Origin of the sequence: Kitasatospora sp. NPDC089509, assembly GCF_044749365.1 — a bacterium.
GTDB lineage: Bacteria > Actinomycetota > Actinomycetes > Streptomycetales > Streptomycetaceae > Kitasatospora.
The window spans coordinates 230,687-288,357 of sequence record NZ_JBIVHS010000009.1 but is presented as its reverse complement, the minus strand read 5'-3'; the positions used below and the strand labels follow the sequence as shown (position 1 = coordinate 288,357).

The 57,671-nt window shown below is 75.2% G+C and carries 11 protein-coding genes (2 of these 11 running past the window's edge); 1 reads left to right on the top strand and 10 read right to left on the bottom strand.

What is annotated here, in order from left to right; genetic code table 11:
• A protein-coding gene (locus ACIP4P_RS21290) for a DUF6421 family protein (RefSeq protein WP_400920597.1) crosses the window boundary here: on the top strand, positions 1–209 show its end. The gene continues 913 nt to the left of window position 1, outside the view; 209 of the gene's 1,122 nt are visible here — the last part of the coding sequence; its start codon lies off the left edge, out of view; its stop codon occupies positions 207–209.
• Positions 210–348: 139 nt separating this feature from the next.
• On the opposite strand, the gene ACIP4P_RS21285 is transcribed toward ACIP4P_RS21290, so the two are convergent.
• From ACIP4P_RS21285 to ACIP4P_RS21240, 10 genes are all read right to left on the bottom strand, one after another.
• Positions 349–1,839: a tryptophan 7-halogenase gene (locus ACIP4P_RS21285; protein WP_400920595.1), complete on the bottom strand. Its 1,491-nt coding sequence runs from the start codon at positions 1,837–1,839 to the stop codon at positions 349–351.
• Positions 1,836–3,158, bottom strand: a complete 1,323-nt coding sequence (locus tag ACIP4P_RS21280) for a cation:proton antiporter (protein ID WP_400920593.1) — start codon at positions 3,156–3,158, stop codon at positions 1,836–1,838. Before ACIP4P_RS21280 ends, ACIP4P_RS21285 begins: the two co-directional genes overlap by 4 nt.
• Positions 3,155–12,604, bottom strand: a complete 9,450-nt coding sequence (locus ACIP4P_RS21275) for an amino acid adenylation domain-containing protein (protein WP_400920590.1) — start codon at positions 12,602–12,604, stop codon at positions 3,155–3,157. The genes ACIP4P_RS21280 and ACIP4P_RS21275 overlap by 4 nt, the downstream gene beginning before the upstream one ends.
• Before the next feature lie 14 nt (positions 12,605–12,618).
• The gene (locus tag ACIP4P_RS21270) at positions 12,619–24,441 is read right to left on the bottom strand and encodes an amino acid adenylation domain-containing protein (RefSeq protein ID WP_400920588.1); all 11,823 of its coding nucleotides are present in this window, start codon (positions 24,439–24,441) and stop codon (positions 12,619–12,621) included.
• Positions 24,442–25,063: 622 nt separating this feature from the next.
• Complete coding sequence (gene fabD, locus ACIP4P_RS21265; protein WP_400920586.1) at positions 25,064–28,345, bottom strand: ACP S-malonyltransferase; 3,282 nt, start codon at positions 28,343–28,345, stop codon at positions 25,064–25,066.
• On the bottom strand, positions 28,342–45,063 hold the full coding sequence (locus ACIP4P_RS21260; protein WP_400920584.1) for an amino acid adenylation domain-containing protein: 16,722 nt from the start codon (positions 45,061–45,063) through the stop codon (positions 28,342–28,344). The genes fabD and ACIP4P_RS21260 overlap by 4 nt, the downstream gene beginning before the upstream one ends.
• Before the next feature lie 87 nt (positions 45,064–45,150).
• Positions 45,151–47,787, bottom strand: coding sequence for a type I polyketide synthase (locus ACIP4P_RS21255; RefSeq protein WP_400920582.1), 2,637 nt, complete (start codon positions 47,785–47,787; stop codon positions 45,151–45,153).
• Between the two features lie 95 nt (positions 47,788–47,882).
• Positions 47,883–49,016 carry an OzmP gene (locus ACIP4P_RS21250; protein ID WP_400920580.1) on the bottom strand — a complete coding sequence of 378 codons (1,134 nt, stop codon included), beginning with the start codon at positions 49,014–49,016 and terminating at the stop codon, positions 47,883–47,885.
• A 74-nt stretch (positions 49,017–49,090) separates the two neighbouring features.
• Entirely contained in the window at positions 49,091–52,636 is a 3,546-nt protein-coding gene (locus ACIP4P_RS21245) for an amino acid adenylation domain-containing protein (RefSeq protein WP_400920578.1), read from the bottom strand.
• Positions 52,633–57,671, bottom strand: the end of a protein-coding gene (locus ACIP4P_RS21240) for an SDR family NAD(P)-dependent oxidoreductase (protein ID WP_400920576.1). 9,751 nt of this gene lie beyond the right edge of the window; 5,039 of the gene's 14,790 nt are visible here — the last part of the coding sequence; the start codon falls outside the window, past its right edge — the gene reads right to left on this strand; it ends in the stop codon at positions 52,633–52,635. The genes ACIP4P_RS21245 and ACIP4P_RS21240 overlap by 4 nt, the downstream gene beginning before the upstream one ends.

Here is a 57,671-nt window from a genome sequence, read left to right as displayed (position 1 = left end):
TCCGGCTCCACGACGAGCTCCCCGGTGTTCTCGCCGAATTCCTCGGGGAGATCGAGAAGATCGAGCAGCAGATCCACACCACGCCGGTCGAGCAGGTCCAGAAGAATCTGCTGGAATTCACCAACCGGTACACCGACTACGACCCGGTGGCGAAGGACTACCGCCACATTCCGTTCTTCGCGGAGATCAAGGAGCGGCTGGGCGTCTGAGCCCGGAGCGGCTGAGCTCGAAAGGTGCCCCGCGTCCGCGACGGTTCGTCGCGGACGCGGGGCACTTCCGTGCTGTCCCGGCGACGACCCGAAGGGGCCGGCCCGGTGCGGACACCGGGCCGGCCCCTTCCGGCGGGGGTCAGCTCGCCGGGGCCTGCACCCAGGACAGGCCGTCCGGCGAGGGGATCAGCCCGCCCTCGAACAGCGGGGTCTCCTCCTCGGCGTCCTCGCCCAGCGCCGCGTGCATCTGCACCTTGGAGCTCTCGGTCATCGCCTCGCGCACCACGGACGAGCCGAGCAGCGGGGCCCAGTTGTCGGTGGCACCGTCGGAGATGGTCTCGACCGCGGCCGCAAACTCCTCGTTCTGCCCGTGCAGGCGCTTCGCGAGCGCCTCGGGGTCGGTGAACGCGGCCTCGCCGGAGGAGACGCCACCCACCAGGTCGACGAAGGACTGGGCGTCGGAGACGCTGTTGTTGGTGACCTTCTTGGCCTGCCAGAAGTACGAGTTCTCGTCCTGGTGCATGTCGTAGAAGGACATCAGGAACTCGTAGAACACGCCGTACTCGCGGCGGTAGCGCGCCTCGAACTCCTTCATCGCCACCTCCTCGTCGACCGTCCCGGCCAGCGTGCTGTTGATCGACCGGGCGGCCAGCAGCGCGCTGTAGGTGGCCAGGTGGACACCCGAGGAGAACACCGGGTCGACGAAGCAGGCGGCGTCGCCGACCAGCATCATCCCGGGGCGCCAGAAGGTGGTGTGGTGGTACGAGTAGTCCTTGCGGACCCGGATCTGACCGTACTGGCCCTCGGTGACCCGGGTGGCCGGCGCCAGGAAGTCCGAGATCATCGGGCACTCGTCGATCAGCGCCTGGAGCGCCTTCTCCGGGTCGCCCTGGACCTTCTCGGCGTCCTCGCGGCGGACCACCGCGCCGACGCTGGTGAGCGTGTCGCTCAGCGGGATGTACCAGAACCAGCCGCTCTCGAAGGCCACGCAGAGGATGTTGTAGCGGGTCGGCTCGGGGAGCCGCTTGCCGCCCTCGAAGTAGCCGAACAGCGCCAGGTTGCGGAAGAACTCCGAGTACTCCCGGCGGCCGCCGATCTTCTGGTTGAGCCGGCTCTGGTTGCCGGAGGCGTCCACCACGAAGCGGGCCGACACCTCCCGGGTGACGCCCTGGTCGTCGGTGTAGCGCACACCGGTGACCCGCTCGTCGTCCTCCAGGATCTCCGAGACCGCGGAGTTCTCGCGGACGACCGCACCGACCTTGCGGGCGTTGTCCAGCAGGATCTTGTCGAACTTGGACCGCTCCACCTGGTAGGCGGTGGACGTCGGGCCCGCCATCTTCGGGGAGATCGAGAACGAGAAGGTCCACGGCTCCGGGTTGGCGCCCCAACGGAAGGTGCCACCGCGCTTGAGCGGGAAGCCCGCCTTGGCCAGTTCCTCCGACGCGCCGGTCAGCTTGCAGATGCCGTGGATGGTGGACGGCAGCAGCGACTCGCCGATCTGGTAGCGCGGGAAGACCTCCTTCTCCAGAAGCAGCACCGAGTGCCCCTGCTTGGCCACCAGCGCGGCCAGCGTCGAACCACCCGGGCCACCGCCGACGACCACGACATCAAATGCTTCGGTGTTGCTCACGATTTGTCTCCCGCTTCCTCGCCGGCGACGCCGACGGCCGGTACTGAATGTGCAGTGGTGCTGTGCGAGTCGCGCTGCCCCGGGCGAGCCTGCGGTCGCCCGCTGTCCTTGCCCTCGCCGATCAGTTGGAGCAGCGGTCCGGTCATGAAGGTCGTGATGAGTGCCATCAGCACGAGGACGGCGTACAGCTCCTGGCCGATCAGTCCGGCCGTTCTGCCGACGTCCAGGGCGATGAGTTCGGTGAGCCCGCGGGTGTTCACCATCGCGGCGACCAGGGCCGCCTGCCGCGGCTCCATGCCGCGCAGCCGGGTCACCGCGTAGGCGGGCACGGACTTGCCGAGGATCGCGATCAGCACCAGCACGCCCAGCAGGACGAAGTCGCTGGTGCCGAGCGAGGCGATGTTGACCGAGAGCCCGGTGGTGACGAAGAACAGCGGCAGCAGGGCGCCGGAGGTCTGCTCCATCGGCTCCAGGACGTCGGCGTTCGGGGCGCCGCCCCGCCGCGGCATGGCCAGGCCGGCCAGGAACCCGCCGAAGACGGCGTGCAGCCCGAGCGACTGAGTGACCCAGGCGCTGCCCAGGGCGAGCACCAGGGCCGGCGGCACCGGGTTGCTCATCAGCCCGGCCGGCCGGTCCGTCCACCAGCGCAGCACCGGGCGGGCCACGCCGAAGAGGAAGCCGGTGAAGACCACCAGCAGGACCAGCGCGACCATCCAGGAGAACGGGGCCGGCTGCCCGGAGTCGCTGAGCACGGCGGCCAGCACCAGCCAGGCGCCGACGTCCATGAAGCCGGCCGCCGCGAGGGCCACCGTCCCGGCCGCGGTGCCGGCCAGCCCGCGTTCCCGCACGATGGCCGCCAGCACCGGCAGCGCGGTGATCGAGACGGCCACCGCCATGTACAGCGCGAACGAGTGGTGGCCCACGTGGGCCGGGTCCACGGCGGAGAACAGTCCGCCGCCCAGCTGGACCGCGGCCAGCCCGAGCCCCATCGGGACCAGCAGGGCCGTCACCGCGACGTTCACCGCGGTGCGCCCCGCCCGGAAGGTGCGGAAGTCGATCTCGTAGCCCGCCACGAACATGAAGAGCACGATCGCGACCTGGGAGAGCATCGACAGGAAGGGCCGCGCCCCCGCCGGGAAGAGGTAGTTCGACAGGTCGCCCGGGAGCTGGCCGAGCACGGTCGGCCCCAGGGCGATGCCCGCCACGATCTGGCCGATCACGGTGGGCTGGCCGAAGCGCCGGGCGAGCCCGCCGAACAGCCAGGACACCAGCACGACCAGGGCCACGTCACCGAGGACGACGGCCGTCAGATTGCTCATTCGGACCCCTCCAGGCGTCGTCCCGCGGCCTGCCGGACCAGCCCGGCGAGGTCCGCGAGGTCGGCGTCGGGCCGACGGACGATCAGTTCCAGCAGCTCCGCGTAGTCGCGGACCAGCGCCTCGGCGGTGCCCCGGGCGAACAGGTCGGTGCTGTACTCCAGATAGCCCTCCAGACCGGACTCGGTCTCCCGCACCGCCAGGCTCAGGTCGAACCTGGCCGTCCCGGCCTCGGCGGGCAGCTGGGCCACCTCCAGGCCGCCGGCCCCGCGCGGCGCCGCGGCGCCGTCCGGTCCGTCCGGTCCGTCCGTCCCGGCCGGAGCGGGGGCGGGAGCCGGCACCAGGTTGAACATCGCCTGGAACAGCGGCGAGTGGGACGGCTCGGGCTCCGGCACCAGGGTGCGGACCAGGTCGGCGAACGGCAGGTCCTTGTGCGCCTGCGCCTCCGCCACCACCTCCCGGGCCTGGGCCAGCAGTTCGGTGAACGACCGCTCCGGGGCCACGTCCAGGCGCAGCACCAGGGCGTTGACGAAGTACCCGACGAGCTCGTCGAGTTCGGCCGCGGGCCGGTTGGTGACCGGGGAGCCGATCGCCAGCTCGCGGTCGTCGGTGCGGCCGGCCAGCAGGGCCGCGTAGGCCGCCAGCATCACCATGTACAGCGACGCCCCGTGGTTCGCGGCGAGCTTGCGCAGCCGCTCGGCCAGTTCGGCCGGGACGGCGAACTCCGCCGCCGCGCCCTGGTAGGACTTCACCGGGCACCGGGGGAAGTCGGTGCGCAGCGCCAGGCAGGACGGCAGCCCCGCCAGCCGCTCGCGCCAGTGGTCGCGCTGCCGGTCGAGCTCCGCCGCGTCGACCGTCCGGCGCTGCCAGCGCGCGAAGTCGGCGTACTGCAGCGGCAGCGGGGGCCGGACGGCGTCCCCACCATTGCTCAACTCGCCGTACACCGAGATGAGTTCGCGCAGCACGAGGCCGGTGGACCAGCCGTCGAAGACCCCCCAGGGGCGGGTCAGCACGAGCACGTGCTCGTCCTCGGCGAGGGCCAGCAGATGGGCCCGCAGCACGTAGCGGTCCGCCGGGTCGAACGGGCGCAGCCGCTCCGCGCGCAACCACTCGGCGAGGGCGGCGTCGCCGCCGGCCGCGGACGGCGGCAGCGTCAGGACGGTGACCTCGAAGCCGTCGGCGCCGTTCACCCGCTGGACGTACGTGCCGTCCCGGCGCGGGTAGCCGGTCCGCAGGATCGCGTGCCGTTCCACCAGGGCGCGCACCGAGGCGGTGCAGGCCGCCCGGTCCAGCGGGCCGCTCATCCGCAGGGCCAGCTGGACGTTGTCGTGCGCGGCCCCCAGGTGCGGGGCCCCGCGCAGGAACCAGAGGTCCTCCTGCATGGTGGACAGCGGCGCCTCGTCGCCCTCCGCCGCGGGGGCGGCCGGCAGCAGCTCGGCGAGCGCTCCCGAGGGCACGCCGTCGTGGTCGGCGGCGGTCCCGGGCGCGGGCTCGACGGCCGCGGGCTCGACACTCTCCGGCTCGGCGGCGGCCGCCGGCGCCGGGGCGGTCGCCGCCTCCAGGGCCGTGGCCATCTCGGCCACCGTGGCGGCGGTCAGGATGAGCTGGAGCGGCAGGTCGACGCCGGTCTCCTTCTTGACCCGCAGGTTGAGCCGGGTGGCCAGCAACGAGTGCCCGCCCAGGTTGAAGAAGTTGTCCTGGAGGCCGACCCGGTCCAGCCCGAGGACGCCGCCGACCAGCCGGCACAGGGTGCGCTCGGCCTCGGTCCGGGGCGCGACGTAGACCTCCTTGGCCACGTCCTCCTCGTCCGGCGCGGGCAGCGCCCGCTTGTCGACCTTGCCCTGCGAGGTGACCGGCAGCTCCTCCAGCACCACGAAGGCGCCGGGGATCATGTAGTCCGGCAGCCGCTCGGCCAGGTGGTCCCGGAGCTCCCGGACCAGGCCCTGGCCCACCCGGTCGACCTGCGGCGCGTTCGCCAGCCGCTGCGCCCGGTACGGCGAACGGGCCAGCACCGGCAGCGCCCCGCCCCGGCTCAGCAGCAGGTCCAGGCCGTCCGGCCGGTCCTGCGACCAGGTCGGCGTCACCCGGTACCCCAGCGCCTCGGCGTACTCCAGCGTCTCCTCCAGCTGGCGCAGCTCCGCCCGGGCCCGCTCGGAGAGCCGGGCGCCGCGCGCCAGCGGCTCCACCTGGCGGGACGGCGCCCAGCGGGCCAGCTCGGTGACCAGCCGCACGTCGTCCGCGACCCGCGGGTTGCTCAGGCCGGTGACACCGAACCGCTCGGGGGTGCCGGCCGCCAGCAGGGCCCGCAGCCCGGCCGGGTCGGCGGCCTCCAGCCACGGGTGGTCGGCCGCCGGCGCCGCGGCGCCCTTGGTCAGCACCACGTCGTAGCGGTAGGAGAGCATCTCGTTGCCGCCCTGGCCCCGCTTGACCATGATGTCGACGGTGCCCAGCTCCGGGAAGCGCTCCGGGAGGCGGCTGAAGTAGCTCGGGCTGACCAGGAGTTCGGTCTCCTGCCGGCGGCGGCGCTGCACCTGCGAGGCCAGCGCGCCGGCCGTGCTCGGGACGCCGGAGCGGCTGCGCTCGATGGCGCCCACGTGCGCGGAGAACAGGTCCAGGTTCCGGATGTCGCCCAGCAGGATCCGTCCGCCCTCCTCCAGCAGCGGCAGGATCCGGGTGATCACCTCCTGGAGGTAGTGCCGGCTCGGGAAGTACTGCGCCACGGAGTTGAGCACGACCAGGTCGAAGGTCGGCCCGTCCGGGCCGGCCAGGTCGGCCACCGACAGGGCGTCGCCCTGCCGCAGCGTCACGTGCGACCAGCCGCGGCGCTCCGCACCCCGGCGCACGTCCTCCAGCGCCGAGGGCGAGATGTCGATGCCGTGCACCCGCTCGCAGCCCTCCGCGTACCGGAAGAGCAGCAGTCCGGTGCCGCAGCCGATCTCCAGCAGCCGCTTCGGCCGCAGCCCGTGGATGCGCTCGACGGTGCCGTCGATCCACTCCACCATCTCGTCCTCGGGGATCGGGTCCCCGGTGTAACTGCTCTCCCAGCCGGCCAGGTTGAGGTCGTCGGCGACGGGCTCCTCGGTGCCGCGCGAGTACTGGTCCTCGAAGAGCCGCTCCCACTGGTCGAGGTGCTCGGCGGTCTGCGCCTCGGCGGCCGCCTCCAACCACTCCTCGGTGGGGCGCAGGTAGGCGCTGAGGGTCTCCACCTCGCCGGTGGTGCGCGGCACCACCACGGCGCTGTGCACCGAGGGGTGCGCCTGCAGCAGCGTCTCGATCTCGCCCGGCTCGACCCGGTAGCCGCGCACCTTGACCTGCTCGTCGACCCGGCCGCGGAACTCCAGGGTGCCGTCCGGGAGTCGGCGCACCAGGTCGCCGGTGCGGTACAGCCGGCCCTCGGGGTCGTCGCCGAAGGGGTCGGCCAGGAACCGTTCGGCCGTCAGCTCCGGGGCGTCGAGGTAGCCGCGGGCCACGCCCGCGCCGCCCAGGCAGAGTTCCCCGATCACGCCGCCCGGCACCAGCCGGAGCTGCTCGTCGGTGACGTAGGCGGTGGTGTGCGGGACGGGACGGCCGATCGGCACCCGGACGTCCTCGGGGAGGTCGCGCGGGATCTCGTGGTACGTGGAGGCGATGCTGTTCTCGGTCGGGCCGTAGCCGTTGACCACGGTCAGGCCGGGGTGCGCCGCGTACAGCCGGCGGACGTCGGCGGCCGCGAAGGTGTCGCCGACCACGGCCAGCTGACGTAGCGCCAGCTCGCGGCCGTCCGCGGCCTCGACGAAGGCGGGCAGGAAGGCCGCCGACAGCAGCATGGAGCTGACACCGGTGCGGTGGACGCTGTCCAGCAGCTGCGCCGGGTCCTTGGAGTCGCCGTCGTGCAGCACCAGCACGCCGCCGTTGACCAGCGGGGTGAGCACCTCCTGCGAGCCCGCGTCGAAGGAGATCGAGGAGTGGTGCAGGACCACGGCGGACTCGTCCGCGGCGAAGTAGTCCGGGTTGGTCACCAGCCGGACCACGCCGCGCTGTTCCACCAGGACGCCCTTGGGACGGCCGGTGGAGCCGGAGGTGAAGATGGCGTAGGCCAGGTTGGCGGGGGTCAGGCCCCAGTCGGAGCGGTCCGGGTCCTGCTCGGGCCGGTCGGCCAGCACCTGGGTGCGGTCCGCGGCGCGCTCGCCGGAGTCCAGCTGGACCACCTCGGCCACCTGGGCGAACAGGGCGTCCGGCAGCCGGGACTGGCCCAGCACGATGCCCACCCGGGAGCCGTCCAGCAGGGTGGCGATCCGCTGCTCGGGGTAGTCCGGGTCGATCGGGACGTAGGCGCCGCCGGCCTTGAGGATGCCGAGCAGGCCGACCACCAGCTCCGGCGAGCGGTCGGCGCAGAGGCCGACCAGCACGTCCGGGCCGACGCCGGCGTCGCGCAGGTGGTGGGCCACCTGGTTGGCGCGGGCGTTCAGCTGCGCGTAGGTCAGCCGCAGCTCGCCGTGGCGCACCGCGACGGCGTCGGGCCGCCGGGCCGCCTGCGCCTCGAACAGCTCGGCGAGGCAGGCGTCCTGTCGGTAGGCCGGGCGCTCCCCCCGGGCCACGGTGAGCAGCCGCTGCCGCTCGGCCGGGGGCAGCACGTCGATGTCGAGGGCGCGGGTCCCCCGGCCGTCGTCGGCGGCGAGCGCGTCGACGATGCCGGCGAGGGCGGTCTCCACGTACAGCAGGAGCGTCTCGGGCTCGACCGCGTCCTCGATCTGGACGGTCAGGGACAGCTCGTCCCCCATGTCGTCCAGCGACAGGCCCATCGGGTAGTTGGTGCGGTCCATGAAGGCCAGCCAGTTGACGCCCTGGGCCTCCAGGGTCGGCGCCTGGGTGTCCTCGGGCCCGGGCTCGAAGTGCCGGAAGTTGATCGCGGCGCTGAACAGCGGGGTGTCCATGTCCAGTCCGCTGCAGCGCTGGGCCAGGCTCAGCGAGGACTGCTCGCGCAGGATCAGCTCGCGCAGCCCGGCGGCCACCTCGTCGACCAGCTCGCGCACGCTCCGGTCGGCCAGCCGCACCCGCAGCGGGAGGGTGTTGATGAAGTTGCCGAGCATCCGCTCCACGCCGGGCACGCCCTGGAGGCGGCCCGACATCACGGTGCCGAACACCACGTCGTCGCGCCCGCTGCCGGCCGCCACCACCCGGGCGCACGCGGCGTGGAAGAGCCAGGCCGGGCTCAGGCCGAGCCGGCCGGCCTCGGCCCGCAGCCGCCGGGTGAGTCCGGCGTCCAGCGAGCGGCGCGGCTTGCGGGTACGGCGGCCGTCGCCGCGCACGTCGGTCAGGCCGAACGGCACGGTCGGCTCGGTGACGTCGCCGAGCAGGCCGCGGAAGTAGTGCTCCGCGTCGCCGGTGCGCAGCTGGTGCAGGGTGTGGGCGACGAAGTCGCGGAACGGCGCGGGCTCGGTCAGCAGGTCGGTGCGCCCGGCCATGTGGGCGATCAGCTCGTCGATGATCAGCCGCAGCGAGGTGGCGTCCTCGATCAGGTGGTGGAAGTTCAGCACCACGAAGCGGCGCTCGGACCCCGGGTCCGCGGCGACCCGCGCCTTGAACATCGGCGCCTCGTCCGGCGGCAGCGGCAGCGGGTGGTCCAGCAGCGCGCGGACCTGCTCCTCGGCGTCCGTGTCGGCGTCGAGGACGACCGGCGTCACCGGGAGGGCGACACCGCGCAGGACGACCTGGACCGGCTCCGGCAGACCCTCGGTGAGCACTGCGGTGCGCATCACGTCGTGCCGGTCGATCAGGGTCTGGATCGCCCCGGTGAACGCGACGCAGGCCGCCTCGTCGTCCGCGACGAACGCCACGGACATCACGTACGGGTCGTTCTCCGGATCCATCAGGTGGTGGAAGAGGATGCCCTCCTGCGAGGGGACCAGCGGGTAGACGTCCTGGATGTTGGCCGCGCCGCCGGGGACCCGGGCCGCGATCGCGTCGAGGTGGTCCTGACCCAGCTGGACCAGGGGCAGCAGCTCTGGCGTGAGCCGCTCGCAGCCCGCCGGGACGAGGTTCGGCGGCACGGTGTAGCCGGGGGCTCCGCCGGGCGTCCCGGTGCCGTCGGCGGACCCGTCGGCGCCGGCGCCCCCGTCGATCCGGGCGGCGAGGCCGGCCAGGGTGGGGGCGCTGAACAGGTCGCGGACGGCGAGGGTCAGCCCGGCCTCCCGCAGCTGGGCCACCAGGACCGTGATCAGCAGCGAGTGGCCGCCCAGGGTGAAGAAGTTGTCGGTCGCGCTGATCTCGTCGGCCTCGAAGCCGAGCAGCTCGGCCCAGACCTCGGCGAGCTTGCGCTCGGTGCCGGCGGCGGGGGCGACGTACTCCCGCTCATGGCTGCGGGCGTAGGCCTCGATGTCGGGGGCCGGCAGCGCGGCGCGGTCCAGCTTGCCGTTGACGGTCAGCGGCAGGGCGGCCAGCAGCACGTAGGCGCCGGGGACCATGTACTCGGGCAGGGTGCGCCGGGCGAGCGCGTCCAGCTCGGTGCGCAGCTCCGCCTCCGCCGCCTCGGCCGCGGCGGCCGGGTCGGTTGCCTCGGCCGGGTCGGCTGCGTCGGCCGCCGGCACCAGGTAGGCGACCAGCTGCTTGTTGCCGGGCTGGTCCTCGCGGACCACGACGGCGCAGGAGCGCACCCCGGCGTGCTCGCCGAGGCGGGCGGAGATCTCGCCCAGTTCGATCCGGTAGCCGCGGATCTTCACCTGGTCGTCGTTGCGGCCGAGGTACTCCAGCGAGCCGTCGGCGAGCCGGCGGGCCAGGTCGCCCGAGCGGTACATCCGGGCGCCGTCGACGCCGCGGAACGGGTCCTCCAGGAAGCGTTCGGCGGTCAGCTCCGGCCGGTTCAGGTAGCCCCGGGTCACGCCGCCGCCACCGACGTACATCTCGCCGACCGCGCCGGTCGGCACCGGGTTGCCGTGCCGGTCCAGCACGTACACGCTGAGGTCGGACAGCGGGCCGCCGATCGGACTGATCGCCCGCTCGGTGTCCGCCCCGGTCACCACCCGGTGGGTGACGTGCACCGTGGTCTCGGTGATCCCGTACATGTTGACCAGCTCGGTCCCGGCGTTCAGCGGCCGCGCGAACCAGGGCCGCAGCGCCGCGGTGTCGAGCGCCTCGCCACCGAACACCACCGTCCGCAGCCGGTGCGGCGCGCCGTCCTCGCCCTGCGCCGCGATCAGCTGCCCGAAGGCGCTCGGCGTCTGGTTCAGGACGGTGACGCCCTCCGCGCAGAGCAGCGCGTAGAAGTCCCGGGCGCTGCGCGCCACTTCCTGCGGGACGACGACCACCCGGCCGCCGTGCAGCAGCGCGCCCCACATCTCCCAGACCGAGAAGTCGAAGGCGAAGGAGTGGAAGAGCGTCCACACGTCGTCCGGGCCGAACCCGAACTGCTCCCGGGTCGCGGTGAACAGCCGTGCCACGTTGCGGTGTTCGACCATCACGCCCTTGGGCAGACCGGTCGAACCGGAGGTGTAGATGAGGTACGCGAGGTCGGCCGGCGAGGCGCCGACCAGCGGGACGAGGTCCCCCTCCGGCAGCCGCTCCCAGCGGGCGGCGTCGGCGGAGACGTCCACCACGACGGCGCCGCCCGCGTCCAGCCCCTCGGGCAGCCCGCCGTCCACCAGCAGCACCCGCGGGGCGCTGTCCCGCACGATGTGGCCGAGCCGCTCGGCCGGCGCGGACGGGTCCACCGGCACGTACGCGCCGCCCGCCTTCAGCGCCGCCAGCGCGCACACCACCAACTGCTCGCTGCGCGGCAGGCAGAGCGCCACCAGCGACTCCCGCTTGACCCCGAGCACCCGCAGGTAGCGGGCCAGCCGGTTCGCCCGGGCGTTCAGCTCGGCGTAGGTCAGCTCGCGGCCCTCGCAGCGCACCGCCACCGCGTCCGGCGTCCCGCGCACCTGCTCCTCGAACCAGCCGTGCAGCGACCGGCCCGGCCCGGCCTCCTCGCCGGGCAGCGCGATCCACTCGTCGACCATGGCGCCGAGCTCGGCGGTGTCCAGCAGCCCCAGCCGGGATATCCGCTCCTCCGGCGCCTCGACGACGGAGCCGAGCAGGGTGAGGAAGTGGCGCACGAAGCGCTGGACGGTCTCCCGGTCGAACAGGGCGGTGCTGTACTCCAGCGCCCCGGACAGGCCGTCCGGGGTCTCCCGCAGGTCCAGGGTGAGGTCGAACTTGGTGGTGTCGAAGTCGAACTCGACCGGGGCGACCTCCAGCGCGCCGAGCGTCAGCCGCGGCTCGGTCTGCTCCTCCTGCAGCACCAGCACCGTCTGGAACACCGGCGAGTGGCTGAGGCTGCGCTCCACCTGGAGGGCGTCCACCACGGCCTCGAAGGGCACGTCCTGGTGGTCGAAGGCCTCCAGCGCGGTTCGCTTCACCCGGGCCAGCAGCTCGACGAAGGTCGGGTCGTCGGCCAGGTCGTTGCGCATCACCAGGGTGTTGGCGAACAGGCCGATCAGCCCCTCCACCTCGGCCCGGCTGCGGTTGGCCACCACGGTGCCGACCGCGATGTCGGTCTGCTGGGTGTAGCGGTGCAGCGCGACCGAGTAGGCGGCCAGCAGCGTCATGTACAGGGTGGCGTCGTGCCGCTCGCCGAGCGCGCGGAGCCGGTCCAGCAGCTCCGGGGTGGAGCGGAAGAACTCCCGGGTGCCCGCGTAGTCGCGCGCGGCCGGGCGCGGCCGGTCGCCGGGCAGCGTCAGGGTGGCGTCGACGCCGGCCAGCTGCCGCTTCCAGTAGTCGACCTGACGGGTCTGCACCTCGCCCGCCAGCCACTCGCGCTGCCAGTGCGCGAAGTCGGCGTACTGCACCGGCAGCGGCTCCAGTTCGAGCTCCCGCCCGTCGCAGGCCGCCTCGTACAGCGCGGCCAGCTCGCGGAAGAACACCCCGACCGACCAGCCGTCCGAGACGGTGTGGTGCATCGTCACCATCAGGACGTGCTCGGTGTCGCCGCGCCGCAGCAGCAGCACCCGGAGCAGCGGGTCCCGGGCCAGGTCGAACGGCGTGACCGCCTCCTGGTGGCAGCGGGCGGGCAGGTCCGCCGGGTCGCCGAGGTCCTGCTCGCGCACGGCGAAGCCGGACCCGTCGTCGATGACCTGGTACGGGACGCCGGCCCGTGCCTCGAAGCGGGTGCGCAGCGCCTCGTGCCGCCGCACCAGGCCGGCCAGCGCCCGCCGCAGCGCGGCCCGGTCCAGCGGACCGCGCAGCCACATCGCCATCGGGACGTTGTAGGTGGTGCTGGTGCCCTCCAGCTCGGTGAGGAACCACAGCCGCTGCTGGGCGAAGGACAGCGGGAGCCGCTGCTCCGGGGAACGCGGCAGGGTGGGGATGATGTCCAGTGCGGAGAGGTCCACGCCCTGCTTGCGCAGCAGGGCGATCACGGCGCGCTGCCGCTTGGCGGGCATCGCCTGGATCTTCCGGATCAGCTCGTGGCCGCTCTCGTGGTGCGAGTTGCTCATCACGGTCTCTCTGCTCAGCTCTCGATGTCGAGGACGGCGTTGTCCAGGTCCAGGGCGTCCAGCTCCGCGTCGGTCATGTTCTCCACGGCGCTGATGCTGTTGAAGATCGTGTCCAGGTCGAGCTCGGGGCCGGTCCCGGCGTCCGGGACGGCCTTCGCCACCTCGGCGGCCAGCGCGCCCAGGGTGTGGGCCGCGAAGACCGCCTTGACGTTCAGTTCGACGCCCGTGCGCTGCTTGATCAGGTTGATCACCCGGGTCACCAGCAGGGAGTTGCCGCCGAGCGCGAAGAAGTCGCTCCCGGTGCCGAGCACCCCGGCGTCGGCGCGCAGCAGTTCGGCCCAGACCTCGGAGACGATCCGCTCGGCCTCGGTGCTCGGCGCGCTGCCGTGGTCACCGGACCGCTGCGGGGCGGCGGGCTCGGGCAGCGCCCGGGTGTCCAGCTTGCCGTTGACGGTCAGCGGCAGCCGCTCCAGCACGACGTACCCGGAGGGAACCATGTACGGCGGCAGCACGGCGCGCAGCGCGGCGTCCAGCTCCTCCCGCAGCACCTCCTCGTCCGGCGCCCGCCGGGCGGACGGCACCAGGTAGCCGACCAGCCGGCGGTCGTCGCCCTCGCCGCGCACCACCACCCGGGCGTCCTCGACGGCGGGGTGCTCGTTGAGGCGCACGGTGATCTCGCCCAGTTCGATCCGGTAGCCGCGGATCTTCACCTGGTCGTCGTTGCGGCCGAGGAACTCCAGCGAGCCGTCGGGCAGTCGGCGCCCGAGGTCGCCGGTGCGGTACATCCGGGCGCCGGGCACCTCCCGGAACGGGTCGTCCAGGTAGCGCAGGGCGCTCAGCTCCGGCCGGTTGAGGTAGCCGCGGGCGACCACCTCACCGCCGATGTACAGCTCGCCCACCGCGCCGGTCGGCACCGGGTTCCCGTGCCGGTCCAGCACGTAGACGCCCAGGCCCGGCAGGGCGCCGCCGATCGGCCTGGTCGACAGGACGGTGTCGCCCACCACGACCTCGCGGTAGGTGCTGACCACCGTGGTCTCGGTGGTCCCCCACATGTTGACCAGCACCGTCCCGTCGTTCATCGGGCGCTCGAACCAGGGCCGCAGCGGGGAGGCGTCCAGCTCCTCGCCGCCGATCACCATGGACCGCACCCGGTGCGGGGTGCCGTCCTCGCCCTGGGCCGCGATCAACTGGCCGAAGCCGGTCGGCGTCTGGCCCAGCACGGTGACGCCCTCCGCGCAGAGCAGCCGGTAGAAGTCCTTCGGGCTGCGCGCCACGTCCTGGGTGACCACCACCAGCCGGCTGCCGTTCAGCAGCGCGCCCCAGATCTCCCAGATCGTGAAGTCGAAGGCGACCGAGTGGAACAGCGTCCAGACGTCGTCCGGGCGGTACCCGAACCACTCCTGCATGGCGAGGAAGTACCGTGCCATGTTGCGGTGTTCGACCATCACGCCCTTGGGCAGGCCGGTCGAGCCCGAGGTGTAGATCACGTACGCGAGGTTCGCCGGCGAAGCCCCGGGCAGCGGCTCCAGGTCGCCGTCCGGCAGGCCGTCCCAGCGGCCGGCGTCGCCGGGCACGTCCACCACGGCGGCCGTACCGGCGTCCAGCCCCTCCGGCGGCACGCCGTCCACCAGCAGCACCCGCGGGGCGCTGTCCCGCACCACGTGGCCGAGCCGCTCGGCCGGCGCCGTCGGGTCCAGCGGCACGTACGCGCCGCCCGCCTTCAGCACCGCCAGCGCGGCGACCACGATCCACTCACTGCGCGGCAGGCAGAGCGCCACCAGCTCGTCGGGGCCCACGCCCAGCTCCCGCAGGTGCCGGGCCAGCCGGTTCGCCCGGGCGTTCAGCTCGGCGTAGGTCAGCTCGCGGTCCTCGCAGCGCACCGCCACGGCGTCCGGGGCGCGGCGGACCACCTCCTCGAACCAGACGTGCACGTGCTGGTCCGAGCCGGCCGCGGGCTCCTCGGCGGTGGCCGGGGTCCAGGCGTACTCGACCAGTTCGCGGTGCCGCATCGCGGGCGGCAGCACGGACAGTTCGACGGCCGGGCCGTCGGCGCGCAGCTCGTCGGAGAGCGCGTCGACCAGGGCGGCCACGGCGGCCTCCAGGCAGTCGACGACCACCTCGGCGGGCTGGGCGCGGTGGATCAGCGCGTCGATCCGGAACTCCCGGCCGAGGTCGTCGACCGAGACGGTCACCGGGAAGTTGCTGCGCTCGTGCACCCCGGACAGCGGGGTGACGCCGACCCGGTCGAGCAGCCGGTCGATGCCGTCGTCGCTCGGCAGGTGCCGGTAGTTGAAGATCGCGTTGAACAGCGGCAGTTCGGGCCGGGCCAGCCCGCTGTGCGCACGGGCCTCGGTCAGCGGGACCTGCTCGTGGCGCACCAGCTGGTGCAGCAACTCCCCGGTCTCCCGGACCAGTTCGCGCACGCTGCGGCCGGCGAGGTCCAGGCGCATCGGCAGCGTGTTGATGAAGCTGCCGAGCATCCGCTCCATCCCGGCCGGCCCCTGCAGCCGACCGGACATGACGGTGCCGAACACCACGTCGTCCCGGTCCGTGCAGGCGGCGACGGTCAGCGCCCAGCCGGCGTGGAACAGCGTCGCCGGGCTGATCAGCAGGTCCGCCGCCAGGGCGCGGACCCGGCGGCCCAGCTCCTCGTCCAGCGGGCGGCTCAGCTCGACCACCTGCTGCCCGTCCCCGTGCACGTCGTCCAGCCGGAACAGCACGGACGGCTCCGAGACCTCGCCGAGCATCCCGGCGAAGAAGGCCGCCGGGTCGAGGTCGGCCGGCCGGCGCCGGGTGTGGGCGATGAAGTCGCGGTACGGCACCGGCGCCGGCAGGGCGTCCTGGCCGTCCTCCATGTGCGCGACGAGCTCGGCGAACAGCAGGCCCAGCGAGGACGCGTCGTGGACGACGTGGTGCAGGCTCATCGCCGCGTGCCAGCCGCCGGTGTCCGGGTGCCGGCCCGCCCGCAGGCGGATCAGCGGGGCCCGGTGCAGCGGCATCCGCGGGGCGGTCCGGAGCAGTTCGGTGAGCTGCTCCGCGGCCGGCGTCCCGGACGTCAGCCCGACCTCCTCCACGGCGAGCTCCACCCGCCGCAGCACCGCCTGGACCGGCGCGCCCAGGCCGTCCGAGAGGATCACGGTGCGCAGCGCGTCGTGCCGCGCGACCACGGCGGCCAGGGCGTCGGCGAAGCGGTCCAGGGTGGCGCGGTCCTTGAAGGAGAACAGGCCCGAGGAGACGTACGGGTCGTGCTCGCCCTCCCGGACGTAGTGGAAGAACATGCCCTCCTGCAGCGGGGCGAGCGGGTACACGTCCTGGAGGTTGGCGTCCCCGCCGGGGACGGCGGCGACGACCGCCGCCACCTCGTCCTCGGTGAGCGGGACCAGCGGCAGCATCGCGGGGGTGACGTGGGTGGTGCCCTCGGGGATGCCGGCCGGCGTCGGCTCCTCGGCCGCCGCCGTCGGCTGCTCGGCCGTCGGCAGCTCCTCGGCCGCCTCGGCGACGGCCGCGAGCGAGCGGGCCCGCAGGATGACGGACGGCTCGCAGTGCAGGCCGCGCTCGCGCAGCAGCGCGGCGAGGTGGTAGGCGAGCAGGGAGTGCCCGCCCAGCGCCAGGAAGTTGTCGTCGGGGCCGAGTTCCTCGGGGGCGTAGCCGAGCAGCTCGGCGCAGGCCGTGAGGACGGTGCGGTCCTTGCCGGCGGGGGGCTCGGGGGCGGCCGGTGTGGGCTCTGCGGGTACTGCGGGCTGTGCAGGAACGGGAGTTGCGGGCAAGGGAGTTGCGGGCTGTGCGGGCACGGGAGTCGCGGGCGCGGCGGGCGTGCTCGGGCGGTCCAGCCAGTAGCTCTTCCGCTCGAAGGCCGTCCCCGGCAGCGGGAGCAGGCGCCGGCGCACCGGGTGCAGTCCGCCCCACGGGATCCTGGCCCCGGCGACCCACAGCTCGGCGAGCCGCTCCAGGTCACGGTCGGCGACCAGGGCGGAGAGGAACACCTCGCCCCGGGCCCCCTCGAACACGGCCATCAGCGGACTCGCGCCGGCCTCGGCGTTGCCGGTGTACAGCGCGCCACCGGACGGGGTGCCCGGTGCCGCGGACCCGGCGGTCCCGTCGGTCCCGTCGGTCCCGTCGGTCGCGGCCAGGAAGCGGTCCAGTGAGGTGCGCAGCTCCTCGACGCCGCCGGCCACCACCGCCAGCCGCTCGGGCATCGCCTCACGGCCCAGCTGGAGCGTGTACGCGACCTCGGCGAGGTCCAGGTCCACCGCCCCGGCCCGCCCGAGGTGCTCCGCCAGCCGGGCGACCGTCGTCCGCAGCCGGGACGCGTTGACGGCGGAGACCACCACCACCTGCGGGCCCGCGGCGACCGGCCCGGCCGGGGCCTCGACGGCCTCCGGCGGGGCCTCCACCACCAGGGTGACGTGGCTGCCGCCGGCCGCCACCGAGTTGATCAGCGCCCGACGGGCCACCGGACGGCCGTCCGCGTCCTGCCGCTGCTCCCAGGGGGCCAGCCGCTCGCAGAGGGTCAGCGGGCCGTCGCCCAGGTCCAGGTTGGGGTTGGGCTTCCCGACCCCGGTCAGCGGGGCCAGCTCCCGGTGCCGGAACTGGAGGGCGACCTTGGTCAGCTGGGCGACCCCGGTGGCGGCCTCCGGGTGGCCGAGGTTCGACTTCACCGCACCGACCACCACCGGCTCGGCCGAACCGTCGAACACCTCGCGCAGGGCGCTCAGTTCGATCTCGTCGGAGAGCGTCGTGCCGTTGGCCGAGGACTCCACGTACCCGATCGACTCCGGGGCCGCGCCGGCCCGCTCCAGCGCCCGGCGCATGACCGTGATCTGCGCTCGCCGACTGGGCGTCAGGAAGCCGTTGGCGTGGCCGCTGTGCACCGAGGCGGTGCCCTTGATGACGGCGTGCACGGTGTCCCCGTCGCGCAGGGCGGCGTCCAGCGGCTTGAGCAGCACGGCGCCCACCGCCTCCGCCGGGAGGTAGCCGTCCCCGTCGCGGAAGCTGCGGCTGCCCGGGTGGCTGCCCAGCATCCGCATCTCGGACAGCGCGCGGAACTTCTCCGCGGTCGGCGCCAGGTTCACCCCGCCGGCGACGGCCAACTCGCTCTCGCCGCGCTGCAGATCGGCGCAGGCCAGGTGGATGGCCATGGCCGAGGAGGTGCACATGCTGTCCACCGCCAGGCTCGGCCCCTCCAGGCCGAAGAAGTGCGAGACCCGGTTGGCGATCAGGTTGAACGAGGCGGTCGCGGTGAGGGCGGCGAGCGCCGGGTCGGAGGCGTCCGCCCGGTACAGCTGGTAGGCCGCGCCGACGTAGACGCCGACCCGTCGCCGGTACTGCCGCTCGATGACCTCCTGGGTGACGCCGCCGTCCTCCAGCAGCCGCCAGACCGTCTCCAGGAACAGCCGCTGCTGCGGGTCCATCACGGCCGCCTCGCGCGGGGCGATGCCGAACAGCGCCGGGTCGAACCGGTCGATGCCGTCCAGGAAGCCGCCCCAGGCACCGGAGCCCTGCGCGCCCTCCCAGCGGTCGGCGGGCGGCTCGGTGACGCAGTCACGGCCGGCCCGCAGGTGCGCCCAGAGGGTGTCCAGGTCCTCGGCCTGCGGGTACGAACCGGCCATGCCGATGACCGCGATGTCCCGGAAGCCGCTCCGGTCGTCGGCGGCGGGGCGCGGCGCGGCCGCGGGGGCCGGCGCGGCCGCGGGGGCCGGCGCGGCCGCGGGGGCCGGGGCGGTCGTGACGGCCGAGGTAGGTGCGGCGGCCGGGGCGATCGGGGTGGCCTCGGGGGCCGACTCGCCCAGCAGGGCGCGCAGTTCGGCGGGGTACTCGGTCGCGAGGTACTCGGCCAGGTCGTTCAGGGTCGGCCGCTCGAACAGCAGCGTCCGGGCCAACGGGCCGAAGGCCTCCTCCAGTTGGCCGACGGCGGCGACGGCCAGCACCGAGTCCATGCCGTAACGCTCCAGCGGGACGGCGGGGTTGAGCCGCTCCGGGGCGAGCTTGAGGACCTCGGCGAGGGTGCGCCGCAGCACGGGCACCGCCCGCTCCGCCACCAACCGGCCGGCCGGGTCCGCCGGTTGGGCGGTGGGCGCGGTGGTCGGCTCGGCGGTCGCACCGACCGCCTGTCCGGTGATCCGGGACAGCGCCTCCGGCTGCCCGGCCAGCACGATCACCCGGCCGTCCCCACTGGCGTCGTCGTCGGTCAGTGCACGATGCAAAGCGTCCAACCCCCGTTCGGTGTCCAGCGGTGCCAGGCCGATCGCCCGCAACCGCCCGGTGACGGCCTCTCCCGTTCCCATCCCGCCCTCGGCCCACAGCGGCCAGCCGATCGAGACGGTCCTGCCCTTGCGCTCCCCGGCCGCCACGAGGAGGTTGCGGTACACCGCGTAGGTGTCCATGAACGCGTTGGCGGCGGCGTAGTCGGCCTGGCCGAGGTTGCCGAAGGCACCGCTGGCCGAGGACAGGCACGCCAGGAACTCCAGCGGCTCCGCGCCGCTGAGCTCGTCCAGGTGGATCAGTCCGGCGACCTTGGGCGCCAGCACCCGTGCCAGCCCGGCCGGGGACTTGCCCGTGATCAGCCGGTCCTCGATCACCCCGGCCCCGTGCAGGATGCCGGTCAGCGCACCGTGGTCGGCGCGGACACCGGCCAGCAGCGCGGCGACGGACGACCGGTCGGCGAGGTCCGCGCGCCGGTGGTCCACCGTCAGTCCGGCGGCGCGCAGCGCGTCCATCGCGGCCCGCTGCTCCTCGGTGGCCGCCGAGCGGCCGACCAGGACCACGGTGGCGTGCCGGACGGCCGCGGCGAGGTCGCCCGCCACGATCAGCCCCAGCGCGCCGACGCCCCCGGTGATCAGGTAGACGCCGTCCTCCCGCCAGGGCGTGGCGGCCGGCCCGGCGGTGGCGATCCCGCTCAGCACCGCGGTGTGCCGGCGGCCGTCCCGGTAGCGGACCTCGGCGGCGGGCTCCGGCCCGACCTCGGCGGCCAGCCGGGCGGCGACGACGGCCGGGTCGGCGCCGTCCAGGCAGTCCACCAGCTGGGTGCGCAACTGCGGGTTCTCCTGGCCCGCGGACCGCAGCAGCCCGGTCAGGCCGCGCAGGCAGGCGAGCCGCTCCCGCTCGGCCCCGGCGGCCGTGGGGTGCGCCAGCGCGACCTGGAACAGCACCGGGCGCGGTACGCCGGTCCGCAGGACCTCCTGGACCAGCGTGAACACCTCGCGCACGGCCTCGCCGTACCGGCGGTCCGCCGGGCCGTCGACCAGCTCGACGAACCGGCAGTCGGCGCCGGCCGGCAGTGCGGCCCGCAGGGCCTCCCGCCAGCCCTCGGTCAGCGTGCCGACCACCGCGACGTGGTGCGCGGCGAAACCGGCCCCGGTCCCGTCGTGGACTGTCGGCTCACCGGCCGCCCACCCCGGGCTCAGCAGCACCACGGTGTCGCCCTCCGGCACCGGGGCCGGGGGCACGGCCACCGACCGCACCGCGACGTCGGCGGGCGCCCGCTCCGCCGCGACGACGGGCCAGGGCTCACCGCCCGTGGTGACGCCGTCGAGCTCGATCCAGCAGCGCTCCCGGGCGAAGGGATAGCCGGGCAACGGCACCCGACGGGGGCGCCGCTCCGGGCCGCCGCTCCGCTGCACCGTCTCCCACGGGACCGGGGTGCCCTCGGCCCACAGCCGGAGCAGCCGGTCGGCGGCAGCCGTACCGGTGGTGGCGGTCGCCGCCCATGCGTCCAGGGCGGCGGCGAGCTCGGCCTCGGCCGGCACCGGGTCGGTCGGCACCGTGCCGCGCACCCAGCCGTCGCCGGCCTCCGGTACGGCGGCGAACCGCGCCAGCAGGGCCGAGGCCTCGGCGAGCGAACCCGCGGCGAACGCCAGCCGCTCCTCCAGGACCGTCCGGCCGGTCTGCAGCGTCCAGGCGACGCCCGGCAGCTCGGACTCGTCCAGCTCCGCCAGCCGGTCCCGCAACCGGCGTGCCTGCTCCCGCAGTTGGTCCTCGGTCCGGGCGGAGAGCACGATCAGTGCGGGCCGTCCGTCCGCGAGCGTCGGGGCGGCGGGCGACTCGGTGGACGGCCCGGTGGGCGGCTCGTACTCGGCGAGCAGGACGTGCGCGTTGGTGCCGCCCGCGCCGAAGCTGGACACGCCGGCCGTGCGCGGGAGCGTCCGGCGCAGCCCGCCGTCCGTCACGACGGGCCGCTGCCACGGCGCCAGGACCTGCTGGACGTGCAACGGCGTGCCGCTGAAGTCGATGTGCGGGTTGAGGGTGCGGGCGTGCAGGCTGGGCGCGAGCTGCCGGTGCCGCAGCTGGAGCAGCACCTTGGTGATCCCGGCGATGCCGGCCGCGCTCTCCGCGTGGCCGATGTTGGACTTGACCGAGCCGATCGCGCAGTCCGCCGGCCCGACCCCCGCCTCCTGGAAGGCCCGGACCAGACTGGCGATCTCGATCGGGTCGCCCAGCGCGGTGCCGGTGCCGTGCGCCTCGACGTAGCCGAGCGCCCGCGGGTCGACGCCGGAGGCGGCCAGCGCCCCGCCGATCACCCGGCCCTGGGCCGCGGGGCTCGGCACCGTGTAGCCGGTGGTCCGGCCGCCGTGGTTCACGGCGGTGCCCTTGATCACGGCGTGGACGTGGTCCCCGTCGGCCAGGGCCCGCGCCAGCGGCTTGAGCAGCACGGCGCCGACGCCCTCGCCGGGCACGTAGCCGTCGCCGCCGGCCCCGAAGCTGCGGCAACGGCCGTCGCTGGAGAGGAAGTTGCGCTGCCCCAGCATCAGGTACTTGCTCGGGTGCGAGGTGACGTTCACCCCGCCCGCGATCGCCGCTCCGCACCGGCCGCTCCGGATCGCCTCGCAGGCCAGGTGGACGGCGGTCAGCGAGGACGAGCACATGGTGTCCACGGCCAGGCTCGGACCGGTGAACCCGTAGGAGTAGGACACCCGGTTCGCCACCGAGGAGGCGCTCGCGGACAGGGCCACCGGGTGCCCCTGCTGCTGGGCCTGGGCGCCGTAGAGCTGGTAGTCCTGGTACATCACGCCGGTGAACACGCCCACGTCGCCGCTGGTGCGGTTGAGCAGTTCGCCGGTGTAGCCGGCGTCCTCCAGGACGTGGTGCGCGCACTCCAGGAACAGCCGCTCGTGCGGGTCGAGGTACTCCGCCTCGCGCAGCGAGATCTGGAAGAACAGCGGGTCGAACAGGTCGATGCCGTCGAGGAAGCCGCCCTGGACGTCGGCCGTCCCGGCGCCCTCCGCGCCCAGCCACGCGGGGCGGCGCCAGCGGCCGGCCGGCACCCGGCCCACGGAGTCGCGGCCGGAGCGCAGGTTGTCCCAGAACTCGGCCAGGTCCGCCGCGCCCGGGTAGCGGCCGGCGATGCCGATGACGGCGATGTCGGTGTCGGCGGTGTCGGTGTCGGCGTCCTGGACCTCGTCGTGGACGGCGTCGCGGTCGTCGTCGGCGCGGCCGGCGACGGGTGCGGGCGGGAGGGCGCGGGTGCTCAGCCCGGTCAGGTCGGCGGACACCCGGCCCGCCTCGTCGAACACGGTCACGTCCAGCAGCGGCTGGGCCGCGTCTGGGCCACTGCCCCGCCGGTACCGGACCCAGGCGAAGGCGCGGGCCGAGGCGGCCCCGGGGGTGTCCACCCGGGCGACGGCGAACGGCAGCGCGGGCCGGGCCGCCCCGCCCGACGCCCCGCCCGACGCACCGTCGGCCGTCAGCCACAGGCCCGCGGTGGCCTGGAGCGCGCCGTCCAGGACGGCGGGGTGCAGCACGCAGTCGTCCAGCGGGTCGGCGGCGGCGGGCAGCCGCAGCTCGGCCAGCACCTGCGGGTTCCCGGCCGGATCGACGCCGGGGCGCAGTCCGGCCAGCGCCCGCTGGGCCGGCCCGTAGTCCAGTCCGGCGTCCGCGTAGAGCCCGTAGACCCGCGCCGCCGGGATCTCCTCCCCGGCGCACTCGGCCCGGACCCGTGCCAGGTCGGGCAGTTCGCGGTCGGCGTCCGCCACCAGCCGCGCCCGGCCCTGGCAGCACGGGGTGCCGGCGTCACCGGCGAAGGTGATCTCGAAGACGGCCGTGTCCCCCGTCCGGCGCACGACGACCCGTAGCTCCAGCCCGTCCGGTCCGCAGATCGCGGGACGCAGCCAGACGACGTCCTCCAGGCGCACCGCGTGGGCGGACGGCGCGTCGAGCGCGGCGGCCACCGCGGCGCGGGCCATCTCCAGGTGGGCGACCCCGGGCAGCAGCCGGGTGCCGCGCACCCGGTGGTCCCGCAGGTACGGCTCCTCGCCGTCGAAGCGGCTCCGGTACTCCACGCCGTCCTCGGCCGGGACCCGGCGGTGCAGCATCGGGTGCGGACGGCCCGCCCGGGCGGGCTCCTGACCATCCGTCAACTGCGGATCGGCCTGCGCCTGCTCGCCGCGCCGCACCAGGAGGTGGGCCGCCAGACCCCGTACGGTCGGGTGCGCGGAGAGGACGGCGGCGGTGAGCGCGAGGCCGTAGCGGTCGTTCAGGCGCTCGACGAAGGCGGAACGGCCGACCAGGTCGAAGCCGAGCTCCGCGAACTCGGCGTCCGGGTCGACCTGTTCGACCGGCAGGCGCAGCAGGCGGGACACCTCGTCGCTCACCTCGGCCGTCAGGTCCGCAGCGTGGCCGGTGGGGGCGGCGGCGGCCACGGGGGCGCGGCGCTCCGCGAGCAGGGTCTCCAGCAGGCCGGCCAGCTCGGCGATGGTGGTGTACTCGAAGACCACGGTCGGCGAGAGCGGGACGGAGATCCGGTCCTCGATCTCGGTGACCAGACCGACCAAGGCGGCCGAGGCGAGCCCGAGTTGGTAGTAGCCGCTGTTCGCCCCGACCTCGGCCGGCGGCACCCCGAGGCGCGCGGCGACCAGTTCGCGCAGCAGCTCCTGCAGTTCCGCCCGCGTGGTGCCGACGGCGCCCTTCGCACCTGCCGGGTGCGCAGTGGGCTCCGCTGCGGCCTCAGTCGCCGGGACCGGCCCGGCCCCGGTCCGGACCCGCTTGGCCACGTAGCCGCCCAGCTCGGCCACCCGGCGGCCGGTGGCGTCGTGGAACTCCAGGGACATCCTGATGAGTTCGTCGGTCCGGTGCACCGACTCGGCCGGGATCCGGACGGAGCACCGGTCGCCCAGCGGCCCGGTCGCCCGGAAGGACTCGAAGGCCAGGGGCAGGTAGAACCCCTGCGCGTCCTCCTCCCCCGACGCGGCCCCCGACTCAGCCCCCGACGCCTCGCCCGGCGCCAGCAGGCCGGTCGCCACCCCACCGCTCAGCAGCGCGGCCTCGAACAGCGCCGGGTGGAAGAGGAAGCGCCCGGCGGTCGCACGGTGCTCCGCGCCCAGCTCCAGTTCCGCCGTCCACGCGCCGGGGTGCCGCCGCACCGTGCCGAGGGACTTCATCAGACCGGAGTGGGCCAGGTCGTGCGCCCGGCACCACGCGTACATCTCGTCCAGCGAGGTCGTCGTGGTCGCCGGCCCGTCCGACGCGCCCGCCGACGACGTCGGTCCGCCCGGCAGGTCCCCGGGCGCGCAGCGCTCCACCGCGGCCGTCACGTGCAGCACTTCGGCGCCGCCGTCGGCCGGTCGGCCGCGGACCTCGACCCGCAGCCCGCCCGCCGGCACGGCGCGCCCCTCGATGGTGACCGCGACCGGGACGCCGGGCAGGGCCACCAGCGGCGTCAGGATCGTCAGGCTGCGCAGCACGGTCTCCGCCATCGGGTGGCCGTGACGCGCGAGGACCTCCAGCACCAGTTCCACGTGGCCGACCCCGGGCATGAGGGGACGGCCCTGCACCACGTGACCCCCGAGCAGGGGATTGTCCGAGGTGACGGTGAACGTCTCGGTGAAAACGGGTGTTTCGGTCATCGGTGTATCCATCCCACAACAGCGTCGTACCGCGACGGATGAACCAGCGGCGGAGGGCATGTCGAAGCAATGCGTCCGAAGCGAAAGGCTCCGGGGAAATAACCGGTATTCACTGCGAGGGCCGGCCCGGCGAAACCCCCCGGCTTTTACCCGGGCACGGCCTGAAGTCAACCGACCCGACAAGGGCGGACGGCGAGAATCACATCATGTATTCGAGAATTCCGGGCGGAAATCCCCCGGAACGAGCGGAATCGTTGTGCGCGTTACCCCCGTAGCTCGCATCTGTAACCCCCCGGTCGGGCCCGGACATCAACCGAACTAGCTGGCATTGCCTCACACACCCGACCGTTCAGACCCTACCGGGCTTCATGTCCCGGAAGCAATGAAAAGTTGACTGCTCAGGACCTACGCAACGGAGAGTCGCCGAAACCCGCCGGGCCGATCGACGGAACCGGACGCGGAGAATCCGTCGAACAGCAGGTCGGTACGGCGTGTTCGACCGAACGGCACCGGCGGGCGGACCGGAGGCCTCGGAAACTCCCCGTGACGCCCGGCCCCCGGGCCCGCCCGGTCGACCTCCCGACCGGCCCGCCGTCGACCGGGCGGATCCGCCCGGTCGCCGCTACACCGCACCCAGCGGGACGCGCCCACGGGCCGCCACCTGCGCGGCCGCCCCCTCCATCAGCAGCCCGGCGATCGCCTCGACCGTGCGCGCCCGCCAGGGGCCCAGCCCGGTCCCCTCGACGACCTGGTTGAACGCGCCCATCGCGGGCCCGCAGTGGACCAGGAAGTCCACCCGCCGCCGCTCGTCGCCCTCCGCCGCGAGCCGCAGGCCGCGGGCGAAGTACCCCCGGAACAGCTCGGTGAGCTCGGCCTTCGGGTCCGCGCCGGGCGGCGCGGCCACGGTCACCTCGCCGCCCAGGTAGCGGTCCAGCACCTGTGCCGCGGTGGCCCCGTCCAGCTCGGCGAACGCGCCGTGCTGCCGCCACAGTTCGTACAGCCGCGACGCCCGGGCCGGGAAGAACAGGCCGCGCTTGAGGTAGCGGGCCTGCACCCCCAGCTCGAACAGCTCCCCCCACGGCGCGGTGTCCACGTCGTACTCGCGGGCCTCCTGGAGCAGGTCCTTCACGGCGTCGCTGGTGGCCGCCTCGACCGAGCACTGGTTGACCGACCCGGTCAGCACGAAGTCGGCCCCGAGCAGGAACGCCGCCGCGGCGGCCTCCGGGGTGCCGATCCCGCCCGCGTAGCCGACGTGCACCCGGGGGCCGGCCTGGGCCGCCCGGTCCCGGAGCCGGAGCACCCCGGGCAGGAGCGTCAGCAGGTCGGCGGTGCCGCTCAGCCAGCCGCCGGCGGCCTCCACGCACAGGTCGTCCGCCATCGGCCGACCGGCGGCCGCCCGGGCCTCCGCCGCGGTCACCTCGCCCGCTTCGAGCAGCCGCGCCACCAGGCGCTCCGGCGGCGGGGCCAGGAACTCGGCGGCCACGTCGGTCCGGGACACCTTGGCGACGATCCGCCCGCCCTTGAGCCGGAAGCGGACCAGCGCCGGGGTGATCAGCGGGAAGCCGGAGGCCTCGACCAGGTCGACACCGTGCCGCAGCAGCACGTCCACCAACGCGGACTCCTCCTGCGGCGCGCCGTGCCGGTAGAGCAGGTTGACCCCGAAGGCCCCGCCGAGGCCGAGGTCGCCGGTCAGGCCGCGCAGGTGACGGTCCAGCTCCTCCGGCGCGAGCCCGCCGGTCCCCAGGAAGCCGAGCAGCCCCGCCTTGGCCGCCGCACCCAGCATCCGCGGTCCGGAGATGCCGCCGTACAGGCCGCCGAGCAGGTAGGCGTACCGCAGTCCGTAGCGCTCGCGGAAGCCCGCCGCGCCCAGGGACTCGGCGGTGACCGCCGGCTCCGCCCCGCCGACCGGCACGGACGACGGCACCGGGGCCGGGAGTGACGCCGGCTCCGGGGACGGCACCGGGTCCGGCGCCGGGGGCAGCGGGAGGGCCTCGGTGTTCTCCCTGATCTTGGCGACCAGCTTGGTGAGCACCCGGCCCGGCCCCAGCTCGACGAACTCGAAGTCACCGCCGCCCATCAGCCGGCGCACGGTCTCGGTCCAGCGGACCGGGGAGGCGATCTGCGCGGTCAGCGTCGCCTTGATCCCGTCCGGGGTGTACGGCAGCGCGTTCACGTTGGCCAGCACCGGGACGGCCGGCGCGCGCAGCGTGAAGCCGTCCAGGAAGCGGGCGAACTCCTCGGCGGTGTCCCGCATGTAGCGGGAGTGGAACGGTGCGCTGACGTTGAGCCGGACGGCCCGGGCGCCGGCCGCCTGGAAGGCGGCGCAGGCCTGGTCGATCCGCTCGCCCGGGCCGGACAGCACGAACTGGTCGTGGGCGTTGTGGTTGGCCAGATCCAGCCCGTCCGCGCCGTCCAGGCCGGCCTCGGCGAGGATCCGGACGACCGTCGCCTCGTCGACGCCCACCACGGCGGCCATCGCGCCGCCGCCGGCCGCGGCCATCAGTTCGCCGCGCCGCTGCACCAGCCGCAGACCGGTCTCGAAGTCGAACACCCCGGCGGCGAACAGCGCCACGTACTCGCCCAGGCTGTGGCCGACCAGGTAGTCCGCCGGGGCCCCGTCCGCGGCCAGCCGGTCCAGGTAGGAAAGCGCGCTCACCACGTAGATGGCGGGCTGGGTGAATTCGGTGCGCCCCAGCCGACGGCCGGGATCGGAAACGCACAGTTCCTCGATGGAATACCCGAGAACGCGGTCCGCGACCGCGGTCTCGGCCGGGAACCTGGCAAAGAGCTCCGCACCCATTCCGCGCTGCTGGGAACCCTGGCCGGGGAATCCGTAGACCTTCATTCCGTGCGCCTTCCTTGCTGCCTTCGGTGCTGCCTTCGGTGCCGGTTTCGGTGCCGGTTTCGGTGCTGCCTTCGGTGCTGCCTCCGGTGTCGTCCGGACGGCTGTCGCGCGGATCCGCTCCAACAGATCCGGATCGTAGGAGAACTGGCTGAGCAACGGGAACGAACGGGAACCCGTGGGGTCCTTGAGATTGCCGCGGACGAAATTGTGGAGGGTGCCCGAGGGTCCGAGGTCGAGGTAGAGGAAATCGCCCCGATCGCGCATCCCGGCCATGGCCCGTTCGAATTCGATCGGACGGCGGGCGACCTGCCAGAAATGCTCCGCGGTGACCCGCTCGACCGGCCCGCCGTCCACCGAGGAGATCCACGGCAGGCGCGGCGGCGCGAACTCCACCCCGACGAACGCGGCCCGGCAGGCATCGGCGACGCCGTCCATCAGGGCGGAGTGGTAGGCGTACTCGACCGAGACCCGCTGGTGCAGCACGTCGGCGGCGCGCAGGGCGGTCTCGGCCCGGTCGAGGACCGCCTCCGGGCCCGCCACGACGAAGTGGCCGGGGTAGTTGCGGGCGGCGACCTCGCAGGCGCGCAGCTCGGGCACCCGGTCCAGCACGTCCGGCCGGGCGAGGACGGCCAGCATGCCGCCGCGCGGGCCGCTCCGCAGCGCCTCCGCCTGACGGACCAGCAGCCGCAGGCAGTCCGCGGAGCCGAGGCTGCCCGCGACCACCGCGGCCGCGTACTCGCCGAGGCTGGCACCGAGCAGCAGGTCGGGCTCGACGCCCATCGCCCGCAGGGTCTCCGCCAGGGCCAGCTCGATCATCACGATCGCCGGGTGGCTGATCCGGGTGTCGGTGAACGGGTCGCTCCGGCGCCGGTCCGGGTCGAACACCCGGGCCAGCACAGATTCGCCCAACTCCTCGGCCACCACGGCGTCGTGGCGGTCCAGCGCGGCGCGGAACACCGCGTTGTCCGCGTAGAGCTCCTGGCCCATCCGGTAGTACTGGGAGCCCTGCCCGGAGAAGGCGAAGACGACGGGCAGGGATCCCGGGGACGGTTCGGTCATCGGTAGCCGTCCCAGAACAGGCCCGCGGCGACGGGCTCGGCGGACGGGGCGGTCGGGGCTGTCGGGGCTGTCACGGTTGTCGGGGCTGTCAGGGCCGGCTCGGCCACCGCAGGGGGTACGGACCCGGCGGGCGCGTCGGCGCCCCGGATCACCGTCCTGCGGTCGAGCGCGGGCTGCGGCAGCGGGGAACGGGTGCCGCGGTGCCCGGCCGGGGCGGGGGCCAGCAGCACATGGGCGTTGGTGCCGCCGTCCGCGAAGCAGTTCACCGCCGCGAGCTCGGCCGTGGCCGGCCAGGGCCGGGCCTCCCGGGGGAAGTACAGCGGGGAGGCGTCCACGTCGAAGTGGGCCGGCGGCTCCTGGCCGGACCGGAACGGCACCTGCTCCCGGTGGTGCAGCATCAGGACCACCTTGATGAACGCGGCGATGCCCTCCGCGGCCAGCGGATGGCCGATGTTGGGCTTCACCGCGCCGAGCGCCAGAGCAGACCGACGGTCCTCGCCGGAGCGGTAGACGCCCTCCACCGCCTTGAGTTCGAGCAGGTCGGTGATGTTCGCCCCGGAGCCGTTGGTCTCCACCCACCCGATGTCGCCCGGACCGTGACCGCTGCGGGTCAGCGCCTCGGTCATCACGTTCCGCAGCGCCTTCGGGTTCGGCGTGGCCGGACCGGCCGTCCGGCCGTCGTTGTTGACCGCGATGCCGCGGAGCACCGCGAGCACCGGGTCGCCGTCCGCCCGCGCCCGGTCGAGCGGCTTCAGGACGACCACGCCCACGCCCTCACCGAGCATCAGCCCGGCCGCCCGACGGTCGAAGACGTGGAACTCCTCGCCCGGGTTGAGCAGCCCCCGCCAGCCGAACACCTGGTAGGCCCGGTCGTCCGCGAGCAGGTTCACCCCGGCCACCACGGCCGACTCGATGTCGCCCGCCCGCAGCGCCCGGACGGCCATGTCCATCGCCACCAGGGCGGAGGAGCAGGCGGTGTCGACGACCAGGCTCGGCCCCTGGAAGTCGAAGAACTGGGACACGTTGGCCGCGAGGTAGTTCTGCCCGGTGACCATCGCCGGGTTCATCGTCCCCTCCAGCCTGGCCGGGTCCGTGAGTTGGGCGGACCGGCCGCCCACGTACACGCCGATCCGGCGGCCCTTCAGCTCGGCCGGGCGGTACCCGGCCTGGTGGACGGCCTTGTCGACCTCCTCCAGCAGCAGCAGCGCCTGCGGGTCCATCGCCGCGACGTCCTGCTCGGAGAGCAGGAAGGCCGCCGGGTCGAAGCGCAGCACCTCGGGCAGCAGGCCCGCGTGGTAGCCGAGCCGGTGGCCGAAGCGCCGCTCGGGGATCGGCCGCAGCGAGGAGCGGCCGTCGCGCAGCAGGTCCCAGTACTCGTCGGCCGAACCCGCGCCGGCGAACCGGCAGGAGAGGCCGACCACCGCGATGTCCGTCCCGCTGCGGTCCGGCGCGCCCACGGCCGGGGCCATCGGGGCGGGGGCGGGGGCCGCCGGGGCGGGAGCCTCGGGTGCCGGGGTGGGAGCCTCCGGTACCGGGGCCGGGGCCGCGTCCTCGGCCACCGTCGTGCCGAAGGCCGCGAGCAGCTCCGCGCGGTGCTCCTCGGCGAGGTAGGCCGCGAACCCGTCGACCGTCGGGTGCTCCAGGAGCGCCGAGGGGTCGATCATCGCGTCCAGCCGCTGGGCGGTGTGCTGGGCGAGCTGGGACACCATGATCGAGTCCATGCCGAAGTCGTGCACCGGCACGTCGCCGGCCAGCTTGGCCCGGTCGAAGCCCAGGTCGGTGGCGATCCGGTCGAGCAGCCACCGGGAGACCGCCTCGACGGCCCCGCGCAGGACGTCGACGGCCGGCGCGGCCACCACCGCGGCCACGGCGGGCTCCACCACCGCAGCCACCGCAGCCGCCGTGGGCTCCGGCGCCGGCTGCCGCGCGGCGGGCCGACCCTGGGCCAGGGCGGCCAACTCGGCGTCCGCTGCGGCCAGCCAGACCCGGTCGCCGTCGAAGGGGTAGCCGGGCAGGGCCACCCGGCCCGGCCGGACCCCGTGGTGCAGGGCCGACCAGTCGACCGTCCGCCCGGCCGTCCAGGCCACGGCGTACCCGGCGGGGTCGACCGGCAGGGCCTCGCCGTCGACCGGCCGACGCGGGTCGACGACCCCGGTCCAGCTGTCGGCCGGCTCGCCGCCGGCCGCGAACTCCTCCAGCCGGTCGGCCAGTTCGGCGAGGTCCCGGAAGCGCACGGCCAGCCGGTGGGCCATCGCCTCGCGCCCGGTCTGCAGCGTCCAGGCCACCTGCTGGGCGTCCGACTCCCCCGTCCCGGCCCGCAGGTGGGCCGCCAGCCGGCGGGCCTGGCCGACCAGCCGGTCCGCGTCCCGGGCGGAGAGCACGGCCAGCTGCGGACCGGCCGCGGCACCGCCGGTCGGCGCGGGCGCGCCCACGTACTCCTGGAGGATGATGTGGGCGTTGGTGCCGCCCGCGCCGAACGAGCTCACCCCGGCGGTCCGGGGCCGGACCGTCCCGTCGGCGCGGACGCCGCGCGGCCACGGTGCCCGCTCCCGCTGGACCTCGAACGGGGTCGCGGCGAAGTCGATGTTCGGGTTCAGCCGGTCGGAGTGGATCGACGGCACCAGCTCGCCGTGGCGGAACTGGAGCAGCACCTTGGTGATCGCGGCGATGCCCGCCGCGGACTCGGCGTGGCCGATGTTGGACTTGACCGAGCCGACCGGCAGCCGCTCCGGCAGGTCGCCCTCGAAGGCCCGCAGCATGCCGTTCACCTCGACCGGGTCACCGAGCGCGGTCCCCGTGCCGTGCGCCTCCAGGTAGTCGAGGTCGCCGGGGCGCAGCCCGGCCCGCTCCAGCGCGGAACGGACCAGGTCGCCCTGGGACTTGGGGTTCGGCACGCTGTAACCCCGGCCGGCGCCACCGTGGTTGACGGTGGAGGCCTTCACCACGGCCAGGATCCGGTCCCCGTCGGCCAGGGCGGCGTCCAGCCGCTTGAGCAGCACCGCGCCCGACCCCTCGGCCGGGACGTAGCCGGTGCCGCCCTCGCCGAAGCTGCGGCAGCGGCCGTCCTCGGCGAGGAAGCCGCGCTGGGCGAGCTGGAGGAACTTCACCGGGTGGCTGGAGATGTTCACCCCGCCCGCGACGGCGACGTCGCAGTCACCGTTGCGGATGGCCAGGCAGGCCTGGTGGATGGTCACCAGCGAGGAGGAGCACATGGTGTCGAGGGCCACGCTGGGACCGGTGAAGTCGAAGAAGTACGACACCCGGTTGGCCACCGACGCGTAGGACGAGGACGTCGCGACGCCCGTCCCCTGCAGCGCCTCCTGGACGCCGTACAGCTGGTAGTGGCCGTACATCATCCCGACGAACACGCCGGTGCGGGAACCGCGCAGCTGCTCCCGGGTGCAGCCGGCGTCCTCCAGCAGGTGCCAGACGGTCTCCAGGAAGACCCGCAGCTGCGGGTCGGTGTGCTCGGCCTCGATCTGCGACATCTGGAAGAACAGCGGGTCGAAGCGGTCGGCGCCGCGGAGGAAGCCGCCCCACTTGCCGTAGGTCTTGCCGAAGGCGGACCGGTCCGGGTCGTAGAACACCCCGTGGTCCCACCGGTCGGCCGGGATCTCCTCGACGCTGTCCCGGCCCTCGCGCAGGTTGCGCCAGAACTCCTGCACGTCGTCGGCCTGCGGGTAGCGCCCCGCGACGCCGATGACGGCGATGTCGTCGCCGTGCGCGGGCCGGGTCGCGGGGGCGGCGGCCGGCACCACGGCCGGCACGACCGGAGTGGTCGGACTGGCCTGAGTGGTCGGAGCACTCGGAGTGGTCGGGGCGGCGAACGCCGCCGGATGCGCGGCGGCCAGGTGCCCGGCCAGCTCCCGGGCCGTCACGTACTCGAAGAAGAGGGTCTTCGACAGCGGCCCGACGTGCTCCTCCAGCCGGCCGGTCAGGCTCATCGTGATGAGCGAGTCCAGTCCGTAGCGGTCGAAGGGCTCGGTGGCGATGATCTCGGCCTCGGCGAGCTTCAACTCCTCCGCCAGCAGCCGGAGCACCAGCCGCTCGGCCCGCTGCGGCGCATCCGCGTCCGGTCCCGCACCGGTCCCCGCCGGACCGGCGACGACGGCGGGCGCAGCAGGAACGGCGGGAGCAGCGGGAACGGCGGGAGCGGGCTCGGCCGCCGAGCCGGTACGCCCCCGGCCCGCGTCGAGCGCGGCCGCGATCCGGGCGGGGTCGCCGGGCGCCAGCAGCAGGGTCGGCGCGGTGCCGGCCAGCGCCCGCTCCAGGGCCTCCATCGCGGGCCCGGTCCGCACCGGGCGCATCCCCAGCACCCGGTACATGAACTTCTCGGCCTCGGCGTCCACCCGCATGCCGCCGTCCGCCCAGACCGGCCAGGCGGCCGCGAGGGTGCGGCCGTTGCGGGCGCCCCGCAGGCGCTGCCGCTCGCGCTGCTCGGCGAAGCGGTCGAGGAAGGCGTTGGCGAAGGCGTAGTCGGTCTGGCCGATGTTGCCGAACTCCGCCGCGGCGGAGGAGAAGAGCAGGAAGTAGTCCAGCGGGTCGTCGAGGGTCGCCTCGTCGAGCAGCCGGGTGCCCCGGACCTTGGCGGCCAGGACGGCTTCCGCGTCCGCCCGCCGCTTGCCGCGCAGCAGCCCGTCCCGCAGCACTCCGGCGGCGTGCACGACGCCGCTGACCGTGCCGAAGGCCCGCCGGGCCTCGCCGACCAGCGCGGCCACGTCCGCCGGGTCGGCGACGTCGGCCCGCACCAGACGGGCGCCGACGGCCTCGATCCGGGCCCGGACCTCCGGCCCCGGGACGCTGCGCGCGGCGAGCACGATCCCGCCCTCGGTCACCCCGGCCGCGCGCCGGGCGGCGGCGATGTGTTCGGCGACGTGCAGCCCGAGGGCGCCCGCGCCGCCGGTGACGATGTGCGCGCCCCGGCCGGTGAAGGCGGACGGTCCGGCCGCCGGCAGGTCGGCCTGCCGCCAGCCCCGACGGGCCCGGCCGGCCGTGTCGACCCGCACCTCCGTCCCCGGCCCGTCCCCGGCCCGGAGTTCGGCGAGCACGGCGTCGGCGAGCAGTCCGGGCGCGGCCGCCAGCACGCCGAACACCACGGACGGCATCTCCAGCCGGACCGAGCGGGCGAACGCCGCCATCGCGGACTGCGCGGGCGACCCGGCGGGATCGGGGTGGGCGAAGAGGTAGCGCAGCGCGCCGCCCCGCTCCCGTTGCCAGGCCTGGAGCAGCGCCCCGGCGGTGTGGAAGCCGTGCTCGACCGCGTCCTCGGGGTCGCCGCCCGGACCGGCCAGGTGCACCACGTGGACCGGCCCGGACGGCACCGCGCGCACCGCCGCGGCCGGGTCGAAGCCCGCCGTCAGCGGCACGGGCCGGACGTCCGTGCCGACCGCCGCGAGCGCGGCCCGCACCTCGGCCGCGCCGTGCCCGGCCCCGAGCAGCAGCACCGTGCCGTCGAGTCGGCCCTCCCCGGCGGGCGGGGTGGTCGGCAGGGCGGCCGGCCGCCAGACGGGCTCGAACGCCGCCACCGGTTCCGCCCCGGCCACCGTCCGCAGGGTGAAGGAGTCGATCCGGGCCAGCACCTCGCCGGCCGGGCCGAGCAGCGCCACGTCGAAGCCGACCGCCCCGGCCGGGGCGGGCCGCGCCGAGGGCGTGGCGAACGCGTGCACCCGCTCCGGCAGCGGCGCGTACAGCCGCACCGAGCCCAGCGAGAACGGCAGGTAGGACGCCCCCGCGGTCCGGTCGTCGAAGGCCCGGAGCCGGCCGGCCACCTGGAGCGCGGCGTCGAACAGCGACGGGTGGAACACGTAGCCGTCCGCCTCCGCCCGGACCGCCTCGGGCAGCCGCAGCGCCGCCAGCGCGACCTGCGGCCCCTCCGCGATCTCCTCGATCACCCGGAAGCCGGGGCCGTAGCCGAAGCCCACCCGGACGAAGTCCCGGTAGCAGCTCTCCCCGTTGCTCACCCGGGTGCAGCGGGCCCGGACGGCGGCCAGGTCGACGGCGGCCGGCTGGTCGCCGGGCTCGCCGAAGACCAGGGTGCCGCCGGCGTGCACCGGGGCCCCCTCCGCGCCGCCGCGCACCTCGAAGGAGGCGCCCGAGCGGTCGCCGGTCACCGACACCACCAGCGGGTGGCCGTCGGCACCGGCCGGGAGGCGGACCGGGGCCGCCCACACCAGGTCGTCCACGCCGCGCACGGGCACCCCGCCGGCCGCGAGCTCGCCGGCCAGCCGGCCCATCTCCAGGTAGGCGACGCCGGGCAGCACCCGCTCACCGCCGATCACGTGGTCGCGCAGGAAGAACTCGTCGCCGGTGAGCGTCTTGGCGTACCGCTGCCCGCCGAAGCCGGAGACATTGGCGTCCAGCAGCGTCGGGTGCAGCCCCGGGTTCAGCCCGGGCCCGGACCGCCGGGACGCCGTACCGGGCGCCACCCAGTGCCGGGCACCGGCGAACGGGTAGGCGGGCAGGTGCACCCGCCGCCGGGCACCGGCCCCGGGCACGGCCGCCCAGTCGACCTCGGCACCGCCCAGCCACGCGGCGGCGAGCGCCGCCGGGCCCGCGGTGACGTCCGCGGCCGCGACCGGGCCGCCCTCGACCCGGGCGGTGCGGACGGCCGAGGGCCGGCCCGCGGCGTACGCGGCGAGCTCGGCGCGCAGCGCCGCGGTGCCGGTCGCGACCAGCACCAGCCGGTGGTTCATCGCCTCCCGGCCCACCTGGAGGGTGTGGGCGAGGTTCGCGGCCGGCACGTCCCGCCGCGCCAGGTGGTCGGCGAGCCGCTGCGCGGAGCCGCGCAGGGCCTGCTCGTCGCGGGCCGAGAGCACGAACAGCTGCTCGGCGCCCGGCAGTTCGTCAGGGGTGTCGACCACGGGGGGTTCCTCCAGGACGATGTGCGCGTTGGCCCCGCCGAAGCCGAAGGAGCTGACGCCGCCGCGGCGCGGGAGTTCCCGTCCGGCGGCGTCGGTCGGCCGGGGCCAGGGCCGGGCGGTGGCGGCCACCTCGAACGGGCCGCCGTCGAGCTCCAGGTAGGGGTTCTGCTCGCGGAAGTGCAGGCTGGCCGGGATGGTGTCGTGCCGCAGGGCGAGCACGACCTTGAACAGCCCGGCGATGCCGGCGGCCGCCTCCAGGTGGCCGATGTTGGTCTTCACCGACCCGATGGCGCAGCCCGTGCCCGCGGTGGCCTCGCCGCGCTCGGCGCGCAGCCGGCGGAAGGCGGCGCTGAGGCCGGCCGTCTCGATCGGGTCGCCGAGGGCGGTGCCGGTGCCGTGCGCCTCGATGTAGCCGACGGTGGACAGCGGGACGTCGGCCGCCCGGTACGCCTCGACCAGCAGGTCGGCCTGGGCGTCGGGGTTGGGCGCGGTGAGCGAGGTGGTCCGGCCGCCGTGGTTGACCGCGACCGCCCTGATCACCGCGTGCACGGCGTCGCCGTCGCGCTCGGCCCGGTCGTGGGGCTTGAGCAGGACGACCCCCGCGCCCTCGCCCCGGACGTAGCCGTCGGCGCGGCTGTCGAAGGCCTTGCAGCGGCCGTCCGGGCTGAGCATCTTGCCCTGGCTCAGCGCCTCGTACACGCCGGGCGAGAGGATCAGGCTGACGCCGCCCGCGATGGCCAGGTCGCAGGTGCCGTCGCGGAGCGCGGCGCAGGCCTGGTGGACGGCCGTGAGCGAACCCGAGCAGGCCGTGTCGACGGCCATGCTCGGACCGCGCAGGTCCAGCAGGTAGGAGATCCGGTTGGGCACGATGGACAGCGCGGCGCCGGTGATGGTGTGCCCCTCGGTGCCGCGCCCGGCGGCCCGCTGCACCTCCAGGTAGTCGGAGTTGGTGACGCCGACGAACACCCCGACCCGCTTGCCCGCCAGGTCGGAGGGCCGGTAGCCGGCGTCCTCGACGGCGGACCAGACGACCTCCAGCAGCAGCCGCTGCTGGGGGTCCATCAGCTCGGCCTCACGCGGGGAGATCCCGAAGAAGGCGGCGTCGAAGCGGTCGATCCCGGGGACGAAGCCGCCCCGGTAGGCGTCCGACCCGGGGTGCTCGCGCCGGTCCCACCGGTCGGCCGGGACCTCGCCGACCAGGTCGTCCCCGGCGGCGAGGTGGTCCCAGAACTCCCCCAGGTCGGCGGAGCCGGGGAGGCGGCCGGCCATGCCGATCACGGCGATGTCGCCGTCCCGGCGCACGGCCGGAACCGCGGCGGCGGGGGCGGGAACCGAAGCGGCGACCGGCACCGGGGTGGCGAGCGGAGTGACCGGGACGGCCGGGACGGGGAAGTGCGCGGCCAGCTCGGCCGGGTGCTCCTCCCACAGGTGGCGGGCCAGCGCGTGCAGGGTGCCCCGGCGGTAGAAGAGCGTCGGGTAGACGGAGATCCCGTACGCCGTGCGCAGCTCGGTGCTGAGCGCGGTGAAGCCCACCGAGTTCATGCCCGCCTCGCCCAGCGGGGTGTGCGCCCCGACGGACTCGGCCGGCTGCCCGGTCAACTTGGCCACCATCGCGGCCAGTTCGGCGACCAACGCCTCCTCCCGGCCCGCCGCACCGGCGGTCGGGGAGGTGGTCGGGGCAGCGGCTGCATCGGCGGCCGGACCGGCCGCGGTCGGCTCGCCGCCGACGCCGAAGCGGGCCCGGAGCTCGGTCAGCGGCAGGGCAGCCAGCGTGGCGCGGTCCACCTTCTCGTTGAGCGTGCGCGGGAACCCGGTCACCCGGACCAGCGCGTCCGGCACCATGTGGTCCGGCAGCCAGGCGCCCAGCCGGTCCCGGGTCGGTTCGGCGGCGCCGTCGGCGAGCACGTAGCAGGCGAGCAGGGTGTGCGAGCCGGCGCCCTGCCCGCGCGCCACCACCACCGCCTCGCGGACGCCGTCGAGGCCGCGCAGGGTCTCCTCGATCTCCTCCAGCTCGACCCGGAAGCCGCGCACCTTGACCTGGGAGTCGATCCGGCCGAGGTACTCGATCCGGCCGTCGGGCAGCCGGCGCACCAGGTCGCCGGTGCGGTAGCGGCGGGCCGCCGGGTCCTGGTCGGACGGGTCCGGCAGGAAGCGCTCGGCGGTCAGTTCGGGGCGGCCCAGGTAGCCGTCGGCCACGCCGTCACCGCCGATGTACAGCTCCCCGGCCACGCCGTCGGGCACCGCGCGGCGGGAGCCGTCCAGCACGTGGAAGCGGGTGTTCGCGATCGGGCTGCCGATGGTGACCCGCTCGCCCGCGCGCAGCCGGCTCGCCGCGGACCAGATGGTGGTCTCGGTGGGGCCGTAGAGGTTCCACACCGCGCGGCTGCGGGCGATCAGGGCCTCGGCGGTGTCCCCGGGCAGGGCCTCGCCGCCGCACAGCACGGTGAGCCCCGGGTCGCCCGCCCAGCCGGCCGCCAGCAGCATGGTCCAGGTGGACGGGGTGGCCTGGACGACGGTGGCCTTGCTGCGCTCCAGGACCTCCCGCAGCCGCAGGCCGTCCCGGGCGTCCTCGGTCGGCACCAGCTCCACGGTGCCGCCGGTGATCAGCGGCAGGTAGAGCTCCAGGCCGGAGATGTCGAAGCAGACCGTGGTGAGCGCCAGCAGGGTGTCGCGCGGCCCGAAGCCGGGCTCGCGCGCCATCGACCAGAGCAGGTTGGTGAGCGCCCGGTGCGGCACCACGACGCCCTTGGGGCGGCCGGTCGAGCCGGAGGTGTAGATGACGTAGGCCGGGTCGGCGGGCGTGGCCGGCCCCGGCGAGGGCAGCGCGGGCGGCTGCCGGTCGGAGTCGACGCAGAGCCGGGGCACCGCGGCGTACGAGCTGTCGACCGCGGAGTGGGTGAGGATCAGGTGCAGTCCGGCGTCCTCGACCATGTAGCCGAGGCGCTGCTGCGGATAGGCGGGATCGAGCGGCACGTAGGCGCCGCCGGCGGCCTGGACGGCGAGCAGGGCGGCCGGCAGTTCGGCGTCGCGCGGGAGCAGCACGCCGACGGTCCGGCCGCGGCCGACACCGGCCGCGGTGAGCCGGGCCGCCAGCTCCTCCACCCGCTCCACCAGCCGGCGGTAGCTGAGCTCGGTGCCCCGGTGGCGGACGGCGACCGCGTCGGGCCGGGCCTCGGCCTGCCGGCGCACCAGCTCCCAGACCAGGGTGTCGGCCGGGTAGTCGGCGGCGGGCCCGGCGATCAGCGCGGGCTCGCCGCCGCGCAGCTCCAGGTCGTCGACCTTGGCGGCGGGCTCGGCCACGGCGGCGGCGAGCAGGGCGGCGAAGTGGCCGCCGAGGCGCTCGACCGTCTCCCGGTCGAACAGCTCCGGGTCGTACTTCAGCGTGTAGCGGCACCCGTCGGCCTGCTCCACCACCTCCAGGGTGAGGTCGAACTCGCCCTCCTGGTGGACGCCTTCGACCGGGCCGAGCACCACACCGGCGCCGTCCTGGCGCGCGTCCCGGGTCCAGTTCTGGAAGTAGAAGGCCACGTTGAAGCCGGCGGGGGCCTGCGGGTCGCGCCGGCGCAGCTCCTCGACGAGGCGGATCAGCGGGTAGCCGCTGTGGTCGAGCGCCGCCATGACCGTGCGGTGCAACCGGCGCACCAGGCCGTTGAACTCCTCCTGGCCGTCGACCCGTTCGGCCAGCACCACCATGTTCATGAAGTAGCCGAGCACGTCGTCGTAGCCGCTCGACGGCCGGCCCATGGTCGGCGTGCCGACGGCGATGTCGTCCTGGTCGCCGTAGCGCTGGAGCAGCGCGAACCAGGCCGCCAGCACGACGCAGAACAGCGAGCTCTGCTGCGCGGCGGCGAGCGCGCGGGCCCGGTCGGCGACCACCGCCGGGATGTGTCCGTCGACGCTCGCCCCCCGGTAGCCCGGGACATCCGGCCGGAGGCGGTCGAGCGGCAGCGGCACGGTGGTCGCCCGCCCGGTCAACCGCTCGGTCCAGTAGGCCAGTTGGCGCTGGCCCTCGGGTCCGGCCAGCAGGTCGCGCTGCCAGTCGGCGAAGTCGGCGTAGCTGCGCGCGGGCCGGGCGGCCCGCAGCGGGGCGCCGGTGCCGACGGCGCGGTAGCCGCGCTCCAGCTCCGCCAGCAGCAGTGCGATGGAGACCCCGTCGAAGACCAGGTGGTGGAAGGTCAGCAGCAGCGCGTGGCGGCCGTCGCCGAGCGTGTACAGCGTGGCCCGGACCAGCGGGCCGGCCGCGAGGTCGAAGGGGCGGCGCAGGTCGGCGACCATCCGGTCCCGGAGGTCGGCCTCGGTCACGGTGGTCAGGAACACCTGCTGGAACGGGAGTTCCGGCTCCGCGGCGATCCGCACGGTCGGGCCGTCCGCACCGGTGCGGACGGTGGCGCGCAGCTCCTCGTGCCGGTCGAGCAGGTCCTGGAGGACGACGCGCAGCGCGAGCACGTCGAGGCCGGGGGCCAGCCAGAGGGCGAGCGGGAGGTTGTAGGCGTAGCCACCGGGGGCGATCTGCTCGATCACCCAGAGCGCGCGCTGGCCCTCGGAGAGCCGGTGGGTGCGCTCCTCCAGGTCGCGCCGGGGCCGCAGGACCACCGCGGCGGAGGCCGCCGCGCCGCTGGTCACGGGGGTCGTGGGAGCTGCGGGGGCCACGGGAGCCACGCGTGCCACCGGAACGACGGGCGCGGCAGGCACGGCCACCGGGACGGGCGCGGTGGCGGCGACGGCGTCGGCGAGCCAGCCCGCGGTCAGATGGGCGGTCAGCTCCCGCAGGGTCGGGCGCTCGAAGAAGTCGCCGAGCGGGACGGAGACGCCGAACGCCTCGTCCACCGCGGAGACGATCTTCATGCCGCTGAGCGAGTCGAAGCCGTAGTCGGCCAGCAGGCGGTCCGGGTCGATCCGCTCGTCCAGCTTGAGGACCCGCTCCACCAGCTCGCGCAGCCGCTCGCCGACCGCGTCGGCGGCGCTCACCCCGGCCGGAGCGGCGGCGGAGGACGCCACGGACGGCACCACGGACGCCGCCACGGGCCGCTTCGCCACCGGCGCGGCGGAGAGCACCAGGCCGTCGCTCTCCGCGACCAGCACCGTCTGCCCCAGACCGCTGTCCTCCGCCCCCAGCGCCCGGACCGGGCCGAAGCCCTCCTCGTGCAGGATCCGGGTCCAGCCCTCCGGCGCGGCGAGCGGCGAGTCGGGCAGCCGCAACTCGCCGTCCTCGAACGCCCACCAGCCCTCCAGCACGCCGCCGCCGATGGTGAGCAGCGGCCGGACGGAGGTCAGCTCGTTGAGCACCAGCCAGCCGCCCGGCTTGAGCAGCGCCTTGGCCTTGCGCAGGGTGCCGCGCAGGTTCCGGGTCGCGTGCACCACGTTGGTGGCCACCACCAGGTCGGCGCCGCCCTGCTCGAAGCCCTGCTCGGCGAGCGGGCGGTCGAGGTTGAGCACCTGGAAGCGGGTGAACGGGTAGTCGGCGGCGAAGCGCTCGCGGCCGTGCTCCAGGAAGCGCGGCGAGATGTCGGTGAAGGTGTAGCCGACCCGGCCCGGGTGTTCGGCCAGGACCGGCAGCACCCGCTCGCTGGTGGCGCCGGTGCCGGCGCCCAGCTCGACCACCTGGATCCCGGCGCCGGCCGGCAGGTGCGGCAGCCGCAGGTCCAGGAAGCAGCGGACGGTGTCGCGGACCAGGAGGTTGAAGGAGTCGGTGAGCGGGTTGCCCTTGTAGAAGTTCTGGACGAGCTTCATCGAGGAGCCCGGGAACATGATCTCGGTGGCGCCGACCTCGCCCCGCAGGATCGACGGGTAGCTGCGCAGGAACAGCCGGTTGAGGGTGACGGTCGCCTCGATGTCCGGGTACGCGGCGGCGATCCGGTCGAACTCGGCCTCCCAGCGGTCGGCCGAGGCGGCCTGGTCGACGCCGTCGACCAGGGCGGTGGTGGTGACCAGCTCACCGTCCCGGGTGAGGTGCCCGGCCGCGGTCAGGATGTTCAGCAGCGCCTCGTGCAGGCGCTCGAAGCGGTCCAGGACGCCGAGCCGGTGGAGCAGTTCGCCGGCCCGGTACTGCTCGCCGGAGCGCCGGAACACGCCCATCCGCTGGAAGACGCCGAGCAGCACCGGGGCGGAGACCGCCTCCAGCTCCTGGTAGCCGGCCACCACCCGGGCCGCGGCCGGCGCGGTGCCCGTCCCGGCGAGCAGCCGGTCGGTGGCGGCGGCCAGCACGGCCGGGTGGCCGCCGGCCAGCGCCTCGCCGTCGTACGCCAGATCGTGGCCCATCGCCTCCAGGGCCCGGCGGCCGGCGCGGATCGGCAGCACCTGCGGCAGCCGGTTGCCGAGGATGCGCCGGACGGCGGCGATGCCCTCGGCGACGCTGAACCCGTCGATGCCGAGGCCGTCGAAGATCTCCTCCAGGCCCGCCACGGCGCCCGAGCCGACCCGCCCCCAGTAGCCCTGGTTGATCACGGTGACCGGGAACGGCAGTCGCCCGCGCAGGAACAGCGCGTAGGCGTCCTCGGTGGCCGAGGCGCAGATGTAGGCGCCGTTGCCGGCGAAGTTGCCGAAGGAGCCGGCCGAGGAGAAGTAGACCAGGAAGTCCAGCGGCTGGTCGGCGACGGCGGCGGCCAGCGCGACCGCCCCTTCGGTCTTGACCCGGGTGGCGGCGGTGAACCCGGCCTCGTCGAGTTCGGCGAGCGGGTGGTTGTCGAACACCATGGCGGCGTGGACGACGCCGTGCAGGGCGCCGAACCGGCTCCGGGCCTCGGCGACGGCGGCGGCCAGGTCCTCGGCGGAGCAGGCGTCGCCCGCCAGGTGGACGACCTCGCCGCCGCACTCCCGGATCGCGGCCATGGCGGCCCGCTGCTCGGCCCCGGGCGCACTGCGGCTGAACCAGACCAGCCGGGCCCGGTGCCGCCGGGCGAGGTGCAGGCTCAGCTCACGGCCGATGCCCCCGGTGCCGCCGACCAGCAGGTAGACGCCGCCGTCCCGGAAGACCGGTCCGTCGGCCTCCGGCAGGTCGACCCGGCCGAGCCGGCGGACGTAGCGGACCCCGGCCCGCAGGGCGACGGTGCGGTCCCGGCCGGTGCCCGGCTCGGCCAGCACGGCGTCCGCCAGGGCCCGGAGGGCGTCCTCGTCGTCGAGCTCGGCGGAGCTGACGTCGATCGAGGCGACCCGCAGTTCGGGACGCTCCTTGGAGACCACCTGGAGCAGCCCGTGCACGCCCGCGGCCAGCGGGTTGGCGACGGCGGCGCCGGCCGCCGCGAAGACGTCACCGGTGACCACGACGACCCGCTCGGCCCGGGTGGAGCGGACCAGGTGGAACAGCGACAGCGCGCCGTCGCGGGTCTGCTCGCGGACCCGGTCGAGCCCGACGCCGTCGGCGATCCGGCCGCCCAACCCGCCCAGGTGCACGACGAGTTCGGCGTCGGCGGCCCGGGGCAGCCAGGCCTCGACCGGCTCCCGGTCGATCCGGACCAGGTCCACCGGGGCGCCCGGGTGCCGGGCGGCGACCGCCTCGGCGAACCGGAGCGAGGCGGCGGTCGCCAGGACGACGACCCGCTCCGCCCGGGGCGCCGGGCCGGCCGCCGGCTCCTCGGCGCGCACCCAGAGCGGCTGGTAGAAGTCCGGCACCTGCTCGGTGCCCGTTCCGAGGGCCTCCGGCAGTTGCCCGGTGCCCGTTCCGAGGGCCTGCGGCACCGGGCGGGCCGCCGCGGGCGGCTCGGGGATCCAGTAGCGGTTGCGGGCGAACGGGTAGCCGGGCAGCTGGATGCGACGGGCCCCCGAGGGCGTCACCCGGCTCCAGTCGATCCGGGCGCCGGCCACCCAGCGCTCGGCGACCTCGGCCAGGTCCCGTCGGGCCAGCGCCAGTTCGAGGGCCTCGGCCTCGCTCCCGGCCAGGTCGCCGCGGACCCGGGCGGCCCGCCCGGTGCGGACCCGCGGGTCGACGTGACCGGCGGCGTGCCGCTCCAGCAGCTCGACCGCCTCGGCCGCCGAACCGGCCGCCAGGGCGAGCCGGAACTCGTACCCGGTTCGGCCGACCTGGAGGGTGTGGGCGACGTCGGCCAGCCGCAACGGCTCCGGGCCGACCGGCTCGACCCGCGCACCGTTCGCAGAGACCGCCGCGTCCGCCGCATCCGCCGCGTTCGCAGAGACCGCCGCGAGGACGTCCGCCAGGCTGCCCGCCGAGGCGACGGCGGCAGGCAGCTCCCGGCCCAACTCGGCCGCCAGCAGCGCGTGGAAGCGGGCGCGTTCGACCACGCCGAAGCCGTACTCGGCGAGGTCCGTGCCCGGGTCGAGGAACTCCGGCTCCACCCCGGCGGCCTCGGCGGCCACCCGCAGGCAGCGCCGCCGGAGGTCGGCGGGTGCCGCCGCGTCCGGCCCCGCCCCGGCCGGGGCGGTGGTCCGCCGCAGGTGGGCGGCCAGGTCGGCGGCGTAGGCGCGCAGCCGCTCCTCGCTCTTGGCGGACAGCACGAGCAGCTGGTCACCGGGCTCCACCGGCCGCACCGGCCCGGGCTCCCGGTACTCCTCCACCACGACGCAGGCGTTGGCGCCGCCGCCGCCGAAGGAGTTGACCACGGCGCGCAGCGGCGGCCGGTCGGCGGAGTCCTGCGGGCCGGTCCAGGGCCGGAGGGTCTGCTGCACCGCGAAGGGGGTGGTGGAGAAGTCGATGTCCGGGTTGGGCTCGGCCGCGTTCAGCGACGGCGCCAGCATCCCGTGCCGGAACTGGAGCAGCACCTTGGTCAGGCCGACGACGCCGGCCGCCGACTCCAGGTGGCCGATGTTGGACTTCACCGAGCCGACGGCGACGGTCGGGCGGGCGGCCCGCTGCTCCGGCGTGATCCGCCCGCCGAAGGCCTCGACCAGACCGGCGATCTCGATCGGGTCGCCGAGCGGCGTGCCGGTGCCGTGCGCCTCGACGTAGCCGATGCCCTCGGGGCCGACACCGGCCCGGCGCAGGGCGGCGCGGACCACCTCGGTCTGCGCGGCCGAGCTCGGCACCGTGTACCCGCCGGTCTTGCCGCCCGCGTTGATGGCCGAGCCGCGGATCACCCCGAGGATGCGGTCCCCGTCGGCGATCGCCGCCTCCAGCGGCCGGAGCAGGACGGCGCCCACGCCCTCGCCGTCGACGAAGCCGTCGGCGCCCGCGCCGAAGCTCTTCAGCCGGTCGGTGTGCGAGATCATCCCCCGGTCCGCGAGCATCCGCAGGTGCATGGGGTGCAGGATCAGGTTGACGCCGCCCGCGATCGCGGCCTGGCACTCGCCCGATCTGATGCTCTCGCAGGCCAGGTGGACGGCGGTCAGCGAGGCGGAGCAGGCGGTGTCCACCGCCAGGCTCGGGCCGGTGAAGTCGAAGGCGTAGGAGACCCGGTTGGCGATCGACCAGTGGTTGGAGTGGGCGTCGGTGCGGACCCCGCGCGCGGTGGCCTCGCCGCCCATCCACTCGTAGTTGTTGTTCATGACGCCGGCGAACACCCCGACCGGCCCGCGCGCGGCGAGCTCGGCGGCCGGGATGCCCGCGTCGTCCAGCACGGCGGCCGCGGTCTGCAGGAACAGGCGCTCCTGCGGGTCCATGGCCTCCGCGTCGGCGGGCGAGATCTGGAAGAACAGCGGGTCGAACCGGTCGACGTCGTCGACGAATCCGGCCCACTTGCTGTAACCGCCGTGCGTGCCACGGGGGTCGTGGTGGGCGTCGGCGTCCCAGCGGTCGGCCGGCACCTCCCGGATGCAGTGCCGGCCGGCCGCGAGGTTGGCCCAGAGCTCGTCGACGGTCCCCGCCAGCGGGTACCGGCCGGACACGCCGACGATGGCCACACCGGTGCTCGCCGGAGGTGCGGAGGCCCGGCTCAGCAGGCTCAGCAGCAGCTTTCGCTTGTCGTCCACGGTTCTTCTCTCTCACAGGTCATCGGTGCGGCCGCTGCGGGCCGGGGCGTACTGCCGCTGGGAGGTGCCGGTTGCCGGGCCGTCGGATCAGGCGGTGCCGCCCTGCCTCCCGGCCGCGCGCTGGGCCCGCCGGGAGGTGCGGCCGGCACCGGCGTCGGCGGCGTCCCGGCCGGGGGCGGGGGCCAGCTCCAGCAGCTCGGCGAGGTGCTGGACGAAGGTGCGGATGCTGGGGAACTCCAGGAAGGCGGAGGTCGAGATCTCCAGTCCCAGTTCGGCGCCGAGCTTGGCCCCGACCTCGATCAGCACCAGGGAGTCCAGGCCCAGGTCGAACAGTCGGGCGTCCAGGCCGACCTGGTCCCGGTCGCCGAGCACCTTGGCGACCTCGTCGACCAGGTAGTCGGTGATCAGCTCGACGCCGCGGTCGGGGTCGGCCGGGTCGAGGCGGTCGATCAGCCGGTCGCCGGCGGTGGGGGCGGTGGCCGCGGTCTCGGCGGGCTCGGCCCAGTGCCGGCGGCGCACGAAGGGGCGGACCGGCAGCGGGACCCGGTACCGGTCGCGGTCCGCGTGGACGGCTTCGAAGTCGACCTCGGCGCCGAGCACCCACTGGTCCGCGAGCAGGGTGAGCAGGTGGGCCGGTCCGGCCGGCCCGCCCGGCTCGGCGGCGAGCGGCAGCGGGTGCCGTCCGGTGTCCGCCAACAGCCCTTCCAGGTCGGCCAGTTGCTCCGGGCCGGGGGTCCAGCTGGCCGCCCGCAGGGCCTCCTCCTCGGTCAGCCAGCGGCCGGTGCGCGCGGACAGGACGGGCAGCCTCGGCGGCGCGACCCGGTCCGGCGCGGCGCCGTCGACGAGCGCGAGGGCGTCGGCGAGCGGTACGGCCCCGGCCAGCGCGGCGGCCACCACCAGGCCGGTGCCGCTCGCGGCGAGCCCGGCCGGGGTGACGCCCCAGGCCGTCAGGGCGGTGGCGAGCGCGTACTCGTGGAGGAAGGCGGCCCGGGCGCCGCCGGCCCCGAGCAGCGCGCCGGCCTCGCCGGCCAGGCCGACCGCCTCGGCGCAGGCGTCGACGGCGGCGCGGTAGGCGGGGACGGTCCGGTGGAGCTCGGCGCTGTCGGCCGGGTCGGGCACGGCGCCGGTCAGCACGAACACCGGGGTGCTCGGCTCCTCCTCGGCGACCCCCAGCCGCAGCCGCTCCTCGTCGCCGAGGGCGAGCGCCATCGCGGCCTCGCGGGTGCTGCGGGCGACCAGGGCGAAGCGGTGCGGGTAGGCCCGGCGGCCCAGGCCCAGGGTCTGGGCGACCGCGCCGAGGTCCAGGTCGGACTGCTGCTTGAGCCGGCGGGCCAGCGCGGCGCCGACCAGCTGCAGCGCGCCCTTGGACCGGGCGGAGACGACCAGCAGCTCGGGGCCGTCCCCGGTCTGCTCCGCCGTCCTGGCCGGGGCCTCCTGGAGGATCACATGGGCGTTGGTGCCGCCGATCCCGAAGGAGCTGACGCCGGCCCGGCGGGGGCCCTCGCCCGCCGGCCACTCGGCGGTCGCGGTGTTGACGAAGAACGGGCTCGACCCGAAGTCGATCTCCGGGTTCGGCGTGTCGAAGTGCAGGCTCGGCACCAGGGTGCGGTGCTCCAGCATCAGCACGGTCTTGATCAGCCCGGCCATCCCGGCGGCGGTGTCCAGGTGCCCGATGTTGCTCTTCACCGAGCCGAGCGCGCAGTACCCGGTCCGCTCGGTGCCCCGCCGGAACGCGTCGGTGAGCGCGGCGACCTCGATCGGGTCGCCGAGCGGGGTGCCGGTGCCGTGCGCCTCGACGTAGCCGACGGTGTCCGGCTCGACGTCGGCGACCTCCTGGGCGTCGGCGATCACGGCCGCCTGCCCGGCGATGCTGGGCGCGGTGTAACCGGCCTTCCCGGAGCCGTCGTTGTTGACGGCCGAGCCCTTGATCACGGCGTGGATCCAGTCGCCGTCGGCCAGCGCCTCCTTGAGCCGCTTGAGGACGACCACCCCGGCGCCGCTGCCGATCACGGTGCCGCGCGCCTCGGCGTCGAAGGCCCGGCAGTGCCCGTCCGGCGAGAAGATCATGCCGTCCTGGTACTGGTAGCCCTGCTGCGGCGGGTTGAGGTGCACCGCCCCGACCAGGGCCACGTCGCACTCGCCGCCGAGCAGCGCCAGGCAGGCCGTGTTGACCGCGACCAGCGAGGTGGAGCAGGCGGTGTTGACGTTGATGCTGGGGCCGCGCAGGTTCAGCTTGTACGAGAGCCGGGTGGCCAGGAAGTCCTTGTCGTTGGCGAGCATCAGCCGGTAGCGGTCGACCGTGGAGCCGGTCCGGTGGCGCTCGGCCAGGTTGTGCAGCAGGTAGTGGTTCATGCCCGCGCCCGCGTAGACGCCGATCTGGCCGTCGGTGCGGTCGGGGTCGTAGCCGGCCCGCTCCAGCGCCTCGAAGGCGCACTCCAGGAAGACCCGGTGCTGCGGGTCGAGGATCTCGGCCTCGTCGTGGGTGAACCGGAACAGCTCGGAGTCGAACAGGTCGGTGCCCGGGATGCCCTGACCGGCCTTCACGTAGTGCGGGTCGGCCAGGTCGGCGGCCGGCACCCCGGCCGCCAGCAGCTCCTCGTCGGTGTACCGGGTGAGGGTCTCGCGGCCCTCGCGCAGGACGTCCCAGAACCTTTCGGGGGAGTCGGCGCCCGGGAAGCGGCAGGCCATGCCGATGATGGCCACGTCGGAGTCTGCATAGGTCATGACGGTCTCCTGCTCGGTTCTCAGCTCAGGTCTCGGCGGGGGTCTCGGCCGGGGTGCCGGCGGGGGGTGTCGGCTCGGGGTCTCGGCGGGGGGTCTCAGCCCAGCCGGATGCCGAGGTCGTCGGCGACGGTGCGCATGTCGAGGAAGCTCTGCGAGACGAAGGCCGCGGCGTCCTCGGTGGCCCCCATCCGCTGGAACAGGTCGACGAGCTCCCGCTGGTGGTCGGCCCGCTCGCCCTCGCCCGCCGCGATCGCCAGCACCACCTTCCCCAACCGCTCCTCCACCGGGCCGAGTTCGAGCGAGCGGGGGAACTTGATGCTGAACGTGCTCCGGTCGTACTCGGCGTTGCGCCGCACCGACCGCACATGACTGGACGCATTGAGCTTGTAGAACATGCAGTCCCAGTTCTTGAACGAGTAGTAGTTCAGCAGCGGCAGCAGGGTGCAGTGGGTCTCCAGCGGCGACGACTGGTAGAGGCCCTTGGCGCGCAGCTCCTCGACGATGCGGTCCGGCTCGTACTCGTGGCGCATGGCGATGAACGGGAAGACGATCTTCGGGAGGTTCTCCTCCTCCTCGAAGAGCAGCTCCTCCAGCTGCCCGCCGAACAGGGTGTCGGTGAGCCGCTCGCCGAAGGTCTTGTAGAAGTCCCGCACGATCTCCCGGACGTTGGACTCCATGGTGAGGATCTGCTGCGGGTCCGCGCACAGCGCGATGTACGGGATCCCCTGCCGGTAGGCCATCAGGATCGCCCGCAGCACGAAGAAGGTGCGGCAGGAGACGCAGGGCAGCTTCTCGTCGAGGTACTTGCCCGGCTTCTTGGGCGCGGGGCGGTTGAACACCTCGCGCATCATCAGCTTGATGTTGTCGTCGTCGGAGTCCAGCACGAAGGTGGCCGGGATCTTCTCCCGGGCCAGCGCGATGTTCTGCGCCGCGTGCACGCTCTCGAAGGGCACGTCGAAGGTGAAGGCCAGGACCCGCTTGCCGTACTCGTTGGCGAACTTGTCCAGCATGTAGGTGCTGTCCTTGCCGCCGCTGTACATGAACAGGCAGTCGTACTCGCCGCCGGCCGGCGGCGCCTGCTGGAACTCGGCGAACACCTCGCTGGTGTAGCGGTAGTTGACCAGCAGGTCCTCGGCGAAGTCCAGGTTGCACAGGTTGCAGACCTGCCGGTCGTCGAGGACGACGCCGGGGTGGTCGGCGCCGAGCGAGCAGACCTGACATGTGGACATGGGAACCCCCGTGGTAGCCGTCTGGGATCTGTCCGCGCAGCGGGCGTCCGCGTCGCGGGTGGTGCCGGGACCGGTCAGGACCGTCGCCCCCTTCTGGTGCGCCGCTCGGCGAGCGCCGACGCGTCCCGGGAGCGCCGCTGCGGCGCCCCGGCGGAGGTGGGGGCGGACTCGGCCAGACCGGCCGCCAACGCGCGGACGGTCGGGTACCGGAACATGCCCAGGCGGGTGACCGGCAGGCCGAGCCGCTCGCGCAGCAGCGCCGCGACCGAGGTGAGGCGCAGCGAGTCCCCGCCCACGTCGAAGAAGTTGTCGTCGGCGCCGACCCGCTCCAGGCCCAGCACCTCGCACCACGCGGCGGCGATCCGCTTCTCCAGCTCGGTGCTGACCGGCGCGCCGGCCGACTCGACCGGGTCCGGCACCGGCAACGCCCTGCGGTCGACCTTGCCGTTCGGGGTGAGCGGCAGCGCCGGCAGCACCGCCACCGCCGCCGGGACCATGTAGCCGGGCAGCCGCTCCCGCAGGGCGGCGCGCAGCCCGGCCCGCTCCACCGGCTGCCCTCCCCCGCCGACCACGTAGCCGACCAGGCGGCGTTCGCCGGGCCGGTCCTCGCGGACCAGCGCCACCGCGGCCGTCACCCCGGGCAGCCGGCGGAGCGCGGACTCCACCTCGCCCAGCTCGATCCGGTAGCCGTTCAGCTTGATCTGGCCGTCGATCCGCTCCAGGTACTCCAGGCGGCCGTCCGGCAGGTGGCGCACCAGGTCGCCGGTGCGGTAGGCGCGGCCCGCGGCGGCCTCCGGGGCCGGGACGAACCGTTCGGCGGTCAGCTCCGGACGGCCCAGGTAGCCGTCGGCGACGCCGTCGCCGGACAGGTACAGCTCGCCGGGGAGGCCCGGGGGGACGGGCAGGCCGCGCTCGTCGAGCACATGGCAGCGGGTGTTGCCGATGGGCCGCCCGATGGTGACCGGCTCGCCGGCCCGCACCCGGTCGACGGTGGACCAGATGGTGGTCTCGGTGGGGCCGTACATGTTGTACAGCGCGCCGACCCGCCCGACGAGGCGCTCGGCCAGTTCGGCGGGCAGCGGCTCGCCGCCGCACAGCGCCCGCAGCGCCGGGTCGCCGGCCCAGCCCGCGGCCAGCAGCATCTGCCAGGTGGTGGGCGTGGCCTGCAGCACGGTCGGCCTCGACCGCTCGATCCGCTGCCGCAGGGCGAAGCCGTCGGCGGCCTCGGCGGCCGGCAGCACCTCCACGGTGCCGCCGCGGACCAGCGGCAGGTAGAGCTCCAGTCCGGCGATGTCGAAGCACACCGTGGTGAGCGCCAGCAACGAGTCCGCGGAGCCGAAGCCCGGGTAACGGGCCATCGTCCAGAGGAAGTTGACCAGCGCGCGGTGGCCGACCCGGACGCCCTTGGGCAGCCCAGTGGAGCCCGAGGTGTAGATGACGTACGCGGCCGCGTCCGGGTCCGAGCGGTCGATCGGGGCCGCCGGGAGCTGCGCGCCGCCCTGCGCCGGGGCGCCCTCCGCCGGGACGACCGGGACGGCGGTCACCGGGAAGTCGGCCAGGGTGCCGCCGAGCCGGGCGTCGGTGACCACCAGCCGCGCACCGGAGTCCTCCAGCATGTGCCGGATCCGGTCGGGCGGGTAGATCGGGTCGATCGGCACGTACCCGGCGCCGCTCTTGAGCACGGCGAGCAGCGCGACCAGCAGCTCCGGGGAGCGTTCCAGGTAGACGCCGACGAAGCCGCCGGGGCCGGCGCCCAGGCCGACCAGGTGCCGGGCCAGCCGGTCGGCTGCCTGGTCCAGTTCGGCGTAGCCGAGCTCGCGGTCCTCGAAGCGGACGGCGACGGCGGCGGGGGCGGCGCAGGCGAGGTCGGCGACCAGCCGGCTGACGGTGGTCCCGCTCGGGTACTCCTCGGCCGTGTCGTTCCACCGGTCCCGGAGCAGCCGCCGCTCGTCCGCGTCGAGCAGTCCCAGGGTGCCCAGCGGCCGGTCCGGCTCGGCCGCGGCGGCGGCGAGGAACAGCTCGAACCGGTCGGCGATCCATGCCATATGACGATTCGTCAGGTCATGTCCGGCCGTGAAGCGGACCGTGCCCTCGGAGTCGATGCGGACGGTCAGGGCGCGGGCCGCACCGGCCCCGGCGCCGGTGGCGGGTTCCGTGCCGGGGAGCACCACCGCGACCGGCAGCCCGGCCCGGACGGCGGCCAGCCCCGGGTGCCGCAGCAGGAGGTCCTGCCGGTACGGCGAGCGGCCCCGGACGGCGGCGGTCTCGGCGGCGACCAGCCCGGCGAGTTCCGGCAGCGTCCGGTCGAGCGGGTCCTCCGGCGTGCGCAACGGCAGCTCGGCGGCGAGCAGCCCGCCGGCCGGGCCGGTCGGCACGGCGGTGGCCAGCGCGACGTCCCGCTCGCCGCCCCGGGTGAGCCGGGCCAGCAGGGCGAGCACCGCGGCCAGCGCGGTCGCCTCGGGCGCCACCGCACCGGCCCGCAGGGCCGCGGGCAGCGCGACCGGACGGGCCTGCGCGGCGGCCTGAGCGGTGGTCAGCGCGCCGTCCTGCGCCGCGTCCTGCGCCGCGGCCTCCGGGAGCCGGCCGAGCCGGGGCGGCAGCAGCGGCTCCAGCGTGCCGAGCACGGCCGACCAGTGCCGCTCCCCCCGGAACGCGGCCCGGCCGGCCCGGGCCAGCTCGGCCACGGCCTCGTCCCCGAGCTGGGGGAAGCGCCCGTCGTGGGCGCGGGTCAGCAGCTCGGCGACGGCCGCCGGGTCGATCCGCTCGCCGGTCGGCTCGGCCAGTCCGGTGAGCCGGACGTCCCGGTCGACGGTGGCCACGGTGAGGGCGTCCGGGTCGACGCCGACGACGGTGCCGGGCGCCTCGGTGGACGGCCGGTCGGACACCTCGGCGCCGCGCACGGCCAGCAGCCGGTCGCCGAGGGCCAGCAGCGGGACGCCGAAGTCGTTGCGCCGGTGCCCGAACGCGGTCGCGCGCACGGCCGCGTCCAGCTCGGCGGCCGGGCGCCGCCAGTCGACCACGCCGCCGCGCGGCAGTCCGTCGTACCTCCCGTGGTACGTCCGCAGGTCGAGGTCCTGCGGCGTGCGGGTGGCGGTGCCGGCCGCCAGCTCGTCGACGAGTTCGCCGAAGGACTCCACGGCGGCGTCGAAGCAGGCGACGTCGAGCTCGTGCACGGTGTCGGCCGGACCGACCGGGACGGCGCGCCGCTTGAGCACGTCGCCGGTGTCGGCCTCCTCGGTCATCACGTGCCAGGTGACGCCGTGGTCCTTGTCGCCGTCCAGGATGGCCCAGCTGGTGGCGAACAGGCCGGCGTGCCGGGGCAGCGGCCCGTCGTGGAAGTTGACCGGCAGCCGGGCGGGCAGGGCCAGCACCGGCGCCGGCAGCATCCGCAGGTTGGCGATGCTGAACAGGTAGTCGAACTCCAGGGGAGCCAGCCGGTCGGCGAGGTCCCGGTCGAGCCGCACGGCCGACAGTCCCTCACGCTCCGCCCAGGAGCGCAGCTCCTCGTCGGGCGACACCACGGCGGCCACCCGGTGCCCCCGGGCGAGCAGCAGCCTGGTGCACTCCACCAGGAGCGGCTCCTCGCCGATCACCACACAGCTGAACGGCTCGGCCGTCATCGGGCGCCTCCTTCGAACCCGCCGCGCTGGGACAGGAGTTCGGCCAGCAGCTCGTCGACGGCCTCGTCGGACAGGCCGGCGACCAGGCGCTCGGCCTCGTCGGGCCCGCCGGTCCCGACGGGCCCGGCCGTTTCGACCACAGGGGCCGACGGCGGCGCGGCGGGAGCAGCGGGCACGGCCGGGGCGACGGGAGCCGGCGGTGCCACGGACCGGAAGTGCTCGGCGAGCCTGCGGATGGTGATCCGCTCGAACAGCAGGGTGGCCGGCTGGGGGCCGTACAGCGCCTCCAGCGCGCGGGTCAGTTCGAGCGTGACCAGCGAGTCCACCCCGTAGTTCTCGAAGGTCAGGTCGGGGTCCAGCTGCTCGGGGGCCATCTCCAGCACCCGGGCGAACACCGCCGTCACCTGTTCCAGCGCGTCGGACCCGGCGCTCCCGACCGGCACGGCGGCCTCGACCGCCGTCGCCGCCACAGCCGCCGTGACCGCCGTGACCGCCGTGGCCGGGACCGCCCGGACCACCGGCACGACGCCGTCGCTGACCGCCGCGATGACGCTCTGGAAGGCCGGCCCGGCCCCGGTGGTCGGCGCCCCGGCGCTGACGTCCCGGAAGCCGCAGCCCGCCAGCACGTCCCGCCACTGGCGCTCGCTCGCCAGCGGCGAGTGCGGCATCCGGTGGTCCGCGTCGTCGAACAGCCACCAGCCCGCCGTCAGGCCGAAGATCAGCGCCAGCCGGCTCTGCGGCAGGGTGCCCTCGGTGAGCAGCAGCACCCCGCCCCGCCGCAGCAGGGACTTCGCCCGGGTCAGGGTGTGGGCCAGTCGGCCGGTGGCGTGGAACACGTTCGTGCCGAACACCACGTCGTGGACGCCGGTCGGCGCGCCGCCGCCGGGCCGCTCCGCCTCGATGTCCAGCGTCTCGAAGCGGACGAAGGGGTGGTCCGCGCCGAACCGCTGCCGGGCCCGGCGGACGAAGGCCGGGGAGACGTCGGTGAAGACGTACTCGACGGAGTCCGCGTAGGGGGCGAGGGCGGCCAGCACGGTCGCGGTGGTGCCGCCGGTGCCCGCGCCAACCTCCAGGACGCGCACCGGGGCGCCGGGCTCGGCGGAGCGCCGGGCCTCGACCTGCTCGACGACCAGCCGGGCCACCTCGGCGTTGCAGTGGTCGGTCACCGGGTCGCCCCGGTAGACGGCCGCGACCCGCTCCGCGGAGCCCTCCGGGAACAGCACGTCCATGGCCGACACCCGCCCGGTGAGCACCTCCGGGAGCACCGCCAGGCAGTCCCGCAGCAGCCCGGCGACCGGGACGATGCCGGGGTGGCGGTCCATCAGCGCCGCCAACTCCCGCCCCACGGCGGCCTCGTCCTCCACCGGGCGCCCGGCCGGGCGCAGGCCGTCGCCGTCCGCCACCAGGTACCCGGTGGCGACCAGCAGGTCCAGCTGGGCCCGGAACAGCGCGGCGTGCTCGGGGACGACGCCGACCCGGGCGGCCAGCTCGGCGCGGTCGCGGACGGCCGGGGCCTGCTCGAACACGCCGGCCCGGCGCAGCACGGCCGCCAGCAGCCGGTGGGTCAGCTCCTCGGCCTCCGCCACGGCGAGCTGGTACTCCGTCAGCGCGCCGTCGGTGGCGGAGCTCCGGGCGACCGTCACCTCGGGCCGCCGGACCGGGTCCCGGCCCGCGGCCACGGTGAGGGTCCGGTCCGGGTCGACGCCCAGGCCGTCCAGGATCTGCCGGTCGGCGTCCAGCGCGAACACCTGGGGCACCGCGGACCCGAGGGTCCGCTCGACGGCGGCCATGCCCCACTCGGCCGTCAGCGGCCGTACCCCGGCCGCCTCGAAGCGGCGCAGCACCCGCTCGCGTTCCGCGTCCCCGCCCGCGTGCCAGTAGCCCAGGTTGAGCACCCGCACCGGGAACGGCAGGGTCCGGGCGGCGTGCAGGGCGTACGCGTCGGCGAAGGTGGAGCCCGCGGCGTAGCCGGCCTGTCCGTGGTTGCCCTCGAAGGCGACCCCGGAGGAGAAGCAGAGCACGAAGTCGAGGGACTCCCCGCGGACCGCCCGCAGCACGCTCCAGGTCGAGTCGGCCTTGGACTCCAGGGCGACCCGCAGCCGGTCCTCCGGCAGCTCCCGGACGACCTGGTTGACCAGCACCATCGCGGCGTTGATCACGCCGTGCAGGGCGCCGAACTCGCTCCTGGCCAGCCGGACGGCGCCGGCCAGCTCGGCCGGGTCGTTGGCGTCCAGGGCCAGGTAGCGCACCTCGGCCCCGGCGGCCTCCAGTTCGGCGACGGTCCGCCGCCGGGCCTCGTCCAGCGGCGAGCGCCCGACCAGGACCAGCTTCGCCCGGTAGGTCCGGGCCAGGTGCCGGCAGGTGTCCCGGCCGACCGTGCCCAGCCCGCCGACGACCAGGTAGACCCCGCCGGTGCGGAACCGGGTCGCGGCCGCGGGCAGTTCGACCCGCTCCAACCCGCGCTCGCGCCGGACGCCGGCCCGGACGGAGACCGGGACCGGCCGGGCCGGGAACGGTTCGGCGACGATCGCCGGGACGCTCTCGCCGGCCTCGGCCGAGCGCACGTCGACCAGCGCGACCTTCAGGTTCGGCCACTCCTTGGCCACCACCGCGGCCAGGCCGGCCAGGCCGACCGGCCACGGGCCGGAGGCGTCGTCGGCGCCGAGCGGGTACCCGTCCGTGGTGACGACCTTCAGTCGCAGCTCCCGGTCGGTCAGTCCGTGCCGGTCCAGGGCTCGCACCAGGCGGTACAGGGAGACCACGCCGCGGTCCAGGACGGCGCGCACGGCGGCCCGGTCGGCGGGCTCGTGCTCCGGCCCGGCGTCGAGGAAGTAGACCAGGTCGGGGCCGCCGGCCCGGGTCAGCGCCCGGTCCAGCTCCGCGTCGGTGAGGCCGCCGGGCCCGACGGGCAGCCGCCACACCTCCGCGTCCGCGTGCGCACCGGCGATCGCCCCGGCGGGCCCGGCGTCCAGCCGCGGCCCGACCAGCAGCACCCGGCGGGCGCGCCCGGCGGTGCCGTCGGCGGCCCGCGCGGTCCACACCGGCCGGTGGACGAGCAGCGCGGACGGCTTCGCCTCCCGGTAGGTCAGCCCGGTGAACCGGACCCGCACCGCGCCCGACCCGTCCAGCACCAGGACGTCGCAGCGGTCGGTGCCGGTCTCCCGGACGTACGACCAGCCGGTCTCCGGGACGGCGCCGAAGACCTCGACCCGGTCCACCGCGAAGGGCAGCAGCGGCAGTCGACGGCCGGCCCGGCGCCGGGCCAGCAGCGCGGCGACGGTGTGCAGGGCGGCGTCCAGGATGCCCGGGTGCAGCGCGTACCCGGACTCGCCGGCGGCGTCGCCGAGTCGGCCGAGCACCTCGTCGGCGCCGGTCCACACCTGCTGGACCCGGCGGAAGAACGGCCCGTAGTCCAGGCCCTGTTCGACCAGCAGCCGGTAGAAGCCGGCCCGGTCGGGGCCCGGCTCCAGGCGGGAGGTCAGCGCGGCGAGGTCGACCGCCGGGGGCGCCGCCGGGGCGTCCGTCAACCGGCCGTACGAACGGGCCGCGCCGTCGGGCCCGCGCACCTCGTAGCGGTCGCCGTCCAGGGCGATCGACACCAGGGCCCCGGTCCCCTCCACGGCCAGCGGGGAGACCCAGCGGACGTCGGCGAACGCCCGGCCGGTCAGCCCGCCGCAGGCCCGGGCGACCAGGTCGAGGTGGCCGACGCCGGGCAGGATCGGCCGCCCGTCGACCACGTGGTCGCGCAGCTCCGGCGCCTCGGCCGACAGCGGGTGCCGGTACGGGCCGTCGGCCGGAGCGGCGACCGGAGCAGCGACCGGGGTCGCCGCCGGGAGCTCCGCCACGGCGGCCGGAGCGACGTCCAGCCAGTGCCGCACCCGCGCGAACGGGTAGGTCGGCAGCGGCACCCGGCGGCGCGCGCCCGGCCGGAGCCGGTGCAGCAGCTCCCAGTCGAGCGTGATGCCGGAGACCCACATCCGTCCGAGCAGGTCGTCGTCGCCCGCCCTGATCTGGGCGGCCAGGAACTCCTCGCCGCCGACGCCCTGGGCGAACAGACCGGCCAGCGGCGGGTGTTGCTCGACCCGGCCGCGGTGCAGCCACTGGCCGCCCTCGCCGCGTCCGATCGCGTCGAGCCTGGCGGCGGCGTCGGCGAGGTCGGTGGCGACGAACGCCAGCCGCTCGGCCAGCGGCTCGCGGCCGACCCGCAGGGTGTGGGCCACGTCGGCCAGCCGCGGCCGCGCGACGTGCTCCGCGGGTTCGGTCAGCGCGCGGCCGAGCCGGGCCGCGTAGGCGCGCAGCCGCTCCTCGTCGCGGGCGGACAGGGTGATCAGCTCCGGCCCGTCGGCGTCGACCGGGGCCGGCTCCGACGGCAGGTACTCCTCGACCACGACGTGCGCGTTGGTCCCGCCGGCGCCGAAGGAGCTGACGGCGGCCCGGCGCGGCAGCGGACGCCCGTCGGCGTCCCGCACCGGCACCCACGGGGCCGTCTCGCGCTGCACGGTGAACGGCGAACGGTCGAAGTCGATGGCCGGGTTGAGCTCCTGCGCGTGCAGGGTGGGCAGCAGGGTGCCGTGCCGCAGCTGGAGGACGGCCTTGGTGAAGCCGGCGATGCCGGCCGCGCCCTCCAGGTGGCCGATGCCGGACTTCACCGAGCCGAGCGCGCAGAAGCCGGTGTCGGAGGTGTGCTTGCCGAAGGCCTTCGCCAGCGCGGTGTGCTCGATCGGGTCGCCGAGCGCGGTACCGGTGCCGTGCGCCTCCAGGTGTCCGATGGTCCGGGCGTCGATCCCGGCGGCGGCCAACGCCTGTTCCACCAGGGCCTGTTGGGCGCGCGGGTTGGGCACGGTGTAGCCGCTGGTGCGACCGCCGTGGTTGACGGCCGTCGAACGGATCACGGCGTGCACGGTGTCGCCGTCGCGGACGGCCTCGGAGAGGCGCTTGAGCAGCACCGCGCCCACCCCCTCGCCGGGCACGTAGCCGCTGCCGCCCGCGCCGAAGGCCCGGCAGCGGCCGTCGGTGGAGAGCATCGACTTGCTGC

Excerpts from the sequence above, each read along its gene's own strand:
- ACIP4P_RS21280 (WP_400920593.1), bottom strand. The coding sequence starts at position 3,158 with ATGAGCAATCTGACGGCCGTCGTCCTCGGTGACGTGGCCCTGGTCGTG.
- ACIP4P_RS21275 (WP_400920590.1), bottom strand. The coding sequence starts at position 12,604 with ATGAGCAACTCGCACCACGAGAGCGGCCACGAGCTGATCCGGAAGATC.
- ACIP4P_RS21270 (WP_400920588.1), bottom strand. The coding sequence starts at position 24,441 with ATGACCGAAACACCCGTTTTCACCGAGACGTTCACCGTCACCTCGGAC.
- fabD (WP_400920586.1), bottom strand. The coding sequence starts at position 28,345 with ATGACCGAACCGTCCCCGGGATCCCTGCCCGTCGTCTTCGCCTTCTCC.
- ACIP4P_RS21255 (WP_400920582.1), bottom strand. The coding sequence starts at position 47,787 with ATGACCTATGCAGACTCCGACGTGGCCATCATCGGCATGGCCTGCCGC.
- ACIP4P_RS21250 (WP_400920580.1), bottom strand. The coding sequence starts at position 49,016 with ATGTCCACATGTCAGGTCTGCTCGCTCGGCGCCGACCACCCCGGCGTC.
- ACIP4P_RS21245 (WP_400920578.1), bottom strand. The coding sequence starts at position 52,636 with ATGACGGCCGAGCCGTTCAGCTGTGTGGTGATCGGCGAGGAGCCGCTC.